At 41.5% G+C, this 57,671-nt stretch carries 56 protein-coding genes and 3 pseudogenes (2 of these 59 running past the window's edge); 39 read left to right on the plus strand and 20 right to left on the minus strand.

Translation table 11 applies throughout. The features are described 5' to 3' along the window. A protein-coding gene (locus tag WA352_RS05690) for an ATP-dependent nuclease (protein ID WP_127472503.1) crosses the window boundary here: on the plus strand, positions 1 to 289 show its 3' end. Its footprint begins 1,820 nt before the window's first position; only the last 289 of its 2,109 coding nucleotides appear in the window; its start codon lies beyond the left edge, outside the window; its stop codon occupies positions 287 to 289. Further along, positions 286 to 2,019 carry a UvrD-helicase domain-containing protein gene (locus tag WA352_RS05695; protein WP_334069954.1) on the plus strand — a complete coding sequence of 578 codons (1,734 nt, stop codon included), beginning with the start codon at positions 286 to 288 and terminating at the stop codon, positions 2,017 to 2,019. The genes WA352_RS05690 and WA352_RS05695 overlap by 4 nt, the downstream gene beginning before the upstream one ends. Positions 2,020 to 2,096: 77 nt before the next feature. Here the strand turns inward: WA352_RS05695 and WA352_RS21840 are convergent. From WA352_RS21840 to WA352_RS05705, 3 genes and pseudogenes are all read right to left on the minus strand, one after another. After that, a pseudogene (locus tag WA352_RS21840) lies at positions 2,097 to 2,162 on the minus strand (hypothetical protein); the annotation flags it as partial. A 112-nt stretch (positions 2,163 to 2,274) separates the two neighbouring features. After that, positions 2,275 to 3,468, minus strand: coding sequence for an MFS transporter (locus tag WA352_RS05700; RefSeq protein WP_033133831.1), 1,194 nt, complete (start codon positions 3,466 to 3,468; stop codon positions 2,275 to 2,277). A gap of 19 nt (positions 3,469 to 3,487) precedes the next feature. Further along, the gene (locus tag WA352_RS05705; protein WP_033133832.1) at positions 3,488 to 3,895 is read right to left on the minus strand and encodes a RidA family protein; all 408 of its coding nucleotides are present in this window, start codon (positions 3,893 to 3,895) and stop codon (positions 3,488 to 3,490) included. Positions 3,896 to 4,760: 865 nt separating this feature from the next. On the opposite strand from WA352_RS05705, the gene WA352_RS05710 reads away from it, so the two are divergent. The 4 genes from WA352_RS05710 to WA352_RS05725 all read left to right on the plus strand — a co-directional run bounded on the left by WA352_RS05710 (position 4,761) and on the right by WA352_RS05725 (position 8,473). Continuing rightward, entirely contained in the window at positions 4,761 to 5,888 is a 1,128-nt protein-coding gene (locus WA352_RS05710; RefSeq protein WP_004655720.1) for a Re/Si-specific NAD(P)(+) transhydrogenase subunit alpha, read from the plus strand. A gap of 11 nt (positions 5,889 to 5,899) precedes the next feature. Next, positions 5,900 to 6,223, plus strand: a complete 324-nt coding sequence (locus WA352_RS05715; RefSeq protein WP_004655717.1) for a proton-translocating transhydrogenase family protein — start codon at positions 5,900 to 5,902, stop codon at positions 6,221 to 6,223. Between the two features lie 3 nt (positions 6,224 to 6,226). Continuing rightward, complete coding sequence (locus WA352_RS05720) at positions 6,227 to 7,681, plus strand: NAD(P)(+) transhydrogenase (Re/Si-specific) subunit beta (protein WP_004655715.1); 1,455 nt, start codon at positions 6,227 to 6,229, stop codon at positions 7,679 to 7,681. 216 nt (positions 7,682 to 7,897) lie between these two features. Beyond that, the gene (locus tag WA352_RS05725; protein ID WP_016542050.1) at positions 7,898 to 8,473 is read left to right on the plus strand and encodes a hypothetical protein; all 576 of its coding nucleotides are present in this window, start codon (positions 7,898 to 7,900) and stop codon (positions 8,471 to 8,473) included. Positions 8,474 to 8,566: 93 nt separating this feature from the next. Here the strand turns inward: WA352_RS05725 and WA352_RS05730 are convergent, their stop codons facing one another. From WA352_RS05730 to WA352_RS05760, 7 genes are all read right to left on the minus strand, one after another. After that, positions 8,567 to 9,388: an SDR family NAD(P)-dependent oxidoreductase gene (locus tag WA352_RS05730; RefSeq protein WP_033133833.1), complete on the minus strand. Its 822-nt coding sequence runs from the start codon at positions 9,386 to 9,388 to the stop codon at positions 8,567 to 8,569. 180 nt (positions 9,389 to 9,568) lie between these two features. After that, on the minus strand, positions 9,569 to 10,189 hold the full coding sequence (locus WA352_RS05735) for an NUDIX hydrolase (RefSeq protein WP_033133834.1): 621 nt from the start codon (positions 10,187 to 10,189) through the stop codon (positions 9,569 to 9,571). A gap of 179 nt (positions 10,190 to 10,368) precedes the next feature. Then, positions 10,369 to 10,767 (minus strand): ribosome silencing factor, encoded by a 399-nt coding sequence (gene rsfS / locus WA352_RS05740; RefSeq protein WP_004655709.1) that lies wholly within the window; start codon positions 10,765 to 10,767, stop codon positions 10,369 to 10,371. Positions 10,768 to 10,848: 81 nt separating this feature from the next. Continuing rightward, a complete protein-coding gene (locus WA352_RS05745; protein WP_033133835.1) occupies positions 10,849 to 11,643 on the minus strand; it encodes a hydroxypyruvate isomerase family protein in 795 nt (264 codons plus the stop codon). A 23-nt stretch (positions 11,644 to 11,666) separates the two neighbouring features. After that, positions 11,667 to 12,533, minus strand: coding sequence for an NAD(P)-dependent oxidoreductase (locus WA352_RS05750; RefSeq protein ID WP_033133836.1), 867 nt, complete (start codon positions 12,531 to 12,533; stop codon positions 11,667 to 11,669). A 21-nt stretch (positions 12,534 to 12,554) separates the two neighbouring features. After that, entirely contained in the window at positions 12,555 to 13,343 is a 789-nt protein-coding gene (locus tag WA352_RS05755; RefSeq protein ID WP_033133837.1) for a crotonase/enoyl-CoA hydratase family protein, read from the minus strand. Between the two features lie 129 nt (positions 13,344 to 13,472). Then, positions 13,473 to 16,283 carry a GacS-like sensor histidine kinase gene (locus tag WA352_RS05760; RefSeq protein WP_033133838.1) on the minus strand — a complete coding sequence of 937 codons (2,811 nt, stop codon included), beginning with the start codon at positions 16,281 to 16,283 and terminating at the stop codon, positions 13,473 to 13,475. A gap of 149 nt (positions 16,284 to 16,432) precedes the next feature. Here WA352_RS05760 and cysM point away from each other — a divergent pair, with 149 nt between their 5' ends. The 4 genes from cysM (at position 16,433) to WA352_RS05780 (ending at position 22,022) form a co-directional block, all read left to right on the plus strand. Next, positions 16,433 to 17,362, plus strand: coding sequence for a cysteine synthase CysM (gene cysM, locus WA352_RS05765; RefSeq protein WP_005207044.1), 930 nt, complete (start codon positions 16,433 to 16,435; stop codon positions 17,360 to 17,362). Between the two features lie 81 nt (positions 17,363 to 17,443). Then, positions 17,444 to 18,265 carry a 3'-5' exonuclease gene (locus WA352_RS05770; protein WP_005207046.1) on the plus strand — a complete coding sequence of 274 codons (822 nt, stop codon included), beginning with the start codon at positions 17,444 to 17,446 and terminating at the stop codon, positions 18,263 to 18,265. A gap of 9 nt (positions 18,266 to 18,274) precedes the next feature. Continuing rightward, on the plus strand, positions 18,275 to 19,684 hold the full coding sequence (gene rlmD / locus WA352_RS05775) for a 23S rRNA (uracil(1939)-C(5))-methyltransferase RlmD (RefSeq protein ID WP_005207048.1): 1,410 nt from the start codon (positions 18,275 to 18,277) through the stop codon (positions 19,682 to 19,684). A 31-nt stretch (positions 19,685 to 19,715) separates the two neighbouring features. Further along, positions 19,716 to 22,022, plus strand: a complete 2,307-nt coding sequence (locus WA352_RS05780; RefSeq protein WP_004804453.1) for a RelA/SpoT family protein — start codon at positions 19,716 to 19,718, stop codon at positions 22,020 to 22,022. A gap of 44 nt (positions 22,023 to 22,066) precedes the next feature. On the opposite strand, the gene WA352_RS05785 is transcribed toward WA352_RS05780, so the two are convergent. After that, the gene (locus WA352_RS05785; protein ID WP_005207049.1) at positions 22,067 to 22,840 is read right to left on the minus strand and encodes an SDR family oxidoreductase; all 774 of its coding nucleotides are present in this window, start codon (positions 22,838 to 22,840) and stop codon (positions 22,067 to 22,069) included. A 101-nt stretch (positions 22,841 to 22,941) separates the two neighbouring features. Between WA352_RS05785 and mazG the strand changes: the two genes are divergently transcribed. The 9 genes and pseudogenes from mazG to yjgA all read left to right on the plus strand — a co-directional run bounded on the left by mazG (position 22,942) and on the right by yjgA (position 29,599). Further along, positions 22,942 to 23,748, plus strand: coding sequence for a nucleoside triphosphate pyrophosphohydrolase (gene mazG / locus WA352_RS05790; protein ID WP_005312258.1), 807 nt, complete (start codon positions 22,942 to 22,944; stop codon positions 23,746 to 23,748). After that, positions 23,717 to 24,144, plus strand: a pseudogene (locus WA352_RS05795) (ComEA family DNA-binding protein). Before mazG ends, WA352_RS05795 begins: the two are co-directional and overlap by 32 nt. Positions 24,145 to 24,284: 140 nt before the next feature. Next, complete coding sequence (gene pcnB / locus WA352_RS05800) at positions 24,285 to 25,739, plus strand: polynucleotide adenylyltransferase PcnB (RefSeq protein ID WP_005207055.1); 1,455 nt, start codon at positions 24,285 to 24,287, stop codon at positions 25,737 to 25,739. Continuing rightward, positions 25,736 to 26,224: a 2-amino-4-hydroxy-6-hydroxymethyldihydropteridine diphosphokinase gene (gene folK / locus WA352_RS05805; RefSeq protein ID WP_004804461.1), complete on the plus strand. Its 489-nt coding sequence runs from the start codon at positions 25,736 to 25,738 to the stop codon at positions 26,222 to 26,224. Before pcnB ends, folK begins: the two co-directional genes overlap by 4 nt. Before the next feature lie 39 nt (positions 26,225 to 26,263). Further along, complete coding sequence (panB, locus tag WA352_RS05810; RefSeq protein WP_004655682.1) at positions 26,264 to 27,073, plus strand: 3-methyl-2-oxobutanoate hydroxymethyltransferase; 810 nt, start codon at positions 26,264 to 26,266, stop codon at positions 27,071 to 27,073. A 3-nt stretch (positions 27,074 to 27,076) separates the two neighbouring features. Then, positions 27,077 to 27,922 carry a pantoate--beta-alanine ligase gene (gene panC, locus WA352_RS05815; RefSeq protein WP_004804463.1) on the plus strand — a complete coding sequence of 282 codons (846 nt, stop codon included), beginning with the start codon at positions 27,077 to 27,079 and terminating at the stop codon, positions 27,920 to 27,922. A gap of 20 nt (positions 27,923 to 27,942) precedes the next feature. Further along, positions 27,943 to 28,794: an RNase adapter RapZ gene (gene rapZ, locus WA352_RS05820; protein WP_004804464.1), complete on the plus strand. Its 852-nt coding sequence runs from the start codon at positions 27,943 to 27,945 to the stop codon at positions 28,792 to 28,794. After that, a complete protein-coding gene (locus WA352_RS05825) occupies positions 28,791 to 29,060 on the plus strand; it encodes an HPr family phosphocarrier protein (RefSeq protein WP_004804467.1) in 270 nt (89 codons plus the stop codon). The genes rapZ and WA352_RS05825 overlap by 4 nt, the downstream gene beginning before the upstream one ends. A 2-nt stretch (positions 29,061 to 29,062) precedes the next feature. Beyond that, on the plus strand, positions 29,063 to 29,599 hold the full coding sequence (gene yjgA / locus WA352_RS05830) for a ribosome biogenesis factor YjgA (RefSeq protein WP_005207061.1): 537 nt from the start codon (positions 29,063 to 29,065) through the stop codon (positions 29,597 to 29,599). A gap of 38 nt (positions 29,600 to 29,637) precedes the next feature. On the opposite strand, the gene WA352_RS05835 is transcribed toward yjgA, so the two are convergent. Then, positions 29,638 to 31,284: an acyl-CoA synthetase gene (locus WA352_RS05835; protein ID WP_033133839.1), complete on the minus strand. Its 1,647-nt coding sequence runs from the start codon at positions 31,282 to 31,284 to the stop codon at positions 29,638 to 29,640. 264 nt (positions 31,285 to 31,548) lie between these two features. Between WA352_RS05835 and thrS the strand changes: the two genes are divergently transcribed. The 7 genes and pseudogenes from thrS (at position 31,549) to WA352_RS05870 (ending at position 37,170) form a co-directional block, all read left to right on the plus strand. Beyond that, positions 31,549 to 33,471, plus strand: a complete 1,923-nt coding sequence (gene thrS / locus WA352_RS05840) for a threonine--tRNA ligase (protein ID WP_005184776.1) — start codon at positions 31,549 to 31,551, stop codon at positions 33,469 to 33,471. Between the two features lie 5 nt (positions 33,472 to 33,476). Beyond that, positions 33,477 to 34,028, plus strand: coding sequence for a translation initiation factor IF-3 (gene infC, locus WA352_RS05845; RefSeq protein ID WP_081400781.1), 552 nt, complete (start codon positions 33,477 to 33,479; stop codon positions 34,026 to 34,028). Positions 34,029 to 34,199: 171 nt separating this feature from the next. After that, positions 34,200 to 34,520 (plus strand): DUF7709 family protein, encoded by a 321-nt coding sequence (locus WA352_RS05850; protein ID WP_033133840.1) that lies wholly within the window; start codon positions 34,200 to 34,202, stop codon positions 34,518 to 34,520. Positions 34,521 to 34,648: 128 nt separating this feature from the next. Beyond that, on the plus strand, positions 34,649 to 35,269 hold the full coding sequence (locus WA352_RS05855; protein ID WP_004804476.1) for a glutathione S-transferase N-terminal domain-containing protein: 621 nt from the start codon (positions 34,649 to 34,651) through the stop codon (positions 35,267 to 35,269). After that, on the plus strand, positions 35,266 to 35,709 hold the full coding sequence (locus WA352_RS05860) for a hypothetical protein (RefSeq protein WP_033133841.1): 444 nt from the start codon (positions 35,266 to 35,268) through the stop codon (positions 35,707 to 35,709). Before WA352_RS05855 ends, WA352_RS05860 begins: the two co-directional genes overlap by 4 nt. Before the next feature lie 120 nt (positions 35,710 to 35,829). Beyond that, positions 35,830 to 36,680: pseudogene (locus tag WA352_RS05865) on the plus strand (arylamine N-acetyltransferase family protein). A 64-nt stretch (positions 36,681 to 36,744) separates the two neighbouring features. Then, a complete protein-coding gene (locus WA352_RS05870) occupies positions 36,745 to 37,170 on the plus strand; it encodes a YqaA family protein (protein WP_005207073.1) in 426 nt (141 codons plus the stop codon). Between the two features lie 34 nt (positions 37,171 to 37,204). Here WA352_RS05870 and WA352_RS05875 read toward each other — a convergent pair whose 3' ends face one another. Continuing rightward, a complete protein-coding gene (locus WA352_RS05875; RefSeq protein ID WP_005207075.1) occupies positions 37,205 to 38,458 on the minus strand; it encodes an MFS transporter in 1,254 nt (417 codons plus the stop codon). A gap of 237 nt (positions 38,459 to 38,695) precedes the next feature. Between WA352_RS05875 and rpmI the strand changes: the two genes are divergently transcribed. From rpmI to WA352_RS05890, 3 genes are all read left to right on the plus strand, one after another. Continuing rightward, positions 38,696 to 38,890 carry a 50S ribosomal protein L35 gene (gene rpmI / locus WA352_RS05880; protein ID WP_004804484.1) on the plus strand — a complete coding sequence of 65 codons (195 nt, stop codon included), beginning with the start codon at positions 38,696 to 38,698 and terminating at the stop codon, positions 38,888 to 38,890. Positions 38,891 to 38,901: 11 nt separating this feature from the next. Further along, the gene (gene rplT / locus WA352_RS05885; protein ID WP_004664213.1) at positions 38,902 to 39,261 is read left to right on the plus strand and encodes a 50S ribosomal protein L20; all 360 of its coding nucleotides are present in this window, start codon (positions 38,902 to 38,904) and stop codon (positions 39,259 to 39,261) included. Positions 39,262 to 39,353: 92 nt separating this feature from the next. Continuing rightward, a complete protein-coding gene (locus WA352_RS05890) occupies positions 39,354 to 39,905 on the plus strand; it encodes an NADAR family protein (RefSeq protein WP_004804485.1) in 552 nt (183 codons plus the stop codon). Between the two features lie 24 nt (positions 39,906 to 39,929). On the opposite strand, the gene WA352_RS05895 is transcribed toward WA352_RS05890, so the two are convergent. Then, positions 39,930 to 41,099 (minus strand): hypothetical protein, encoded by a 1,170-nt coding sequence (locus tag WA352_RS05895; protein WP_005207080.1) that lies wholly within the window; start codon positions 41,097 to 41,099, stop codon positions 39,930 to 39,932. Positions 41,100 to 41,151: 52 nt separating this feature from the next. Between WA352_RS05895 and WA352_RS05900 the strand changes: the two genes are divergently transcribed. Both WA352_RS05900 and WA352_RS05905 read left to right on the plus strand, forming a co-directional pair. Next, positions 41,152 to 41,529 carry a hypothetical protein gene (locus WA352_RS05900; protein WP_005207082.1) on the plus strand — a complete coding sequence of 126 codons (378 nt, stop codon included), beginning with the start codon at positions 41,152 to 41,154 and terminating at the stop codon, positions 41,527 to 41,529. 105 nt (positions 41,530 to 41,634) lie between these two features. Beyond that, positions 41,635 to 41,832 carry a hypothetical protein gene (locus tag WA352_RS05905; RefSeq protein WP_004655648.1) on the plus strand — a complete coding sequence of 66 codons (198 nt, stop codon included), beginning with the start codon at positions 41,635 to 41,637 and terminating at the stop codon, positions 41,830 to 41,832. Positions 41,833 to 41,888: 56 nt separating this feature from the next. On the opposite strand, the gene WA352_RS05910 is transcribed toward WA352_RS05905, so the two are convergent. After that, positions 41,889 to 42,890 carry a hypothetical protein gene (locus WA352_RS05910; RefSeq protein WP_033134674.1) on the minus strand — a complete coding sequence of 334 codons (1,002 nt, stop codon included), beginning with the start codon at positions 42,888 to 42,890 and terminating at the stop codon, positions 41,889 to 41,891. Positions 42,891 to 43,120: 230 nt separating this feature from the next. Here WA352_RS05910 and pheS point away from each other — a divergent pair, with 230 nt between their 5' ends. Genes pheS through WA352_RS05925 form a run of 3 tightly spaced genes read left to right on the plus strand, consistent with a single transcriptional unit; the run spans position 43,121 to position 46,809 of the window. Continuing rightward, positions 43,121 to 44,101 (plus strand): phenylalanine--tRNA ligase subunit alpha, encoded by a 981-nt coding sequence (pheS, locus tag WA352_RS05915; protein ID WP_005146537.1) that lies wholly within the window; start codon positions 43,121 to 43,123, stop codon positions 44,099 to 44,101. A 33-nt stretch (positions 44,102 to 44,134) separates the two neighbouring features. Continuing rightward, entirely contained in the window at positions 44,135 to 46,516 is a 2,382-nt protein-coding gene (gene pheT, locus WA352_RS05920) for a phenylalanine--tRNA ligase subunit beta (protein ID WP_033134673.1), read from the plus strand. After that, complete coding sequence (locus tag WA352_RS05925; protein ID WP_000126166.1) at positions 46,513 to 46,809, plus strand: integration host factor subunit alpha; 297 nt, start codon at positions 46,513 to 46,515, stop codon at positions 46,807 to 46,809. Before pheT ends, WA352_RS05925 begins: the two co-directional genes overlap by 4 nt. A gap of 97 nt (positions 46,810 to 46,906) precedes the next feature. Here the strand turns inward: WA352_RS05925 and WA352_RS05930 are convergent, their stop codons facing one another. The 3 genes from WA352_RS05930 to trxA all read right to left on the minus strand — a co-directional run bounded on the left by WA352_RS05930 (position 46,907) and on the right by trxA (position 49,486). Further along, a complete protein-coding gene (locus tag WA352_RS05930; protein ID WP_005207085.1) occupies positions 46,907 to 47,176 on the minus strand; it encodes a hypothetical protein in 270 nt (89 codons plus the stop codon). Between the two features lie 387 nt (positions 47,177 to 47,563). Continuing rightward, positions 47,564 to 48,832: a transcription termination factor Rho gene (rho, locus tag WA352_RS05935; RefSeq protein WP_004804496.1), complete on the minus strand. Its 1,269-nt coding sequence runs from the start codon at positions 48,830 to 48,832 to the stop codon at positions 47,564 to 47,566. Positions 48,833 to 49,159: 327 nt separating this feature from the next. Next, positions 49,160 to 49,486 (minus strand): thioredoxin, encoded by a 327-nt coding sequence (gene trxA / locus WA352_RS05940; protein ID WP_004804498.1) that lies wholly within the window; start codon positions 49,484 to 49,486, stop codon positions 49,160 to 49,162. Positions 49,487 to 49,759: 273 nt separating this feature from the next. Here trxA and ppx point away from each other — a divergent pair, with 273 nt between their 5' ends. The 5 genes from ppx to WA352_RS05965 are packed head-to-tail and all read left to right on the plus strand — an operon-like array spanning position 49,760 to position 54,890. After that, on the plus strand, positions 49,760 to 51,280 hold the full coding sequence (gene ppx / locus WA352_RS05945) for an exopolyphosphatase (protein WP_004804500.1): 1,521 nt from the start codon (positions 49,760 to 49,762) through the stop codon (positions 51,278 to 51,280). A 28-nt stretch (positions 51,281 to 51,308) separates the two neighbouring features. After that, positions 51,309 to 52,133, plus strand: coding sequence for an acetyl-CoA carboxylase carboxyltransferase subunit alpha (locus WA352_RS05950; RefSeq protein WP_005146510.1), 825 nt, complete (start codon positions 51,309 to 51,311; stop codon positions 52,131 to 52,133). Next, on the plus strand, positions 52,070 to 53,461 hold the full coding sequence (gene tilS, locus WA352_RS05955; RefSeq protein WP_081406978.1) for a tRNA lysidine(34) synthetase TilS: 1,392 nt from the start codon (positions 52,070 to 52,072) through the stop codon (positions 53,459 to 53,461). Before WA352_RS05950 ends, tilS begins: the two co-directional genes overlap by 64 nt. A gap of 3 nt (positions 53,462 to 53,464) precedes the next feature. Next, the gene (gene proC / locus WA352_RS05960; RefSeq protein WP_005207087.1) at positions 53,465 to 54,304 is read left to right on the plus strand and encodes a pyrroline-5-carboxylate reductase; all 840 of its coding nucleotides are present in this window, start codon (positions 53,465 to 53,467) and stop codon (positions 54,302 to 54,304) included. 16 nt (positions 54,305 to 54,320) lie between these two features. After that, on the plus strand, positions 54,321 to 54,890 hold the full coding sequence (locus WA352_RS05965; RefSeq protein WP_005184711.1) for a YggT family protein: 570 nt from the start codon (positions 54,321 to 54,323) through the stop codon (positions 54,888 to 54,890). A gap of 41 nt (positions 54,891 to 54,931) precedes the next feature. On the opposite strand, the gene WA352_RS05970 is transcribed toward WA352_RS05965, so the two are convergent. Both WA352_RS05970 and polA read right to left on the minus strand, forming a co-directional pair. Further along, a complete protein-coding gene (locus WA352_RS05970) occupies positions 54,932 to 56,062 on the minus strand; it encodes an acyltransferase family protein (protein WP_033134672.1) in 1,131 nt (376 codons plus the stop codon). A gap of 127 nt (positions 56,063 to 56,189) precedes the next feature. Then, a protein-coding gene (gene polA, locus WA352_RS05975; RefSeq protein WP_241289233.1) for a DNA polymerase I crosses the window boundary here: on the minus strand, positions 56,190 to 57,671 show its 3' portion. 1,284 nt of this gene lie beyond the right edge of the window; the window shows 1,482 of its 2,766 coding nt (coding positions 1,285-2,766); its start codon lies beyond the right edge, outside the window — the gene reads right to left on this strand; its stop codon occupies positions 56,190 to 56,192.

The following is a 57,671-nucleotide window of genomic DNA, read 5'->3' on the forward strand; positions in this document are numbered from 1 at the left end:
TCAAATACCAGAAGATCCTGAAAGTAATATTTGTGGTAGAAGTTATGAGGATGCTTTCATATTAGCCAATCTATCTAAATTTAAACTGCCAATAGAACAAGATATTGCTATTGCGGCTTGGGAAAAAGCAAAGGGACTTAAGAAAGCTGATTTCGCCTTAGAATATGCAATTCAAATAAAAGATTGGTTGGCACCAAGATATATCAAGGAAGGTTTAATTTGGTTATCTGAAATGGACACCATAGAAAACTCAAATTTTGAATTAATTACAGGCGAAAAAGTAGCATGAGTGAGATTCTAAACAATCCAGCAATAATTGCTGCTCAAGTAGCTGAAGCAAAAATTAATGCAGCTATAAAAGAAGGGAGAAGCTTTCGGCTAGAAGCTGGTGCAGGTGCAGGGAAAACATTTTCTTTAGTTCATGCCCTAAAATCAATTATTAAAGAACGTGGTACATCACTAATGCAAGCAGGTAAAAAAGTAGCTTGTATTACTTATACCGAAGTTGCAAGAAATGAGATTGCTCAGGAAATTGAAGATCATCCAGCAATTTTAGTCGATACTATCCATGGATTCTCATGGGCTTTTATGCGCCAATTTCAAAAAGCTATAAGAGAGATTCTTATTGAAGATCATTTAAGAAAAGAAAAAGTTGAACAAGGTGGTGGCATTGGTTCTAAATCAGTGGAATATGAGTTGGGCTTCTTTGGTGTTAATGATCAGAAAATTACACTGAGTCATGATGATATTCCAATGATAATGGCCAAATTACTAAGTAAAGAAAAGTTTAGGCAAATATTTAGCAATCAGTTTCCAGTAGTTTTTATTGATGAATATCAAGATACAAATTGCCAATTTATGGAGGCTATTACAGAGTATTTCTTAAAACCAAAAGTGGGTCCGCTGTTTGGTCTTTTTGGAGATCATTGGCAGACTATTTATGGTAATGAATATGGGTTAGCAGAGTATCCAATTGAAGAGATTGCTAAAGGATCAAATTTTCGATCAGTTCCAGCAATTGTAAATATATTGAATAATTTAAGACCAGACTTACCGCAAGCTGTAAGCTTACCAGATGCAAAAGGTGAGGCTAGATTCTTTCATACAAATTCTTATAGGGGGACACGGACTAATGAGAGGCATTCAAAAGAGGATTTGCCAATAGATATAGCTCGATCTACTCGTGCAAGTTTGATACAGAGACTAAAAAATGAGGGTTGGGATATTGAAAAAACTAAAATATTGATGTTAAGCCATAATGTTTTAGCTTCTGAACAAGGATATCCTCAATTAATTAAAGTGTTTGAAGGACGTAATGATCAATTTGCAAAAAAAGAAGACCCAGTAATAAAATTTTTTGCAGAAATAGTTGAACCAATGAGTGCCAACTATGGCTTATCAAATTATGGAGAGATGTTTAAAATCTTTGGCTCAAAGCCAGCAATAACTAAGCATGAAGATAAATCTTGTTGGCGCCGAGATATGGATCAATTATTAAAATTAAGGCAAGAAGGGACAATAGGGCAAGTTATAGACCATTTAAAGCATACAAAACGTCCATCTCCTCCAGATAGAGTACTTAGACGAGACGATGAGCTTATTTCATTAAGGAACTCGCCTGACACGGAAATGTCTTCAAAACTATTACGTTATAATAAATTAAGAGAAATCCCATATAAGGAAGTAATTGAGGTTACAAAGTTTATTGAAAAGCAGACTCCATTTGCAACGCAGCATAGTGTTAAGGGGGCTGAGTTTGAGAATGTATTAGTGATTTTAGGTGGCGGATGGAATAATTATAAGTGGCCACAGCTCTTTGAGTTGCTTGAGACTAAAAAGTTGACTACGGCAAACTTCGATGGTTTTCATAGAGCCCGTAATCTATTTTATGTATCAATTTCTCGTCCAATGACAAGACTAGCTGTGTTAGCTACTCAAACACTATCTGATACAGCTCTTGTAACTGTGAATAATCTATTTGGGAGTGAAAATATTGAAGATTTATGTTTTGATACATAAAAATAAAGTTTACTCCAAATTTACACCTTAACTTAATTTTTTTATTTTAAGTTACTATAAATTAATGGATTATTTTATTTTGTTGTCCAATCCATCATCGGCGCGACGGAAATACGTGGCTTTAATGATTCAAGTGATTGCATAAACGGATCTCGGATGTGGACAAGAAAAGAAAGGGCAGCATTATACGAGTTTTGTGATCAATTCACCAATGCTGATCCCCGTCACTTCAATTTTCACCATGCGGATGAATATCTAGGAGGTGAGCATATTGCTTCTCTTCGTCAAAAGATGGTCGAAGAAACTAAACAACATACAGGCAAAGACCAGACTGATTCCAGCCAAACACGTCATGCTCCAGCCGCCGTGATTCCATGCAAAAATGCCGAGTGCCGAACCACAGGCTCCACCAGTAAAGTAGGCAGTCATATAAATGGCATTGATACGGGATTTTGCATCAGGACGTAATCGGAAAATCACACTCTGATTGCTGGTATGGACTAAGGCCAATGCCAACTGAATCAATGCAAAGCCGAGGATATAACTGAGTAACACGGTTTGCCCAAAATAGAAGCAGATCCAGCTCAAGATAAATAAAGCACAACCCATCCAAGTTAATTGGCTGGTATAGCCTTGATCTGCATATTTACCTATATATTGCGTAGAGAGGGCACCAAAGATCCCGACCAAAGGCACCATACCAATTAAAAGGTCTTGCAGATGATGGGCCGAGGTCAACAGTAGTGCAATGGTTGAATATAGAATACTGACTGCAGCGAAAGCAAAACTGCCTGCAAGCGCACGTAAGACTAAGCGTTTCTCTTGCTTGAGTAATTGCGCCATGGAAACAAAGACTTGCCCATAATTCATTTTCATGCGCATGGCATAAGGTAAGCGGCTTTTCAGTGCATAGGCCAAGATCAGCATGAGCATGCCACTGACCACATAAATGACTTTCCAATGAAACAGATTAGAAAACAAGCCTGCAAGACTGGTTGAGAGTAAAATACCGACCAGCAATCCACTCATCAAGAAGCCAATCACTTCACCTGTTTTTTCTGGTTTTACGGTCATGGTTGCAAGTGGAATCAATACCTGTGCAGCAACTGAGAATAGTCCAGCCATGACCGTACCAAGCCAAAGCATAGGTAAGTTGATGGAGAAAGCACTAATAAATAGGCCAACAGCACATAACACCATCAATAAAGGAATGAATTTAGTTTTATTGACCACATCGCCCATTGGCACAATAAACAGTAAGCCCAATGCATAAGAGACTTGAGCAAAGGTTACCGTGAGCGCTGCTTGTCCTTCAGTCACTGCAAAATACTGCTGAATCGAGTGAATCAAAGGCTGACTATAATAGTTGGCACCCGCACACAAACCACATGCTGCAGCCATAAACCAAAGTAAGGTTTTATTTTGACTAATATCTTGAGGGGCAGACATAATTTTCTCTATTACTGGTTTATGCGGTATAAGCGGTTGCTTCAACTTCAATTTGCATCCCTGTTAATGCCAAGTGTGATACAGGAATAAGGGTGCAGACAGGAAAGGCATGCTGCGGCCATAAGTGTTGTATGGTTTTAGCCAAGATTTGAAGTTTCTCCGCATTGTGATCAACCACCAATATCCGTAAAACCGCAATGTCTGATAGTTGTGCTTGTGCTGAAGTTAAAGCGTGTTGGATATTATAGAAGACTTGTTGTACCTGTTGGTCAAAATCTTTAGAGAGCTCACCATTTTTATTTTCACCGCCCTGACCGGCAATATGAATAGTACGCATATTGGGTGGAACAATGCTCACATGACTATAGCCATTACTGCGTGGATCATAAAGTTCACTGGGATTGATCATTTTAAATGTCGGTTTCATCGTGACACATCATATGGAAGATGGAGATGACTCAGTATCAAAGCTCAATCTAACTTGAGGTCAAGAATATTTTGAGCCTAAAGCCAGCAAAAGTCCGAATAAATGAGCGATTTCTCAGTATTTTGGTTTTTAAAAAATTAAATTGAAGAGACGGATTGAGTGGGTGTTTAATATTTGCACCAATATTGTGCAATAAAGCAGCTTTTGCTAGACAAAACCATACAAATATCACTTGAAAAAATGCCTATTTAAGTTTTTTCCATTCTTTTAAATTTTTCTGAGCAACTAATTTCATCTAATTCAGATTTACTGATAAGCAAAAATCGTCTTTCATTCTCACTCTTTGATGGCTTGTTATAAATTGTTAGTTAAAACTTGCCGAAAAGACCAATAAAAGTTCAGACAAGCCAATCCCTCGCCACAACTGCATGATTATGATGCCGATTCAACCAATACATTGGTAGAGCGTCAAAGAAATAACCAATGTCGATGAAAATGGATTTGGTTAAACGCTCCTGATGATCAGGATGAGAGGTAGAGATGTTGAATAGATACCGCTGTGATTGTCCAAATCAGGAAGGGCACAGTATAGAAATGAACCGATTCAGTGCGTAAGCGGTCAGATTTGTATGTGAAGAAGAGATGGACGATCTGCGTTGTTCGATCAAAAGGCAAACCTGCGGATCATACAAGCTCTAAATATAAATGTGAATCATCAGTTCAAAATATAGGTATTTATTAAATAAATATTGGGTGGAAATTTAAAAAAGTTCCATTAGAATCCAAATTTCTACAAAGAATACTCCTGGGGGAAACATTGCTCTTGGCGATGTTTACTTAAGAAAAACTAGCTTGAGGAACGCTCATGCAGATCGGAATCCCAACCGAAACTGTTGCAGGTGAAAGTCGTGTAGCGGCAACACCAGAAACAGTGAAGAAGTTGATTAACGCAGGTCATAGTATTGTCATTCAACGTGGTGCTGGAGTTAAAGCAGCGTATATTGACAGTGCTTATGAACAAGTTGGCGCAACCATTACGGACGATGCATATACAGGCAGCCAAATTATTTTGAAGGTACGTGCCCCTAAAGGTGACGAAATTCAAAAGCTTGCGGCGAATACGACTGTAATTGCAATGTTTGACCCTTACCGCAATCCAGAATTAGACCAGTTTGCAACTCAGCAAGTGTCTGCTTTTGCATTGGAATTACTGCCACGTACGCTATCACGCGCACAAAACATGGACGTACTTTCTTCTCAAGCAAACTTGGCGGGTTATAAGTCTGTATTGTTAGCTGCGGCTGAATATCAACGTATGTTCCCAATGTTAATGACGGCTGCAGGTACTGTAAAACCTGCACGTGTTGTGATTATGGGTGTTGGTGTTGCAGGTCTTCAAGCGATTGCGACTGCGAAACGTTTAGGTGCTGTTGTGGAAGCAACAGATTTGCGTCCAACAGCAAAAGAGCAGGTTGAATCTCTAGGCGGCAAATGGCTAGACGTGCCAATGTCCGATGAGGAAAAACAACGTGCTGCTGAAGCTGCGAAAAGCGGTTATGGTTGGCAGCCGGGTGAGCAATACATCAAAGATCAAGCTGCGATTGTAGATAAAGCTGTATCAAATGCTGACATCGTAATCACCACTGCATTGATTCCAGGTCGTAATGCTCCGCGTTTAATTAAAGCTGAAACCGTTGCCAAAATGAAACCGGGTTCTGTCATTTTAGATATGGCTGTTGAAACTGGCGGCAACGTGGAAGGTTCTAAAGAAGGCGAAACAGTCACAACTGAAAATGGTGTGAAGATTTTGGGTATTCCAAATATTCCAGGCACAGTTGCGACTGAAGCATCGGCACTGTATGCACGTAACGTTTTTAACTTCCTTGAGACATTATTCGACAAAGACAAAGCCTTTGCGATCAATCAAGAAGATGAAATCCAAAAAGCGTTACTCGTGACTCATGGCGGTCAAGTACTGCTCAAGCGCGGTTAAGGAGAGTTCTCATGGTTGAAACGATTACAATTTTCGTCCTTGCCATCTTCGTTGGTTATTACGTGGTGTGGGGGGTAACGCCTGCGTTACATACACCATTAATGGCGGTAACTAATGCGTTGTCTTCCATTATTGTGGTTGGCGCGATGATCCAAACAGTGGGTATGCCTGCGATTGGTGTAGATGCTAACGTTGCATTCCAAAGTGTAAACGTGGTGAGTATCCTTGGTGCGATTGCTGTGTTCTTGGCAAGTATCAACATCTTCGGTGGCTTTGCTGTAACTGCTCGTATGCTTGAAATGTTCAAGCCGAAGCAAAAGAAAAAAGAGGGCTAAGCAATGGAATTCATTCGAGACTATGCGGATTGGTTCTACCTGATTGGTGCTGTCCTCTTTATCTTAACTTTACGTGGCTTGTCTGGTCCTAAGACTGCAATTGCAGGTAATCGCTACGGTATGATCGCAATGGCGATTGCAGTAGTAACGACCTTCTTTGTTGCTGAACATCCTGTTGTTTGGATGATCGGTGGTGCAATGGTATTGGGTGCTGTCGTTGGTATCGCACGTGCGAAAACAGTGCCAATGACACAAATGCCTGAGACGGTTGCGTTGATGCACTCTCTTGTCGGTTTGGCTGCGGTATTGATTGCAATTGCGGCGATTCTGCACAACAACCAACTTACTGCATTATTTGAACAAAACGAGGCGGCATTAACGGCTGCTGGTGTTCAACATGCACATATGAGTTCAGTTCATTTATTTGAATTGTTTGTTGGCTGCTTCGTGGGTGCGATCACATTTACCGCATCTGTATTTGCTTACGGTAAATTGGCTGCGAAGAAGTGGGCAAAAACAATTTCGGGTGCATGGGTTAAACCCGTTCAAGCAACCATCTTTATTGCGATGCTTGCATGTGGTTTCTACTTCTTCACTACGGGTAATATGACTGCATTCTGGGCAATGACAGCACTTGCACTTGCATTTGGCTGGGTGTGGATTGCACCAGTCGGTGGTGGTGATATGCCAGTTGTGGTATCGTTGTTGAACTCATTCTCTGGTTGGGCTGCAGCAGGTATTGGTTTCACACTTGAAAACAATATGTTGATCGTTGCTGGTTCGCTTGTAGGTTCATCTGGTGCGATTCTTTCTTACATCATGTGTAAGGCGATGAACCGTTCAATCATCAACGTTTTGTTTGGTGGTGCAATGGGTGGTGCAGCAGTTGCATCAGCAGATAAGGGTGAGCAAGTTCAACGTAACCACCGCTCTGGTTCAGCAGATGACGCAGGCTTCCTGATGTCAAATGCAGACAGCGTTGTGATTGTACCGGGTTATGGTATGGCGCAAGGTCGTGCACAGAATGCGGTGAAAGAATTGTGTGAAATCTTGAAAGAGCAGGGTGTAAAAGTTCGCTTCGCGATTCACCCGGTTGCTGGTCGTATGCCTGGTCACATGAACGTCTTACTCGCTGAAGCAGATGTTGCCTATGAAGACATCTTGGAAATGGATGAGATCAACTCAGATTTCCCTGCAACAGATGTGGTACTGGTGATTGGTGCAAACGACGTGGTTAACCCTGCGGCGAAAGATGATCCGACCTCACCGATTTATGGTATGCCGATTCTTGAAGCGCATAAAGCACGTACCATCATGGTGATCAAACGTTCTATGGCAACAGGTTATGCTGGCTTAGACAATGACTTGTTCTACAATGAAAAAACCATGATGATCTTCGGTGATGCCAAGAAAGTTGTGGAAGATATGACCAAAGCAATCAATGGTGGTGGTCACTAAACTGACCTCAATCAAGATTGTAAAAGCCACCCTCGGGTGGCTTTTTTATAAAGATATTATGTTGTCGTAACGTTGAATTTATCTAAGAATAAAGTGATGCGATTACTCTAAATTGATTTAGGTTAATAGGGGTAAGATTTTTATTGCTTGAAAAAATAAAAATATCTTATAGACTAAAAATACTGATAATAATGCACTCATGCATATCTTTGCATCATGATTGAAGTCACAGTTCAAGAAGCACACGAAGATTATCCAATAAAAAAGATTATATTGAATGATTTAGATGTTGGTATGGAACGATCTATTTGGGTGTCTTCCAAAATTACCTGCTTAGATAAAGATAATAATTTTATCTATGAAGAAATAAGCATAATTAATCGTTTAAATCGAGTTATCACCACCTCTCTCTACGCTGGAGAAAAATATAACTTAGTGGCTTATACTGAGCAGTATTCAGGTCGAGAAGTAAAGAATAGCGTTGGTTCCACCGTGGATCATTATATTTTAATCAATAATCAATTTGTATTGATGGCTAGAGATGTAGATGAATATGATCTAAAGGGCGGTAGAACCAATCATTTCGACAGAAATGGAAACTTGTATTTTTATCGAATTGCTAATTTTGATCTACCCCCTCCTGAATCCCATAAAGAGTACGACAAAGACGATAAAGAGTTGGGATATTGGAATTTGCATTTTATGGAGCATGAAGATATTTATAGAACTACAGGTAGTGTAACTCGTGAGTTAGAACAGGCTGTAATTGAAAAATATAGAATTAATGATTAAAACTCTAAAGCAATCAATGGTGGTGGTCACTAATCTGACCCTAATCAGGATTGTAAAAGCCACCCTCGGGTGGCTTTTTATTTGGCTTATTCTTTAAAGAAACTTTTCGACCAGTTGCATAGATTGTTGATAAAGATCACGTGCCAATTGCTGATTTTTGGCATGTGAAGATTTCCAATCTGGCATATGCGCACTGACATACGCTCCATTACGATTGGTCCATTCATCGCCAATTGCCATTTGAGTAATCAAATTTGCAGGAACAGAGGTTGGTACTAAGCCGAGTTTCATCGCCGCATAGACAGGTTTAGGCAAGTCTCGATAAATATCCGAAGCGACGCCCCCTGGGTGTAACGCATTATTGGTAATTGAGCTATCTGCTAGTTGTTCTGCTAATGCATTGCTGAACAGTAAATTTGCGAGCTTGGATTGTCCATAATAAAATAGCGGATTATAAAAACCCTCTGCGCGGAATTTGTTGGGTTTGATTGAGCCTGCCCAATGTGCAATTGAGGCTAAATGGACAATACGTGCTTGAGGAGATTGCTTTAAAACGGGAAGCAGTTTTTGGGTCAATAGAAAATGACCGAGATAATTGACACCAAACTGTTGCTCGAAGCCATCAGCAGTCAGCTGTTTGGTTTTGGCAAATAGGCCTGCATTGTTGATCAATACATCCAGATTGCCATAACGATCTGCGATTTCATCCGCTGCTTTTTGAGTCAGTTCAAGGCTGTTGAGGTCGAGGGAGATGAGATCGACTTGCCCTTGATCGAGTGCACGTAATTTGTTTTGTGCTTGTTGTGCTTTCTGTGGGTTTCGGCACGCCAGAATCACGTGTTGCCCTTGTTTGACCAACTGTTCTGCTGTGGCAAAACCAATGCCTGTATTGGCACCTGTAATCAGTATTTTCACTTCCTGTACTCCAGTTATGCTATTTCTTAGTGAGATTGCAAGAATCTGTATAGTGCTGCAATTTTGACAATTTGTCATGTCAAATTTAAAGGTGGGAGATGATTGGTATTTGCTAGTCCTTAGATAGCAAAGATGTTGTTTTTGGGGATTATGTTTTTTGATGGGTTTCAGAATTGAACGTTAGTCGAAATAAGTATTTTCGGGTAATTCTTGTAGTAACTCAAAAAATTGGTGGATTTGTGTTTCTGTAACACGAGCTGTCGAAATCGGTGGTAATTCATCCTTAGCAAAGAAACCCACCTCAGAGGTTTCGATGCTTGGCTTTAGTTCACCGCCAATCAGTTCACACCAGAAGAACGCTTTATAGACATGCAGGAACATAGCGGGGTGAGGGTGCTTTCTTCGGTCTGTGAGCGCGAGGAGTTTAACCGCTTTTACTTCTAATCCTGTTTCTTCAAGAACTTCTTTTTCCGCATTTTCGGCAGAGGAATATCCAACGTCTGCCCAGCCTCCTGGAATAGACCATAAGCCGTCCTGTGTTTCTTTGGCTAATAGAAGTTTATTGTCTTTAAATACAACAGCACGGACATCGATTTTGGGGGTTGTATAGCCAATATCTTGTAGTACGTTTGGGATAAAATGAGAGGTATCAATTTCTTTTAATTCAATCAGGGTACGGACGTGATCAAGTAGTTGCTTATAACGCTCTTTATCGTATACATCTTTGCTGTAGTACAAACCTGATTGCGCTAATCCTGTAATCTTATGGAGTGTTTCAATCCATGCGGCTGAATCTTTCATCTTATTTTTAGTTGTGATTAAGCAGAGGGTTTAATACTAGCATTGCTATTAAATTTTACAACGAGCAGTAGGGGGCAAGCATTGAGTCGGCTTATGTTTGCTTGTGTTTAGAGATCTCTTTTGATTGATGTATATCATATAAAAAAAGCGACCGATTCGGTCGCTTTTTTTGAGGAGCTTTATGCTACAGATTCGGGTGCACGCCATAAGCTTTCTAAGTCATAGAACTTACGCGCGGTTGGTAACATCACATGTACCACAACAAAACCGAGGTCGATTAAGATCCACTCAGCATCGCGTTCACCTTCGACACCGATTGGGCGGAAACCTGCTTTACGTGCTTCATCAGCAACATTGTCTGCAAGGGCTTTGACGTGACGAGTCGACGTACCGCTTGCAATTACAATTGCATCGGCAACATTACTGATCGTACTTACGTCAAGTTCAAGAATATCTTTGGCTTTTACATCAGTGAGAGCTTCATGTACAACGTTTAGGCACGCTTGTACATCTTTGTTCGCTGTTTTGATTTTTAGGTCGTGAGAATTAGAAGCGCTGGGCGATGGTTCTAAATTCATAGAGGGTATATTTTCCTGACAATTGCTCATTGTCAAATATACCGTTTTTCTCTAAAAAGTTCAAATTTTAGCAGTAACAGTTTATGTATTCACATCATTGGAAAAATACTTTTTTTTCCATGCAAAAGATTGATCTGACTGCGTTTTTGGCCTGTATTCCGCTGCAATTAGACCTCGGTAGTCACTTTGTAGCAACCAGTCAAAGATTTGTTTATAGGGGATATTTCCAGTATCGGGTTCATGCCGGTCTGGACAGTCGGCAAATTGGATGTGCCCAATCTGATCGATATTTTCTTGTAATCCTGCTAATACATCTTCACCCATCATCGCCATGTGATAACAGTCATATTGCATTTTTAGGGCGGGATGGTTGATGGCTTCCAGCATTTCTTGGGCTTGGGCAATATTTTGAACCAGGAAGCGCGGCATATCAGTGCCATTGATCATTTCAAAAACGGGTTCAATGCCTTGTTCGGTCAGCATGTGACAGGCTAGTTTTAAATTACTTGCAAGCGTATTCAGACAAGGCAGTAGATCGGCATCCAGCGGTTGTTTACCAGCGAGAATATTCACACGTGGTACATCCAGTGCAGTGGCATAACGAATTGCCAGCTCAAGCGCTTGATGGAATTCAATTTCTCGCCCTGGCACACCTGCAAGCCCATTGCCGCCTTGCATCAAGTCACCCGCAGGGACATTAATCAGGCAGAGGGAAAGATTGTGTTGTTCAAGTTGAGTTCGAATATCGATCACGTCGAGTTCATAGGGAAATTGAATTTCTACATGCTGAAAACCATGGGCGTGCGCTAAAGCAAAGCGCTCAATTAAAGGGACTTCAGTAAAAATCATGGATAAATTGACTGCAAGATGGCTCATTTTCAGACTCCCTGAATCAATAATTATTGTTCTGTAATTTTGATGATAGTCGCTAAATCCTTATCAGCAAAGCCATTTTCTTGGTGAGCTTGTAACTGTAATAGAGCTTTTTGTGCCACAGGTATCTTTAAGTTAAAACTTTGTGCCAGAAGTAATGCATTGTTTAAATCTTTTGATAGGGTTTGCACCTTCCATTGTACTGGCTCAAAGGTCTGTGTTGCCATACGCGGCGCAAGGATTTGAAAGGGTTTTGAGTCGGCAAAGCCGCCAGCGAGTGCAGGTGCAAGTAATGCCGTGTCGACACCTGCTTGATCGGCAAGGGCGACTGCTTCGGCAATCAGGGTACTATTGGCGGCAACAATTAATTGATTACAAATTTTAGTCGCTTGTCCTGTACCCGATGTTCCCATACGGGTGACACGCTGTGAGAGTACATTGTAAATTGGGGTGAGCTGTTCGATCGTCTTCGCATCACCACCTGCAAAAATAACCAATGTACCTTGTTCAGCTCCCATGGTGCCACCTGATACAGGAGAGTCAATCCATGTGACCTGTTGTTGTTGAGCAGACTGAGCCAATTTTTGAGTCGCAGAGACCGATAAGCTGGAGAAATCAACGATGATCTGCTCAGCTTTTAAATAGGGTTGAATTTGGGTGAAAACATTTTGCACCGCTTGATCATCGGCTAAACAGGTTAAAATAACAGGATAGCTTCCGATGTCATTTAGCTTTAAGTGTAATGCACCTTGCTGCTGTAGAGGTTCACATGCAAGTGGGCTACGGTTCCAGACCGCCACAGGATAACCTGCTTGTAAGAGTCGACTGGCCATACGTGTGCCCATTAAACCCATCCCCAAGAAAGCGATTGGTGTTTTTTGATTCGCATGCATGTGAATATTCTCCAGTCGGGATTATTTGTATTGGCGCGGCAGAAATTGAACTTCTGGGTTCTTGTCTTTTTTGCGTGCCAAACTACTGTTTTTACCTAAAAGTAGTTTGAGCTGCCAAAGTTTTTCCAAACGTAATGCTTTTTCAGGTTGGTGCTCCATTGCATCTAACACACGCTTCGCTGCCATAATGGCATCTGGTGAGCGTTGTAAAATTTCTTCGGCAATGAGATTTGCTTTCACTAATGGATCATTGTCTAAATGGGTGACTAGACCAATTTGTTTGGCGTATTCAGCATCAAAGATACGTGCAGTTAAGGTCAACTCTTTCGCTAAATCAACGCCAATCAGTCCTTTTAATGAGCGTGTCAACCCCATATCGGGTACAAGACCCCAACGACTTTCCATAATCGACATTTGGGTATTCGGTGTTGCAATACGAATATCGGCTGCAAGTGCGAGCTGCATACCTGCACCAAAGCAATAGCCTTCGATTGCTGCAATCACAGGGATCGGCAGGTTCTGCCAAATCAAGAATGCTTTTTGAAACAGACTTTGCCCTGGTTTGATCAGTTCCCAAGCGGCAAAAGCGGTATTTTTAGGATTGTTTAAATCAGAAAGGTCGATGCCTGCACTAAAAACCTGCGCTTCGCCTGTGAGGATGACACAACGGATTGAACGATCTTTTTCAATTTTTTTAGCAGTTGCCACCAGCTCTTTGAGTAAGGCAAAGCTCATTGCATTACGTTTGTCAGGTCGGTTTAGGGAAACAGTTGCGATTCCATTGTTCTTTTCAACGCGTAAAAGTGCCATCTGCCTTACTCTTATTGTGTTTGATGAGGCAGCATAGCACGAGTCTTTAGGTTGAAACATGACAGGGCAGTCACAAAAAAGACTGCCTGTATTTTAATCATTGATTATCCAATATCCCAACGTACAGTCTTATGAGTCATGGGCATGTAGGATTAAGTTGGCGGCTTGTCTCACTTGTTCAATCGCTGTACTGAGTTCATTGAAACGATGCGTGGTTTCACGAATAAACACATCATCTGCTTTACGGCGTTCTTTACGTAAGGTCGAGACAAATTGTTCAAATTCACCTGAGACTTGCTGTAAGTTTGGCGTACCGACATAGCGGGTCGCGCCATAGAGGCGATGTAGGACATGTTCCAGTTGTGGAAAATCTTCCATCTCAATCAGTTGCTGCATTTCTGCCAGTTCCGTATCGAAACTATCCACCAGCATATTTAATAGATCTTGCGCGAGATCTTCTTTGTTGGCTGCAAGTTGCACGCTTTGTTGCCAATTCAGGATTTGAGGATCAATTGATTCAATTGGTCGCTTTGGTTCAATGTTCGCAGGTTGGGCACTGAAGTTATTTTTGGTCCAATGCGTCAGAATCTGAATGATTTGCTCCATCTGAATCGGCTTGGTCACATAATCATTCATACCAACTTTGAGCAGCTTCTGCTTTTCATCGGCCAGTGCATGTGCTGTGAGTGCAATAATTGGCAGTTGCATGCCATTATCAAGTGTTGATTCCAATGAGCGAATGGCGCGAGTGGTATCAATCCCCGACATCACAGGCATTTGAATATCCATAAATACCAAATCAAACGGTGGTGATTTTTGTTCGATGCGCTCTTGAATAATGTCGATGGCCTTTTGTCCACTCAATGCTTTGGTGGTGGTGACATTGAGCTCACCGAGTAAGGCTTCAAGTACAATCAAATTAGGCAAGTGATCATCGACAGCCAAGATGTGTAAACCTTGGCCATTAAAGTCTTCTGGTTCCTGCTCAAAAACAGGCTCATTGCCGAGTAACTGGACCAACTCACGACGACTTAATGGTTGATACAATGGACGTGCGCGATATTCATTGAGCATGTTTGGCTCAAGACTCATCTGATAACCATAGACTGCTAAATTGCCATGATAACGCTGACGAATTTCTTTGAGTAAGGCTTCGGTATCACCACTATGATCTACAATCAGCCACGTATTTTCCTGCTGATTCAGATGGTTTAAACGGCTGAATAGGTCCAGAATCGACTGTGTTTCAATATGTGAAACATGATAGTTTTCGAGGTATGAACGCAGTACGCTGGCCGTTGCTGGGTGGGCAAGATAAGACACCACTTGTAAATGATCGAAACGAGGGTGTTCAACAAACTCATCTTGTTCTTCAACTTTAAATGAAGCGGTGAACCAGAAGGTTGATCCTTTCTCTGTCGGCGCACGTTCTTGGTTATCTTCAAAGCCAATTTGACCGTGCATCAAATGCACCAGCTGTTTGGAAATGGCTAAACCAAGTCCTGTGCCACCGAACTGCCGGGTAACTGAAGCATCACCCTGAGAGAACGATTCAAATAACTTTTTACGATCAGTGCCACTCAGACCAATACCGCTGTCTTGCACGCTAAAATGCAGTAGGCATTGTCCGATCTCATCGTCTTCCATACGCACACGGACAATGATTTCCCCATCAGGCGTGAACTTGATCGCATTGGAGATCAGGTTGGTCAGGATCTGTTTAAAGCGTAAGGCGTCACCGACTACATGCTTTGGAATGTTCTCTGCATAATAGAAGGCCATGTTGATATGTTTTTGTGCCGCCAAAGGCGAGAGCATATCCATCACATCGAAAATGGCTTCTTCAAGGTCAAACGGTGCAGTTTCAAGTTCGAGTTTGCCTGCATCAATTTTAGAGAAATCCAACACGTCATTGATCAGTGCCAATAGATGTGCCGATGATTTTCGGATGGTTTGCAGATAAAGATTTTGCTCATTACTCAGATTCTGCTGACGCAGTAATAAGTGAATAAAGCCATCAATACTGTTCAATGGTGTTCTAAGTTCATGACTGATGTTGGCCAAAAACACCGACTTGGATTGGTTTGATGAAATCGCTTGGTCACGTGCCTGACGATAGGTAATGTTCTGAACTTCTAAGGTATCGAGTGTTCGACGTAAGTCTTCTTCGGTTTGTTCGGTATGTTCTTTTAATTCTAAGAAGCTAAAGTGCAGGCGTTTCACTACATTGGCAATATCACGCTGTAGCAAACGCAGTTCACCGGTACTGTTTACCACAATATGCTGATCTAGGGTGTCGGCGTTGAGGCGTTGCATTTGCATGCGAATTTCATACAGTGGTGCGAGCCAACGACGAGAGAACACGTTTAAACAGAACAGTAGAATCAGTATGGTGATCAGCCCAGTCACGACCAAGGACAGTAGAATTTTATAGCGAGCCAATTCGAGGGGTTGGTTGTCTAATTCAATCATGAGCCAAACAGAATTAGGGTCGCCACTGTCGAGTTTCGAGCCATAAATGCTGTTGTGATTATGTGCAATTGGACCGAAGAAGTTGCTGTTTTCTGGAAAGTTTGGCCAAAAGCGATTGTTTTGATAGCCAACGCTTAAATAAGTCTGACCACGATTATCAATCAGTACTGCGCGCTGTAGGTTTTTTTCATCAAACATTTTCTGCATGATGTTTTGAGCACGATCATATTGATCGGGTTGTTCTTGTACCAGTTTTAATAAATCATTCGCGGTTTGATGGTAGCGTGCCAAAATGGCTGAAGCATCAGAGCGTTGTTGTGATTTTGCGGAGCTGGTCGTTTCGGATAAAACCCAAAGAATACCAACACCTGTCAAAATGGCAATCGGCACCAAAATCAGTGCAATCAATTGCCCATAAGCATGATTGAGGCGTAAGCGTTTCGATATGGTCTTATTGAAATTTGACATAGTACGGTCAGATTTATCATTCTGCGCAACATCTTAGCACGCTTTGTGAAAATCAAGGACATCTGCTTGCCAATAAAAAGCATAGTGAAAAGGTGCAGTATCTCTATTTTTTTCATACAATAGGCGCCACCTTGATATCGGTGTCGATCATGACGAATACGCAAACTGATTTTTTAGCAGATGAATTTTTACTGGACGATTATGTCGGTAAAACCCCTTTAGTACGTTTGCAACGTTTAGCGTGTCATACCCAAGCCACGGTATTAGCAAAATTAGAAGGTAATAATCCAGCAGGTTCAGTCAAAGATCGCCCTGCTTATAACATGATTGTTCAAGCGGAAAAACGTGGACAGATTCAGCCAGGGGATACCCTGATCGAAGCAACCAGTGGCAACACTGGGATTGCTTTGGCGATGGTTGCGGCTATGCGCGGCTATAAAATGAAGCTGATCATGCCGAACAATATGAGCCAAGAGCGTAAAGATGCGATGTTGGCTTACGGGGCAGAGCTAATTGAAGTCACGCAGCAGCAAGGCATGGAAGGTGCACGCGATCTTGCTTTGCAAATGCAGGCAGAGGGCAAAGGCTTTGTGCTAAACCAGTTTGGTAATCCAGATAACGTCGAAGCGCATTACCTGACCACAGGTCCAGAAATCTGGAAGCAAACGGATGGGAAGATTACCCATTTTGTTAGCTCAATGGGGACAACGGGAACCATCATGGGGGTCTCTAAATATCTCAAAGAGCAGAACCCTGATATTCAAATTGTGGGTTTACAACCATCAGACGGTTCAAGCATTGCAGGGATTCGCCGTTGGCCGGAAGAATATTTGCCAACCATCTTTGATCGCAGTCGTGTCGATCGCATCATTGATATTCCACAGATTGAAGCTGAAAAAACCATGCGTAAGCTGGCACGTACTGAAGGCATCAGTGCAGGAACATCTTCTGGTGGTGCAGTTTGGGCTTCGATCAAGATTGCTGAAGAATATCCTGATGCGGTGATTGTCTGTATTATCTGTGACCGCGGTGATCGTTATTTATCAACGGGATTATTCTCAGTACAAGATGAAGATTAACATCTGGCCTTACACTGTTATAATTACAGCTCCCCCTTTATTGAAGAGAGCTGTAATGCAGTTCTGTAAGGGAATTCTAAGATGAATTTACGTTTTCCGATTTTAGTTTTTGATATTGAGACACTGACCGATTTAAAGGCAGGTGCACATCTTTATCATCTTGATTTACCCGAAGCAGATGTTGAACAGGCACTGACCAAAATTCGTCGTCAAGAGTCGGGGATGGATTTTCAACGCTTACCATTACATGAAATCGTTTGTATTTCAGGGTTGTGGATCGATGAAAAAGGCTTTCGCCTGTTTTCATTTAGTCAGGAGCAGCATAGCGAAGCTGAAATGTTGGCAAAATTCTTATCGATCTTTGACAAGAAACAACCCACATTAGTTAGTTGGAATGGTTCGCAATTTGATTTGCCTGTGATTCTATTTCGCGCTATGTACCATGGCTTGTCTGCACCGAGCCTGTTTGATCAAGGTGAAATTGATCATCAAAAGCGCTTTAATAATTATCAGAACCGTTACCACCATCGTCATGTTGACCTGATGGATGTGATGGCAATGTTTAATGGCCGTAATTTCCAAAAATTGGATGATATGGCTTGTTTACTCGGTTTCCCTGGGAAACGCGGTGAAACTGGCTATCACGTGCCTGAATATGTACGTAATAAACAATGGTTAGAATTGACCAGTTATTGTGAAGGCGATGTATTGAATACATGGTTGCTTTATATTCGTTGGTTATTGTTAAAAGGCCAATTGAATCAACCAGATCACCAGCAGTTACTGCAATCAACGATTGCTTATTTACAAACGCAAACGCAACAAACAGAATTTTTACAGGTATGGCAGCAAACATCGCAATATACTGTATTCACCGCAGATACTTTTGCGCCAAAAAATTAGGTTCATCTTTTGAAACACAAAGCTAAACAACGTCCAGCTCAATATCCAACACACACCTTTCAGATTGAAGCTTTTTCTCATGAGGGGCGTGGTATTGCGCATTATGGGACACATCCAGATCATCCTAAAGAAAAACACGGCAAGAAAGTTTTTATCCGTTATGCCCTTGTCGGGGAAACGGTGCAGGCAAAAATTACCAATCAAACTTCGCGTCTAGAAGAGGCGGACATGATCATATTGGAAAGTGACGCGGCTGAAAGTCGAGTCGATCCAATGTGTCCACATTTTGGGGTGTGTGGCGGCTGCAGCTTGCAGCACATTCATCCTGATGAACAGATTTTGTTAAAGCAGAATGTTTTAAAATCTCACTTACAACATTTTGCAGGCTTACAGCCTGAACAATGGTTAGACCCGATTCGTTCGGTTAAAGCAGATTATCGTCGCCGTGCCCGAATCGGGGTGCGCTATATTGCCAAGCAAAATCGTTTGGTGATGGGTTTTCGTGAGCATCATAGTAATCATTTAACTGAAATTCAGCAGTGTAAGGTACTTGATCAAACCTTATCTGAATGTTTACCAGAACTTAAGAAACTACTCGAAAGTCTTACAGGCAAAGCGCATATTGGTCATATAGAATTGGCGATGGGAGACTCTGAGGTTGCATTATTAATTCGCCACTTAGATGAATTAAATGTGTCGGATGTCAACCAATTACGTCAATTTACGTTACTCAAAGGATGGCAGTTGTATTTGCAGCCAAAAGGGGCGGATAGTTTACATCGCGTAGATGATTCACAGGCAGAAATGCGTTTGCATTACAGTTTGGATGATTTTGCAGTCAAATTTGCATTTTCACCGTTAGATTTTACGCAGGTCAACAGTGGTGTAAATGCACAAATGATTCAGTTGGCATGTGAATTGCTTCAATTACAGAAAGGGGAAAGAGTACTGGACCTATTCTGTGGGTTAGGTAATTTTTCTCTACCGATTGCACGTTGTGTGGGTGAGGCAGGTCAAGTGGTCGGCGTTGAGGCGAGTGATGAGATGGTCAACAGAGCAACTGAGAATGCGCAAGCAAATCATTTGTCTCAGGCGGCGTTCTTTTCACAAGATTTAACAAAAGACTTTTCGCATCATTCTTGGGCGAAACAGGGATTTGATGCATTATTAATTGATCCTCCACGATCGGGCGCATTTGAAGTTATGCAATATGTACCTAATTTTGGAGCGAAAAGAATCGTTTATGTTTCATGTAACCCATCAACACTGGCAAGGGATGCAGGTGTACTGGCACAATATGGCTATCAATTGAAGAAAGCAGCAGTCATGGACATGTTTACGCATACTGAACATGTTGAATCGATTGCCCTGTTTGAAAAAATTGAACGGCTTGAAAAAATCGAAGAGATAAACGATTAAAAAATGAGTTACATATCCAGAGGAGAAAGGTATGGTCACAGTACGTGAGCAGTTACCTGGACGGCTCCAAGAGCTGTCTGAGGAAGCGACTGTAGAACATGCCGCTGAAGCGCAAAGTAGTCTAGTCTCTTGGCTAGATCGAGTGCGTGGTATTTTGGATGGGGCAGAGCTGAAGCAACTTCAACAGGTTGCGGAGCTGACCTTAGCAAAAGAGTTACAAGCAACGGGAAATCATCGGATCAATACCTTTAGTACTGGTATTGGCATGGCGGATATTCTGGCCCATTTACATGTCGATGAAGACACGCTTTCAGCGGCGGTGTTGTATCGTAGTGTACGTGAAGGGTTGATTACCTTAGAGGATATTCAACAACAGTTTGGCGAGCAAGTTTTGGCTTTGGTCCAAGGCACACTTGCAATGGGTAAACTGTCTGAGTTGATTGAAAAGAATAAACGTCTAGAAGATCATTTTAATAATAACCAGCGCGAACATTTAAATGGCATTTATAAAATGCTGATTTCAGTGACGGAAGATGTTCGTGTTGTCCTGATCAAACTGGCAGAGCGGACCTATGCTTTACGTGAGCTGGCGACAGCAAGCAAAGAGCGTCAAGAGCGTGTGGCACGCGAAATTCTCACCATTTATTCTCCATTGGCACACCGTTTAGGGATTGCCCAGCTCAAGTGGGAATTGGAAGATCTTGCCTTTCGTTATTTAGCCCCAGAACGTTATAAAGAAATTGCATCTTTATTGAATGAAAAGCGTTTGGAGCGTGAGCAATATATTCAGTTCGTGATTGATAAACTCAAAACTGAATTGGCGGCTTATGATATTCAGGCCGAAATCACAGGGCGTGTGAAGCACATTTATTCGATTTATCGAAAAATGAAAAGCAAAAATCTGAGCTTCGATCAGCTTTATGATATCCGTGCAGTGCGTGTATTGGTGAAAAGTGTCCCAGATTGTTATCACGCTTTGGGTATCGTACATCAGATATGGCGTCATATTCCCAACCAGTTTGATGACTATGTCACCAATCCGAAAGCCAATGGTTATCGCTCATTGCATACCGCGGTGATTGCTGAGAATAAGTCTTTAGAAGTACAAATCCGTACCTTTGAGATGCATAACGAAGCAGAGCTTGGGGTGTGCTCGCACTTTAACTATAAAGAAGGTGCCAAGAATACCGATCATTCCTTTAATGATCGTTTGCATTCATTACGTGCTGTGCTTGAGCATTATCAAGAGCGTACTGAAACCACCCCACATGGTGAAGATGACGAGTCGAATGGCATTGATCAAATTCAAGATTTTGAGAATTTTGAAAAGATCTATGTGTTTAGCCGTGATGGTGACATCAAAGAGTTACCACGTGGTTCAACTGTTCTAGACTTTGCGTACCATGTGCATACCGAAGTCGGCAATAAGTGCTATGCCGCCCGTGTGAACCAGCGTTATGTGCCTTTAACCTACACCTTAAAGACCGGTGAGCAGGTTGAGATTTTAACCAAGAAAGATCGTGAACCGAACCGTGATTGGTTGGTGAACTCGCTGGGTTATATCAAAACCGCACGTGCACGTGACAAGCTACGTCATTGGTTTAGACAACAAGATCGCAGTAAGAATGTTGAAGTTGGGCGTGAGTTACTCAATAAAGAGTTGGCCCGTTTAGCGATTCACCCGAAAAGTATTGATCTCAAAGATTATTCATCACATTTCAACCTGAAATCTGGTGATGATATTCTGGTGGCATTGGTTAGTGGTGATATCAGTTTGCATGCCTTGATGAATCAAGTGAATCGCCAGATGCACTTGGATCAAGACGAGCCAGAACTGGTGTTAAAACCTGCATTAAACCCACGTGCTAGTCATACATTATCGGCACATGGGATTCTAATTGATGGTTTGGATAATGTTGAATTGCATATTGCACAATGTTGTCAGCCGGTACATGGCGAGTCGATTGGCGGCTATATCACCTTGAATCGTGGGGTCAGTATTCACAAGATTGCGTGTCCAGACTACTTACGTATGACCACCCAAGAACCTGAACGTGCTGTTGAAGCCGATTGGGAAATGCAGCCGACCCGTGGTCAGAGCGTTCAGATCGTGGTGGAAGCTTATGATCGCCGTGGTTTACTGAAAGATCTGACACAAGTGATTTTCTCAGACCAAATCAATATTCGTCAGGTTAATACCATTTCTGAGGCGGATGGTATCGCCAATATGAAGTTGTTGATTGAAGTGAAAGGTTTGGCACAACTGTCACGTTTGTTGGCTCGTTTAGAGCAGCAACCAGGGATTATCAGTGCCAGACGTTTGGTTCAAGGAAGCTAGACAATAAAATAAAAAAGCTGCATTTCGATGCAGCTTTTTTATATCTAACGTTTCGCTAAAAAGATATTGGTGAGTCGGTTTAAAAACTGTGGGCTAATACTGGAGAGCTGATACATCAATTTGGTTTTTATCCCAACAGGTGTGTGGGTTGGGATTAGGGCATGGTCTTTTTGTTGTGCTAAATGCAATACCTGTTTCGCCACATCAGCAGGGGTTAAATCCACACCAATATTTTGAATACTGCCCGCATCCATGTCTTTCACCATATTGGTTTGTACAAATAGCGGCATAACGTCTAAGACGCGAATATTATACTTTTGCCATTCGACATCCAAGGCTTCCGTTAAACCGCGAACTGCAAATTTGCTGGCAGAGTAAGATGCTAAATCAGCTTGACCATAAATCGCGGATGCTGAAGAAAGGTTAATCACACGAGCATAGTGGGCTTGTTGCAGATGGGGCAAGGCTGCATGACAACCATTCAAAACGCCTTTAACGTTAATATCAATGGTGCGGTGATGTGATTGAATGGAGGTGTTTTCAAACGCACCTGAATAGAGAATTCCTGCATTATTGATCAAGATATTCAGTTCACCGGCCCAGCTTTTAAATTCTTGTAGTGCGATCTGCCATTGACGATGATTACTGACATCGAGATAACCTGCCTTGGCATTCTCTCCAAGTTGTTCAGCTAAGACTTGAGCTTGTTCTTCGTTGATATCATAGATGCCAACTTTGAAACCTTTTTTGTGAAATAAACGTGCGATTTCAGCACCAATTCCTTGTGCGGCCCCACTAATAAAAACACTATATGGCATGACTTTCCCTTGCTTTATATTGATAATTTTTGCGTGCGTGTATATTACGCATATGCAGCTTAGTGCTGCAACAATTTGCTTATTTGGGTTTGGAGATCATCATGGAAAAATTATTGGCAATCATGCAAGAGTTAAGACAAAAATGCCCGTGGGATCAACAACAAACCCCAGAAAGTTTGACACGATATGCCATTGAGGAGGCATATGAAGTTGAGGCTGCAATTCGCTCTGGTGAAGTGGATGAAATCCGCAATGAACTCGGTGATTTATTATTGCAAGTGGTGTTTCAATCTCAAATGTTTGATGAAAAAGGATTATTTAACTTTCAAGATGTGGTGGAAGCCATTAGTGAAAAATTAATTCGTCGCCATCCGCATGTATTTCAGGCTGAAAAATATCAAAATTTGGATTCCGAGCAGGTCGGTGAGTTGTGGAAACAAATCAAACAGCAAGAAAAACAAGGTAAAATACAGTCAAGGTTAGATGAGATTAAACATGCGCCAGCCTTGGTTCAGTCACATGAAATTCAGAGCAAAGCCGCTCAGTTAGGCTTTGATTTTGAAAGTGTGGATGATGCCTATGCCAAATTAGATGAAGAGTTAGAAGAGTTACAACAGGCGATAACAAGCCAAGATGTTGATCATATTCAAGAAGAGTTCGGTGATTGTTTATTTTCTTTAATCAATGTGGGGCGAAAGTTGGGGGTGTCGAGTGAGACCGCACTACTGGCAACAATCCATAAATTTAGAAGCCGTTTTGCTTTTATTGAACAACAAGCTCAACAACAACAGAAAGACTTGCAAGCAATGAGTTTGGCTGAAATGGACGAACTCTGGGAGCAAGCTAAACAACAATTAAAATCTCAGGAGAAAGACAATGAAGTTGCCGCATCTCCGCAGCAAACTTAATTTTTTTATAGGTTTTATTCTTTGCTTGGGAGGTGCTTCACACCTCCACGCACAGCAGTTTGACCAATCTTATCAGCAATGGAAAGCACAGCAGCAAGCGCGTGATCAGCAATTGGCGAAGCAGTCAGACAATAATTATTATTTATCTCGACCAACACAGCAGCACACTTCAAAGCAAATTCCATCATCTATAAATCTGCAGCGCGAAAAATCAGCTTGAACCAAGCAAGTTTGCAGCAATTACAGCTGTTAAATGGTGTTGGCGAGAAAAAGGCGCAAGCGATTATGGAGTATCGGCAAAAAAATGGTGGCTTTAAACAAGTTGATGAGTTAATGAATATCAAAGGGATTGGGCCAAAATTACTTGAAAAAAACAGAGCAAGGCTCATGTTATGAACTTAGAACTGTCGAAATCGGATTGATTAGGCAGACTGAACTGTTGAAACTTCCAACAGAATAAATTGCCCTTTGTGTGTGTTAGAGCTATGATTAGCGACAAATTGTTATTTACGTCCTGACGTAGGAGACAGTGTCTTTTGCAAACTTTGCGTGCGTCAAAATGTGGTTTGTCCACAACTCAACTCCCTTCCTCAATTCTAGATGTGATTGATAGCCTGACAAAAGCAGGCTACGAGGCATATATTGTGGGTGGTGGTGTTCGAGACATGATGTTAGGTCTTAATCCAAAGGATTTTGACGCGGTTACTAATGCTACACCAGCCCAAGTCAAAGAGGTTTTTGGTCGACGTTGCCGGATTATCGGACGACGTTTTGAGTTAGCACATGTCTATTCTGGTCGCGAACTGATTGAAGTTGCGACATTCCGTGCTCCGCCGAAAAAAGCAGTCACCAGTGCATCTGGGATGATTCTTCGTGATAATAACTGGGGAACGATTGAGCAAGACTTTGCTCGTCGAGACTTTTCGATCAATACCTTGTACTACCAGCCACGAAAAGGGGTTGTACTTGATTTCTGCCATGCAGTAGATGATATCAATACACGTACTTTACGTTTCCTTGGTGAACCTGCACAGCGTTTTGAAGAAGATCCTGTACGCATGCTGCGTGCTTTGCGCTTTGCCGCAAAATTGAATTTTAAAATTGATCAATCCATTCTTGATGTTTTTGATGCTGAGATGACGCAATTGTTGCGTGATGTCTCGCCACATCGTTTATATGATGAGTCTCAAAAACTATTCACTATGGGACATCTGACCCGTGTTCTACCGATGTTGATTGAGTTTGGTGTTTGGAAACAGCTTTTTGCTGAAATTCCACCGAATCTTACCGCTTTTATTGAGCGTGCAGCACGGAATACCGATCAGCGAATTCAAGTTGGTAAAACCATTAATCCAGCATTTTTCTATGCTGTATTGTTGTGGAAACCCTTTCTAGAGCGTTGTGATGCCTATCTAAGCAAAGGGGTTGTGCCTGCGGAAGCGCGTGCACAAGCTGGTTTGGATGTGTTGAAGCGTCAAGCGACGCGCACCATCATTCCGCGTTTTGCTGAAACCTTTATTCGTGAAGTTTGGGAAATGCAAACCCGTTTGCTCAATCCAAAACCACAACAAATCGAAGCACTGGCTGGACATGCGCGTTTCCGTGCAGGCTTTGACTTCCTGCTGTTGCGGGAAAAATCAGGTGATAGCAGTACTGAAGGTATGGGCGTTTGGTGGGAAGCCTACCAAGAAATGACCACAGACCAAAAAGAAGCTGTGATTCGTCAATACAACCGTCAACGTAGTAAGACACGTCGTAAAGCAGCTGAGGTGGATGAGCCGAAGACTACTGAAATTGAGCCTTTAGTCAATGTACCTGAGCCGAGAAGTCGTCGAGGCAAAAAAGAGCGTGTTAGAGCTGATGAATCGGCCAGTCGTTTTATTGAGAAAGCATCTTCGACTTCAGGTCAAATCAATGCCGATCACCCGATCCTCAAGCGTAAACGTGTACAACGTGATCTTAGCCAAGTGGTTTTTGGGCCAACGCAATGACCATTCGTACTTATATTGGTCTAGGCAGTAACTTAGGCGATTCGCAGCAGATTTTGAGTGAAGCTGTTGCGAAGCTCGCGACCTTGGGAGCTGTACAGGTATCGCGACTGTATCAAAGTCCGCCGATGGGACCACAAGATCAACCCAACTATTTAAATGCCGTTGTTCAACTGGATACCACGCTAGCACCACTTGCTTTACTTGATCAATTACAACAATTTGAGCAAGAGTCGGGACGTGTCCGGTTACGACGTTGGGGAGAGCGGACCCTTGATCTGGATTTATTAATCTACGGTCAAGCGCAGATCCAAAATGAACGTTTGACCGTGCCGCACATGGGGCTCTTGCAACGTGATTTTGTGATTATTCCCTTATTAGATTTAGATGCTCATTTACAATTAAATGGACATTCATTAAAAGATTTAGAACTGGTGCAGCAAGCAAACTTGACTGTAATAGCAGACCAGTCTTGGGCAACTGCTTAAGACTGTTTCGTTCTGGAAACGCCTGTAGAGGACATCATCATGATTAGTCTAAGTGACTTAAGAAAGTTTAAAGCCGAAGGACGCAAGTTCTCATGTCTTACTTGCTATGATGCAAGTATGGCTAAAGCTATGGAATTGGCTGAAATTGATACGATTTTAATCGGTGACTCTCTAGGAATGGCGATTCAAGGCAGAGACTCTACACTTCCTGTCACTGTCGAAGATATGGCTTACCATACCGCAGCTGTACGTCGTGGTAATGCGCATGCCTTAATCATGACTGATCTACCATTTATGAGCTATGCAACGCTTGAAGATGGCTTGAAAAATGCCAAGACTGTAATGCAAGTCGGTGCACAAATGGTCAAGATTGAAGGTGGGGCTTGGCTTAGCGAGTTGGTGACGGTATTAACCCGTAATGGTATCCCTGTCTGTGTCCATTTAGGTTTAACACCACAATCTGTACATGTGTTTGGTGGCTATAAACTACAAGCAAGAACACGCGAAGCAGCAGATCAATTGATCGCAGATTGCCAAGCAGTAGTTGATGCAGGCGCTGCGGTTTTATTACTTGAGTGTGTGCCAGCTCAATTGGGCAAAGAAATTGCTGAATTATTCCCGAATACGCCTGTGATCGGAATTGGCGCGGGCAATGAAACTGATGGTCAGGTTTTGGTGGTACAAGATATGCTCGGTTTGACCTTTGGTCGCGTAGCACGTTTTGTGCGCAACTTTATGAAAGAACAAGCGGGTGAAACCGCGATTGTTGATGCGTTTAAATCGTACCATGCCGCAGTGCAAGACCAGTCGTTTCCAGCCAAGGAACATACTTTCCAAGTTGAGCTTTAATTCATGAAAACTGAAACAACAATACAAGGCTTAACTGCATCACTTGCGCCTGCGCGCAGTTCAAAAAAATTGATTGGTTTTGTGCCAACCATGGGGAACTTGCACGAAGGTCATTTGACCTTGGTGCGTGAAGCAAAAAAACTGTGTGATGTGGTGGTGGTGAGTATTTTCGTCAATCCAATTCAATTTGGTGCAGGCGAGGATTTTGATAGCTATCCACGTACTTTAGAGCAAGATAGCCGTTTATTGGCAGATGTTGGTTGCGATATTATTTTTGCCCCAACGGTTGAGCAAATGTATGGCACTCAACCACGTTTGACCAATATTAGTGTGGGTCAAATTACCGATGACCTGTGTGGGAAATCACGTCCAGGTCACTTTGACGGCGTTGCAGTTGTGGTCACCAAACTGTTCAATATCGTCCAACCTGATTTTGCTTTCTTTGGTCAAAAGGACTATCAGCAATTGGCGGTGATTCGCCAGTTGGTACAAGACCTGAATATGCCATTAGAAGTCATTGGTGTGCCGATTGTCCGTGCTGAAGATGGTCTTGCTTTAAGCTCGCGTAATGGGTATTTGACTGAACAGCAACGTGTTGTTGCACCGACGATTTACCAACTGCTCAAACAAGCTGAACAGCAATTGCATGAAGGACAAGCTTTGTCACAAGTGTTAGAAAATATCTCTGCTCAATTGACACAAGTGGGTTTTGTTGTGGATTATGTGGAAGCTCGACAAACCAACTTGCAACCGATTCAACAATTTGACCAAAACTTGGTGTTATTTATTGCAGCCAAGCTTGGTTCAACACGGTTGATTGATAACCTACAAATCGACTTTAAAACATAAAAAATGAAGGGCAAAACGCCATGAAGCGTATTCTTATCGTTACAGGTCAATCCGGTTCAGGAAAATCATCTGCACTGCAAGTGCTTGAAGACTTGGGCTATTATTGTATAGATAATTTACCTTTGGCGTTATTGCCTGAAATTGTGGCAAAACTTGATCATGAAAATAATCTGGAGCAACTCGCATTAGGCGTCGATATCCGAAGTACCCGTGCGGATATGCAAGAGTTTGATCATGTGTTTCAGCAGTTACAACGGCACGGCACGGTTGATATTATTTATCTAACCACACAGGATCAGGACTTGATTGCGCGCTTTAGTGCATCACGTCGACCACATCCTCTGGCCAGTCGCTTTAATAGTCTGTTGCAATGTATTCAGGAAGAGAAGCAATTGCTCATTCCGATACAATTCCGTTCCACGGTGCATATTGATACAACGGATAAAAGTGTTCATGATTTAAAACATATTTTATTGTCTAAGCTTGGGCAGTCAGATAATTTAATCGTCATTTTACAGTCCTTTGGTTATAAGCATGGTATTCCGTTAGACGCAGATTATGTTTTTGACGTACGACATTTACCAAATCCGCATTGGGATTTAGAATTACGCCGTTTTTCAGGTTTAGATGAGCCTGTACGCCGCTTTTTAGAAGGTAGTCAACAAACCAATGAGATGTTTGAAGATATTTATACTTTTCTAGACAAGTGGTTGCCTGCTTTTGCAGAAGGGCATCGCCATTACATGACCATTTCTGTGGGATGTACAGGCGGGCAACATCGTTCGGTTTATATCGTAGATAGACTCAAACAAGCCCTTGAGGCAAAATGGGCTGTCCAAATCTTACATAGAGAAATGAAGCACTGGTCATGATAGACACAACAATTGATGTAATTAATAAACTCGGCTTACATGCTCGCGCATCTGGTAAACTAATTGAAGTGACGACCAAGTTTCGTTCTTCTATCCAAATTGGTAAAGGCGATAAATTAGTTGATGCAAAAAATATTATGTCATTGTTGATGTTAGGTGCGGGTAAAGGCACTACATTAAGATTGGTGATTGAAGGTGCTGATGAAGATAAGGCACTGGAAGAAATTCAAACGCTGTTCGCAGCAAAATTTTACGAGGCAGAGTAATAGTGGCACGTGGTACCCAACGTTATACCGATGAAGATTTTGAGTCATTAGAAGGACGTGCGAGTAGAACTGAGCAAAAAAAAGCTGTGCAGCGAATGGCAGCTTTGGGTGAGCAATTGGCTCAACTGAATAAAAAACAGATTCAGAAACTTCCAGTTGATGAGCGTCTCATTGATGCTTTACTTGAAATACAAAATATTAGTGCGCATGAAGCACGCCGTCGTCAATTTTTACGTATCGGTAAATTATTGCGAAATGAAGATGAAACCATCATTTTATCTTATTTAACACCGCAGCAAGGTGCTAAAAAACAAATGCAATTAATGCGTTGGGTTGACCGTATGATTGACCAAGGTGATCCAGTGATCAATGAGTTTAGTAAGGTGTTTAATGCATCTGAACGCCATACCTTGCGTCAGCATGTCTTGCGCATTCACCGTGATATGAAGCAGCAAGTGAGTGAAGAAGACCTTGCAGCATCTAAGCTTAAATTTGTGAATTACGTACAACAAGTTGCTTTGTTATCTGAACAAGGTTAAAACTAAAAAAGAAGTTTCCAAGGAAACTTCTTTTTTGATTATGAGTTTACTGAGCTATCTGCCGCCCGTTCCTTTGCCCATTCTCTTAAAATAAATTTCTGTAATTTCCCTGTCGAAGTTTTGGGGATCTCAGTAATCACCACATCTTTTGGGACTTTAAATCGAGCGAGTTCTTTTTGACAATGGGCAATGATTTCCTCAGCCGATGCGGATGCTCCTTGTTTGAGTTCAATAAAAGCACACGGCACTTCTTGCCAGCGTTGATCAGGTTTGGCTACCACTGCGGCAGTGAGCACAGCAGGGTGGCGATAAAGCACATCTTCAACTTCGAGCGAGGAAATATTTTCTCCACCTGAAATAATAATATCTTTCGAGCGGTCCGTAATTTTGGCATAACCATCAGGATGACTCACAGCTAAATCACCTGTGTGAAACCAGCCACCTTTAAATGCTTCTTCTGTGGCTTGGGCATTTTTCAAATAACCTTTCATCACGATATTGCCACGGAACATGATTTCACCCATGGTTTTTCCATCATTGGGTACCGGTTGCATGGTGTCTGGATCAAGCACACGCATGCTGTCTTGCAAAGGATAAGGCACGCCTTGACGAGAGTGGAGTTGTGCTTGCTCCTGAATGGATAAATCGCTCCAGCCAGCCTGTGAAGCACATAAGGCAGAAGGACCGTAGGTTTCAGTCAAACCATAAACATGATTGACGTTAATACCGATATTGCGCATCCCCTCAATGATTGCTACAGGTGGTGCAGCACCTGCCACCATAACTTCAACATCATGCTCAAAAGCCGTTTTCTGTTCGCTTGGCGTGTTGATGAGCATGGACAATACAATTGGTGCGCCACAGAAATAATCTACTTTGTATGCTGCAATGTATTTGAAAATTAATGCCGGATCGACACGACGCAGACAAATATTAGTACCGCCACTGGCTGCAATTGACCAAGCAAAGCACCAGCCATTGCAATGAAACAGAGGTAAGGTCCAAAGGTATACAGCACGAGGTTTCATACCACAGGCCAAAATATTACTTGCGGCATTCAGATAAGCACCACGATGATGATAGACCACACCTTTAGGATTGCCTGTGGTACCTGAGGTATAACTCAGACTAATTGCATCCCATTCATCTTGAGGCAGTAACCATTCAAAGGCAGGATCACCTTGTGCTATCCATGCTTCATATTCAAATTGACCAATTGCAATTTGTTCACCATCAAACTCAGTATCAAAGACATCAATCACAATAATGTCCTGTGGAACAAGCTTGAGTGCTTCTTCTGCAACCTGACGAAATTCAGGATCGACCAATAGCACTTTAGCTTCAGCATGTTCCAGCATAAATGCAATGGTCTTGGCATCGAGACGGGTATTCAAGGTATTCAGAACTGCGCCAGCCATCGGCACTGCAAAATGTGCTTCAATCATGGCAGGGATATTAGGCAATAGCACTGAAACTGTATCGTTCTTTTGGATACCTAAATGACGGAGCTGATGCGCAAACTGACGGCAGCGCTGATAAGTCTGTTGCCATGTGATTTGGCGTTGGCCATGGATAATTGCAGCTTGATTGGGATAAATATAAGCAGCCCGTTCCAAGTAGCGTAAGGGTGATAAAGCAACAAAATTTGCTGGATTTCTGGGTAGTTCGTCATATGCACTTACCATGTGTCTTGCTCCATTTCCGTTTTTTTCATTTATTGGTATTAACCTAGACTGTCATCGAGTCTAAATCATTTAGGCTTTAGTCGGAGATGAATCTGAACTGATCTCGGGTTTTTCTGGTTCAGAGGTTTCATCCATAGCTAAACCCGTGTAAAATCTTCGATACTTTTTTATCCGCCGTTTTTTATTTTTTGAGGCTTGCCTCAATACATAATCTCGCGGTGATATGCTCCTTCGTATAGGGCATCACTCCTTAAGGATTTTATTATGCCAATCATTACTTTACCAAATGGTGATCAGAAACAGTTTGATCATCCGATTTCTGTGATGGAACTTGCTCAGAGCATTGGTCCAGGTCTTGCAAAGAATACTGTTGCTGGCCGTATCAATGATCGCTTGGTGGATGCTTGTGATTTAATCACAGAAGATGCGACAGTTCAGATTATTACCCCTAAAGATGAAGAAGGTTTAGAAATCATTCGTCACTCATGTGCGCACTTGGTCGGACATGCTGTTAAGCAATTGTTCCCAGAAGCGAAAATGGTGATCGGTCCTGTGATCGAAGAAGGTTTCTACTACGACATCTGGATGCCACGTCCATTTACTTTGGATGATATGGCTGCAGTTGAAGAGCGCATGAAAAAGCTCATCGACCAAGATTATGACGTCATCAAAAAGATGACACCACGTGAAGATGTGATCGCTGAATTCACAGCACGCGGTGAAGAATACAAGTTACGCTTGATTGCAGACATGCCAAATGAAACTCAAATGGGCTTGTACTACCATCAAGACTATTTAGATATGTGCCGTGGTCCACACGTACCTAACACTAAATTCTTAAAATCATTCAAACTCACTAAAATCTCTGGTGCTTACTGGCGTGGTGATGCGAAGAATGAACAGCTACAACGTATTTATGGTACTGCTTGGGCTGATAAAAAACAGTTAGCTGCTTATATCAAACGTATTGAAGAAGCTGAAAAGCGTGACCATCGTAAAATTGGTAAGGCATTAGACTTGTTCCATATGCAAGAAGAAGCACCGGGTATGGTGTTCTGGCATCCGAACGGTTGGACGATTTACCAAGTGCTTGAACAATACATGCGTAAAGTTCAGCAAGACAATGGTTACCAAGAAATTAAGACACCGCAAATCGTAGACTTTACGCTTTGGGAAAAGTCTGGGCATGCGGCAAACTATGCTGAAAATATGTTTACGACTCACTCTGAAAGTCGTAACTATGCAGTCAAGCCAATGAACTGCCCATGTCACGTACAGGTCTTTAACCAAGGTTTGAAATCTTACCGTGATTTACCAATTCGCCTAGCTGAATTTGGTTCTTGTCATCGTAATGAGCCATCAGGTTCTTTGCACGGCATTATGCGTGTTCGTGGTTTTACTCAAGACGATGCCCATATCTTCTGTACCAAAGAACAGATTGGTAAAGAAGTTGCAGACTTTATTAAGCTGACTTTGGATGTGTATAAAGACTTCGGTTTTGAAGAAGTGCAAATGAAATTGTCTACACGTCCAGAAAAGCGTGTGGGTGATGATGCACTTTGGGACTTGGCTGAAAAATCTTTAGCAGATGCTTTAGATGATGCTGGCTTGGCTTGGGACTTACAACCAGGTGAAGGCGCATTCTACGGTCCGAAAATTGAATTCTCATTGAAAGACTGCTTAGGCCGTATCTGGCAATGCGGTACAATCCAGTGTGACTTCAACTTACCAATCCGTTTAGATGCATCTTATGTCACTGAAGACAATGATCGTGATCAACCAGTCATGCTTCATCGTGCAATTCTTGGCAGTTTCGAGCGTTTTATTGGTATACTAATTGAACACTATGCGGGCTTCATGCCACCATGGCTTACACCAATCCAAGCTTGTGTCATGAATATTACGGATTCACAAGCGGAAGCAAGTGAGCAAGTGGTCGCAAAACTCAAAGAAAATGGTCTTCGTGCTATTTCTGACTTGAGAAATGAAAAGATCGGATTTAAGATTCGTGAGCGTACCCTAGAGCGTATTCCTTACCTTCTTGTTCTCGGTGATCGAGAAGTTGAAGAAGGTACAGTCAATGTGCGTACTCGCTCAGGAAAAAATTTAGGTACTATGTCAGTAGATGCATTTATTGACTTAGTGAAATCTGCCGTTGCCGAACGTGGCCGGTATATCGTGGAGTAATAAAGATTAAACAGCCTGACCGTAACCAACAACAAGGTGCTAAAAGTAACCGTCCTGCAATTAACGATGAGATCCGTGCGAAAGAAGTACGCCTCGTCGCTGCAGATGGAGAACAAAAAGGTGTTGTTTCATTAAATGAAGCATTGCGTGCTGCAGAAGAAGCTAATCTTGACCTTGTTGAGATTGTGGCGAATGCAGAACCACCTGTTTGTAAAATCATGGACTACAACAAGCACTTATTTGACTTAAAGCAAAAGCAAAAAGATGCGAAGAAAAAACAGCATCAAGTGCAAGTGAAAGAAATCAAATTACGTCCTGCAACGGATGTAGGTGATTACCAAATTAAATTGCGTGCAATTTTACGTTTCCTTGAAGAAGGGAATAAGGTAAAAATCACTTTGCGATTCCGTGGTCGTGAGATGGCACATCAACAGCTTGGTTTGGCTCAATTGCAAAAAATTGAAGCAGACGTTGCTGAATTTGGCGTGATTGAACAAGCGCCGAAGATGGAAGGTCGTCAAATGGGCATGTTAATTGGTCCGAAAAAGAAAAAGTAATTTTTCTTATAAAAAAAGCACCGCTCTCAGCGGTGCTTTTTTATGCCTAAAAATGTATAACCTAATTCGAGATAAATCTGTTAAAAAAATTCTCAGCATCATTGGAACAGATGAAAACAAGCTATGATAGGGTTTGTTGATAATTACACTATTTAAAAATAGGAATAAGATATGTCTACAATTACTGGTACTCAACAACTCTCTGAAATTAATCAAAAAGTGGTGCAAGAAGGCGAAGTTCTGCCTCAAGTTAAACTCAAAGATGGTAGTCGAGTACAAACCGGTACCGTCGCGACCATGCTGCACAATATTAATTTATATAATGCAGGCGTTCGAGGTACGGTTGAAGATGAACTGATTTTAGCGGTGCCCACCTTATTTAAAGTCGGGATGTTTGATTTGTTCTCTGTGGAAGAGTGGATCAATGGCAGTAATGCTGGTCGTAAATTCGTTGGAGAGAAAGCCAAAGAATTCTTGGATAATCAAGCTTAAATCTTTGCAACATTGTCTTTGAAAACACCGCTTTATTGTTTCTTTTCGTGCTTGTCTACTGATCAATAAGTAGGAAGTGTGCTATAACGCAACAACAGTCAAGATAACGATGAATAGGACAATATAAAATGATTGACTTATATTATTGGGGTACACCCAATGGCCATAAAATAACAATCGCCTTAGAAGAAATGGGGCTCGAATATCAGATTTTTCCAATCAATATTTTGGAAAATGATCAGTTCCAGCCTGATTTTTTAAAAATCTCTCCCAATAATAAAATTCCAGCAATTGTCGATCAAAATGGTCCAAGAGGTGAACCGATTTCAGTATTTGAGTCGGGTGCGATCCTACAATATTTAGGTCGAAAAACAGGTTTGTTCTATCCGACCGATGAGCAAGAGCGAGTCGAGGTTGAACAATGGTTGATGTGGCAAATGGGGGGATTTGGTCCAATGCTTGGGCAAAATCACCACTTCAATAAGTTTGCCTCTGAACGTATTCCTTATGCGATTGATCGTTATGTCAATGAAACCAAGCGTTTGTATAGTGTCTTAAACAAACAGTTGATTGGTCAAAAGTTTGTAGCAGGCGAATACTCGATTGCGGATATGGCGATCTTACCTTGGGCATTGCGTTACGAATGGCAGGGCATTCAACTTGAAGACTATCCGTATGTGCAAGATTATATTGAACGCTTAACAGCTCGCCCTGCAATACAAAAAGCCTTGTCGATCAAAGTTGGATGAATCAAGGTATTGGACGACACTGCTACTTAAAGCATTGGGCGATTGCGATGGGATTGTTGTTGCTTACGGCAATTTCATGCAGCCTCATGCAGTATTTTCTTGGAATTGATATTTTCTGGTTTATTGTTCTAGCCTTTATAGGAAGTCTCAGTTTAATTTTTTCATCTTTATTTGCGTGGTTGCAGCTTGAAACTGGAAACTCGTATTTTAGTTCAGGGGTGTTTGTTGGATTTTTAAGTGTATATCTATTGTTATACATTTATCTTGACCTTACTGTGTCTATTGACTGGGCAGCAGTCTCTGCAGGTGAAATGCAGCTGACGTGGTACCAAAAAATGGTTAAGTCTGATCTTACATTTTGGATCGCATTCCTTTTTCCATTCGTTTTTTCAGTTATGTATTTTTCTATTCGGTCTAAAAAAGCGAAAACCAAAAATTAATCTTTGCAAACGCTATGATTTCGGGCATGTAAGCCTGACTATTTTATAATTGTGTAATTTTTCATCTAGTCTATGCATGTTCAGGCTACGATGCTTTAAGTTCAAAAAAGATAAAGCATCATGCAAGCAAAAAAATCAGCCCTTTATTTAAAAAAGCTTGGTTTTGAAGGAGATTTCTCTCCAACTTTGGCCAATCTAAAAAGCCTATTAAGTCTTCATGTACAAGCTATTCCTTTTGGTAATTTATCCTCTTTTTTAGGAGAGGAGGTTTCATTAGCGTCAGACCCACTTGCGCAAAAATTATTAATTGAAAATCGTGAAGGCTATTGTTTAGAACACAGTACCCTAACCAGAATTGTTTTAACTGAACTGGGTTATAAGGCATATAACGTACTCGGTCGAGTCTATTATCAAAGTTCGCCTGTCAGTACTCCGGTGAGAACTCATTTGGTCACACTGGTATGTATTGATCAGCAATTGTTTCTGTATGATCCCGGATTTGGGGGATGACCCCGACCACGGTTTTATCACTTGAGCATATAGGTGAAACACAGCAGACACCGTTAGAGCCTTTTAGATTTGTTGAAGCTGCCCAGAGCGGTTTAGATGTGACAGTGCTGACGGAAATGACTTATATGTTGCAAGTCTGTATTCATAATCAATGGATCAATGTCTATTCGATTAACCCCAACCAACAAATTGCAGATGCAGATGCTGTAGTTGCAAACTGGTACATTTCGACTTCGCCTGAATCCTTATTTACCCAGTATTTAATGTTATCTACTGCCAATGCAGAAATGCGAATAACCTTAAAAGATCGTGTTTTAAGAACACATGGCAAAGAAAGCTCTGACAAGAAAGAGTTAAACACCTTGGATGAATTTGAGGGTGTGATTAAAGCAGTCTTTCGGATTGATATTTCGCAGGAGATGCTTGAAGCGACTTGGGCAAAATTAACCTTGAATCCATAGCGTTCACGTTATATGGTCTGCTCTTGATGATGTGTGGCTGCCTGTTTGAGAGAACCTTGTTTTGATGTCTTATTTGTTATTGTTTCTCTCAGCCTTTGGTGCTGCCACCTTATTGCCTTTACAGTCTGAAGCGGTATTAATGACCTTGCTGATACAAGGTTTATCCAATCCTTTTTATCTCATCTTGGTTGCGACCATTGGCAATGTCTTGGGTTCCTGTGTGAATTGGTGGCTTGGATTAAAAATTGAGCATTTTAAAGATAAGAAATGGTTTCCTGTTTCAGAACAACGGTTGTTACAAGCACAGCAGATTTATCATAAATATGGCTTTTATTCCTTACTACTAAGTTGGACTCCTGTGATTGGTGATCCCATTACCTTGATTGCTGGGTTGATGAAAGAGAACTTTTGGCGATTTTTATTGATTGTCACCATCGCCAAAGGTGGGCGTTATTTAACGTTATATGCTTTATATATCGGGCTCTTTTAATGAGGACGGGAAAGATGGGCTCTTTCCCTTTTATTTAGTGATCCGAACCTTTCGTAATATCGACTTTGAATAAGTCATTGGTTTTAAACCAGCAGTAACTTACTACAGCAAGGGTCATACAACCCCCAAGAATAGTTGCCGTGATTGTGCCGAGGTATTTGGCTGCGAGACCTGATTCAAAAGCCCCCAGTTCATTACTTGAAGAAACAAACATCCCATTCACTGCCGCGACACGACCGCGCATATTTTCAGGTGGGAAAATTTGCAAGATGGTTTGACGAACCACGACTGAAACACTGTCACAAGCACCGGTCATGGCTAAGGCAAATAATGAAAGCCACATATGATTTGAGAAGGCGAACAGAATGGTAAAAATACCAAAACCTGCTACCGCTAATAACATATTTCGCCATGCATGTTGCATCGGAGGAAATTTGGTGAGTGCAATCATGGTGATGAGAGCACCAATAGATGGAGCGGCACGTAAATAGCCAAGACCTTCAGGGCCGACTTTTAGGATTTCCTCAGCGAAAATTGGCAATAACGCAATCACACCACCAAATAGAACCGATACTAGATCAAGTGAGATTGCCCATAAAACGATTTTAGTTTTCCAGATAAAGCGGAAACCATCAGTCAGGCTTTGTAGTACATTCTCCGTTTCCATTTTAGGGAAAGTACGATTTTGTAAACGCGTAATTAAGATGAAGCAGGTGGCCAATAAAGCCGTAACAGCAAATAAGCTGGTTTCACGTCCCAGAAATGCCAGCATAAAACCACCGAGCATAGGACCGATGATCACACCACTTTGCCATCCAATTGTAGTCCATGTTGCACCATTGGCATACAGTTCACGCGGAATTAGAAAAGGTTTAAGTGAGGTTGCCGATGGATTATAAAAACCTCGAATGGTCCCTAAAGCAAAAATCACGGCATAGATACCCCAAGACAGCGTGCTGATACCAATTTTTTCTAAGCCGTGTAAATGAAACAGTGTCCAGAGAATTAAAGGTAATGGAATCGAAAAGAATAAGCAGATTTTCATAATGGTCTGTTTATTCAATTTGTCGGCGAAATAACCGCCCCATAAAGACAGCGTGATAAATGGAATCGCTTCTGCCAGACCAATGAAACCCAAGGTGAGTGGATCACGGGTGATTTGATAAAGTGAATAGGCGACGATAATTTCCTGAATCAAAATTGCCAGTGTTAAGCAGAATTGATTAACGGTCACAATAGAGAAATCTCGGTACCGTAATGCAGCGAAAGCATCATTTTGTATAGTCATATTCTTTTGAATTTAAGAGCTTGTATTTATTATAGGTGTTAATTTTATGGATGTTTCTCGTAATTTGAGAATTGGTTATAGAAAATAACGTTTATAGAAAAGAGACGATTTACTATCAAAAAATGAGCATTTTACTTTCGTTTTAGCTTGCTATGCTTTAGAATACTGGCTCCCTTACCTGCAGGTCGTTTTTGCAATGGTGCAAACGTTCCGAACAGGTGTTCAAAAGAGGTTGTTATGCCTAAGATGAAAACTCGCCGTGGTGCAGCTAAACGCTTCAAAGCGACTGCAAACGGCTTTAAGCGTAAACAAGCGTTCAAACGCCACATTTTGACCAAAAAATCTGCTAAGCGTATCCGTCAATTGCGCGGCTGTGTAATGGTTCACGTAAGTGACGTTGCATCAGTTCGTGCTATGTGCCCATACATCTAAGGAGATTATAAATGGCTCGTGTAAAACGTGGTGTAGTGGCTCATCGTCGTCACAAAAAAATTCTTGCTCGCGCTAAAGGTTACTATGGTGCTCGTTCACGCGTTTATCGCGTAGCGTTCCAAGCGGTAATCAAAGCTGGTCAATACGCTTACCGTGACCGCCGTCAAAAGAAACGTCAATTCCGTGCTTTATGGATTGCGCGTATCAATGCTGGTGCTCGTCTTAACGGTTTGTCATACAGCCGTATGATCGATGGCTTGAAAAAAGCTCAAGTGATCATCGACCGTCGCGTATTAGCTGACATCGCTATGCATGATGCAGTTGCATTTGCTGCTTTAGCTGAAAAAGCTAAAGGCGCATTAGCTGCATAAGCTTAGAGATTCAAAGAAGGCCGCTTTTTAGCGGTCTTTTTTATTTTTAGTGACTTGGATTTTCAATAATAGATAATAATCAGAGATAGATGATGCAAGACGAACAATTTTTAAATGATTTAATTCAACAAGTCCAACAAGGTCGCCCATTTAAATATTTATATTTCTGGGGACATACTCCAAAGCAAACCAACCATGTAGACAAAAGCTGTTTTAGCCAGTGGTTTCCATCGCCATTCAAACAGGAGGGTGTTGAATATCTCACAGCGGAACATTATATGATGGCGCAGAAAGCAAAACTCTTTAACGATGATGAGAAATTTAATCAGATTTTGAAGGTCACACATCCGAATGAAGCAAAACAGCTAGGCCGAAAAATACAGCACTATGACGAACAATTGTGGCAGGAAAAGCGCTTTGATATCGTGGTACAGGCAAACTTTGCCAAATTTTCACAGCATCCTGAATTAAGAGATTTCTTGATTGCCACGCATGATCGTATTTTGGTTGAAGCATCGCCGGTTGATAAGATTTGGGGGATTGGTATGGCACAAGATCACCAGCATATCCAAGACCCGAGCCAATGGCAGGGATTAAATTTACTTGGTTTTGCACTTATGCAGGTGCGTGCTCAGTTGCTATAGGCACAAAATGAAAAAGACCGCTTTTTAGTGGTCTTTTTCATTGGCTAATTTTTTAAGTACTTTATATATGGCATAGATAAAAGCAAGAACCAGAATAAAAAGATTACCCCAATCAACTGCGAAATAAGCTAAGGTCCATAACGCACAATAACACCATAGCATGGACCATAGAAATTTTATGATTCCTGACCAATGAAAGTGGGGTTGAGGTTCTGTGAATGAAAAAGTTTCATGCTCTGCTAATGGGAGAGTGTTTTTTGAAAAATCGATAGAATCTATAGATTTAGGATGAAATTTAAAAGCATTGTGTTGATCATGGTAGTCACTGATATTTGAGTTCTGATATTGGTTGGCCGTATATTTAAAGATAAGGACGTGGAATTCTTCGAGTGTATTACGTGCAGTATCAAATTCTAGTTTTTCAGTTTCAGACATGTGCCAGTAATCACCATTGTCATTTTTGATATGAGATTCATTATCAAACTGACTTTTTAAGCGAGCAGCATTGAGCATTAAAATACTGGCATAATTCTTTTTCAGATTATAGGGGAGTACAGGGAACTGTTCTTCAATTTGATACATATCGCCTTCATAGCAATTATTATCAGTCAACGGAATAGGGTAACTTCCAAAGCGTCGAGCCACTGCAAAATGATAGATTTTTTCTTGGTATTCATTGAAAAAGCTTTGCCAAGAGATAGGTTTTAAATCTTCAGCAATACTGGAAATAGCCACGACAGGAAGATCGATCAACACATAGTTTTCAACGCTGTCATGGTAATTGTTATAGTCTGAGTATAATGGGTATCCATCGTTATCATAGCTTTGCCAAAGTGATTTTTCTTCACAATGGATCAGTGCTTTTAACTGTTGTTGAGGAAAATGGCAGACAATACAAAAGTCACTATCACTTTGGGTGAAATTAAAAAGTTTCGATTCGTTCAAATAATTTGAGAGATTGGATGCCGAATGTAAACTGATTTTTTCTAGACCTTGTGATTTCAGAAAACTTAAAAAATGTGAAGCAGAGCCTGCCAGTAAATTACCTTGCTCAATATTTCGTAAAATAGGAAAGTGGGTGAAGAGTAAAGGGTGGCGGTCTAAAAGCTCGGAATCTACGCCGCCAGTTAAAAATTCATTTCCATAACTGACTAATGCGATTTGACGGTAAATTCTTGGTAAATGGAGATACACTCTTCTTCCTATTATAATCATTTTGAATTAGAGATAGAGTGATCAAAAAGTAATGAGAAAACAATACCATTTTCGCAATATTGGACAAGATCTCTATATCTGGGATGTTCATCATTTACTTGAGTTGACGAAAAACTTGATGCCTAAGAAAATTTTACTGGCTGATATTCAAGAGCTAAACGAAGCCTATTGGTTTCCAGATCAATATCCAACAACACAACAAATCATTGAGCACTTTCAACTGATTCAAGATGCTGATCTGAGTTATCCAATTATCTTATGTGCACAAGGGCGTGTGATGGATGGAATGCATCGCGTCGCTAAAGCCAGTTTACTTCAATACACAGATATTCTCGCCGTGCAATTTGAACAAACCCCTGAACCTGATTTCCTCAATATGGATGAAGATGATTTAGATTATGATGAGTAAGATAATCTATTGATTTATTTAATGATTACATAACCCAAACATGTTCGATTAGACTTTTACGCTGAAATCTTTTTACAGTAAAGAAAACAGCGTCAGGATAAAAATATGTTAGTGAGTGTAGAAGGGTTACAGCAAGGTGCATTTGAAACAGAACTGAGTATTGTGCCTAGAAAGGGTGAAACCATCCGAATTTTTTATGGGCCAGATGCTGAAGTTGAAGGTGAAATTGAAAATGTGCATCACATTGTTAATCAGCATGATGGCGGGCATAAAGTGATTATCAGAATTCGCCCCACCTTCTAAAACGATAAAAGAAAAACCTAGATGGTGTGATCTAGGTTTTTTTATGCATGGTGTTGTTACAGACCAAAATAATAAGCAAGCAGACAGATAATTACAGTTAGGATAATCAGTTTGATAACACCTGATGTGCCAACTTTATGCTGTTGGGCTTTATCTAGTTGATGTGGGATTTCCATCGTTCGATCAATAATTTCAGGCTCTTCTGCTGTGAATTGGGCCGTTTGGTAATGATTTGCTGTTTTCACAATTAATTTTGCAAATAAATCATCGGTCTTCTGGGCGAAATTACGCAAATTGATTTGTTCTTCATGACTGATCAATTCACCTGTCGCATGATAAGGATGTTGTCTTTGTTGCTCCAAATAATCAGCCAAAGCTTGAGTACGATATAACAGGCGATGTGCACAATCAGCGGGATAATCAGTTGGAATCAATGCGAGTTGCTGGTTTGGTGTACTGATCGAATCAAATTCATAGCCATAGAAAGGGAGGTCCTGTTGTTCTGGCTCAGAAAAATGTTCTGCATATTTACTATCGAACAGTTCTTTTTCCAAAAAAATGGCCACCTGATTCCAATTCACTTTTTGTAAGTCAGTATCAATTTTTTTAGCGAATTTATCATTCAACTCATAACGCCAAAACACTTCTTGGCGGAGTGTTGTTTGTTGGGGTGTCGGTATATTAAAGGTTTGATCAGTGTTATCCCATTCAGCCAGTTCATGTCCACAAATCCATGCGGTTTTTTTATTGCCTTGATGGCTCACAATAAAATGTGCGAAGGGAAGCAACTCTACATTGGCATTTGGATTTTGCTCATCATTGAGTACGCTGGATAAATGTAGGCTGAGTTTTTTAACCCCTTGTTTTTTTAAGCCTTCAAGCCAAATCTGGAAATGTTGTGCCAACAGGTGCTGGGAGAGTAAATCCCTAAAGATCAGTCGATTCTGATTGAAAATCGGATGTTCAATCCAACGACTAAAATTGAGTTCACCTGCAAGAAACTCATTGCCATAAGTCACAAGTGTAAGCTGTTGTTTCCAGATTTGATCAAGCGCCATCGTTATTCTTTCTCATTGACGATATCGGTATCTTATACATTTTATTCAATTATTGATTAATTTTTACGAAAATTTAAGCCATCTGCTTCATATTCTTGTTGTTTTATCTTTAAATTAAAACTGAAAAAGTACTCTATTTAAACAGTCGTTTATCTTCATTAAATAGGTAAAAAGCTGATAAACTATAGCGTTTTATTATATTTCTATATTTTGTTGCTTTGAGAGTTACTATGTCACTGGAAGCCCTGACCACTGAAGCGCTTGCTGCCATTGCAGCGGCTCAAGACCTTGCTGCACTCGATCAAGTCCGTGTGCAATTTACAGGGAAAAAAAGCCAGCTTGCAGAGCAGTCGAAAGCACTTGGAAAAATGGATCCTGAAGAACGCAAAGTACAAGGTGCTGCGATTCATGCTGTTCGTGAAGCAATCAATACAGCTTTGACTGAGCGTCAACAAACATTACAACAAGCTGAGCTTGCAAAAAAATTGGCAAGTGAAACCATTGATATTACTTTACCTGGTCGCGGTCAGCGTATGGGAAGTATTCATCCTGTAACTCAGGTACAAGAGCGTATTTGCCAGTTCTTTACCAAAGCTGGTTTCCAAATTGCGTATGGTCCTGAAGTTGAAGATGATTATCATAACTTTGAAGCCTTAAACATTCCGGGTCATCATCCAGCTCGTGCTATGCATGACACCTTCTATTTTGATGCAACGCATTTGCTTCGTACCCATACCTCGGGTGTACAAATTCGTACCATGGAAACCAGTCAGCCGCCAATTCGCATCGTGTGTCCAGGTCGTGTATATCGTTGTGACTCGGATCAAACGCATTCGCCAATGTTCCATCAGATCGAAGGCTTATACGTTGCAGAAAATACCAGCTTTGCTGAATTAAAAGGTTTATTGATTAACCTGTTAAATGAATTCTTTGAAAAAGATTTGAAAGTACGTTTCCGTCCATCTTATTTCCCATTTACTGAGCCAAGCGCTGAAGTAGATATTATGGATGAGCGTGGTCGTTGGTTAGAAGTTTTAGGTTGTGGCATGGTGCACCCAAATGTACTGCGTGCTGCAGGGATTGATCCTGATAAATACAAAGGCTTTGCTTTTGGTTTAGGGGTAGAGCGTTTTGCAATGTTGCGTTATGGCATCAATGATTTGCGTATGTTCTACCAAAATGATGTGCGTTTTTTACGCCAGTTTGCCTAAACATTTTTTCAGGATTAAATAAGGTTTATACAAATGAAAATTAGTGAAAATTGGTTACGCACGTGGGTGAACCCTGCAATTGATAGCGAAGCACTTTCTGATCAATTGACCATGTTGGGCTTGGAAGTTGATGAGTTAGCGCCTGTTGCAAAACCATTTACCGGTGTAGTTGTTGGTGAAGTCCTTACGGTTGAACAACATCCAGATGCAGATCGTTTACGTGTGACCACGATTAATATTGGTTCAGGTGAAGCCTTACAGATTGTCTGTGGTGCGCCAAATGTTCGTGTGGGCATGAAAGCTCCTGTTGCAACGATCGGTGCCGTACTGCCAGGCGATTTCAAAATTAAAAAAGGCAAGCTCCGTGGTGTTGAATCACAAGGTATGCTGTGTGGTGCATCTGAAATTGATTTAGAAGACAAAATTGATGGTTTGTTAGAGTTGCCTGCTGATGCACCAGTGGGAATGAATATTCGTGAATATTTAAAACTTGATGACAATGTGATTGATATAAGTATCACACCAAACCGTGGCGACTGCTTTAGTATTCGCGGTATTGCACGTGAAATTGCGGTGATTAACCAGCTTGAAGTGAATGAGCCGAAGATTCAGGCCATTGCAGCAAATATTGCTGATGAGAAAGCGGTAACGATTAGCACGGAAGGTACACCACGTTATTTGGGTCGTATTATCAAAAATGTGAATGTCAAAGCGGCAACTCCTGAGTGGATGGAGCAAGCTCTTGCACGTTCAGGTATTCGTACTCATAGCATTTTGGTGGATATTACTAACTATGTGTTGCTTGAATTGGGCCAACCAATGCATGCATTTGACTTGGCAAAAATTGAAGGTTCGATTCAAGTCCGCCAAGCGCAGTCACAAGAAAAGTTGACGTTACTCAATGATCAAGAAGTTGAATTGCAAGATGACATGATGGTCATTGCAGATGATCAAAAGGTTTTAGCGATTGCGGGAATTATGGGGGGGCTAGATTCATCGGTAACTGATGATACCCAAGACATCTTCCTTGAAAGTGCATTCTTTGCACCTTTAGCGATTGCAGGTCGTGCGCGTCGTTTTGGTTTACATACCGATTCATCACAACGTTATGAACGCGGTGTGGATTTTGAATTGCCAATGATTGCTATGCACCGTGCTTCTGAGCTTATTCAAGCCTTTGCTGGTGGTGAGTTTGGTCCAGTGACTGTTGCTGAACAGGCAGAATTGCTTCCAAAGCGCGAAGCAATTGTATTGAAGCAAGCACAAGTTGATCAATTACTCGGTTATGCTGTGGCTGGTGATTTTATTGCCGATGCTTTGACGCGTTTGGGCTGTGTGGTTGAAAGCAAAGCTGAAGGTGAGTGGCGTGTTGTTCCACCATCGCATCGTTATGATATGGCAATCTATCAAGATTTAATTGAAGAAGTTGCCCGTATTCACGGTTATGACAACATTCAAATTAGTTTGCCAAAAATTGATGTAAAACTGGAAAAGTACCAAGACCGTTTTGAAATTGCACAATTACGTCAAACTGCGGTGACATTGGGCTATCAAGAAGCAATTAGCTTTAGCTTTGCCGATGCAAAACTTGAGAAGCAATTAAATCCAGATGTACAGCCACTGATGCTTGCCAATCCTATTTCAAGTGATTTGGCTGCAATGCGTAGTACTTTGTTGTCTAGCTTAATTCCGTGTGTACAGTACAACTTAAACCGTCAACAGCAGCGTGTACGTTTCTTTGAGTTGGGCCTACGTTTTGATTATCAGGGTGCGCAAAATATTCATGATCTAAAACAGATCCCAACTTTAGCATTGATTGCGGTTGGTGCTCGTGTACCAGAATCGTGGCATGCAAAACCTCAATCAATGGATTTCTTTGATTTCAAAGGTGAGATTGAAGAGATTTTAGCTGCTGGTCGTATTGGTGCTGACTTTGTTCGTACAGAGCGTGCATGGTTGCATCCTGGCCAATCGGCAGAAATTTTGGTGGATGGACAATCGATTGGTTATTTAGGTCGTCTACATCCATCATTGGAAAATGAACTCGATTTGGGTATAACTTGGGTCGCAGAGCTGGATCAACAGGCAGTTTTGCAATCTTATGTATCTAATTTTACAGAATTATCACGTTTTCCATCGGTTAGACGTGATATTGCGCTTTTAATCTCTGATAATATTGAGGTAAGAGATATTCAGCGGTTAATTGAGCAGACTGGTGGTGAGTTACTCGACTCAGCATGGTTGTTCGATGTGTATACGGGCCAAGGGGTTGAACAAGGCAAGCGCTCTTTAGCTTTTGCAGTGTTATGGCAACATCCAACTCGTACGCTTGAAGATGCTGAAATTAAATCTGGTATGGATAACATTATTCAAGTGTTGGAAGACACTTACCAAGCGACATTGAGGGCCTCATGACAGCATTAACAAAAGCAGATATGGCGGACCATTTAAGTGAGCTTACTAGCTTAAATCGCCGCGAAGCAAAACAAATGGTCGAGTTATTTTTTGACGAAATTAGCCAAGCATTAATTGCTGGCGAACAAGTCAAACTTTCTGGCTTCGGTAATTTCGAGTTACGTGATAAACGTGAACGTCCGGGACGTAATCCAAAGACAGGTGAGGAAATTCCAATTTCTGCACGTCGAGTGGTCACGTTCAGAGCGGGTCAGAAATTTAGACAGCGCGTTGGGAATGAGCAGATCGATTGATCTGCTTTTTTTATGCCAATCTTTTATTTATAGAAATGTTAGGCATAAAAAAAGAGAACCGTAAGGTTCTCTTTTTTTTCGATAATCTAAAACTAGATTATTGAGCAGCAGAAGCTTCAGCAGGAGCAGCTTCAGTAGCAGCAACGTCAGAAGCAGCAGCAGCAACGTCAGAAGCAGCAGCTTCAGTAGTAGCAACAGCTTCAGAAGCAGCAGCATCAACAGCTTCTACAGCTTCAGAAGCAGCTTCTACAGCTTCAGAAGCAGCAGCAGTAGCGTCAGTAGCTGGCGCTTCTTCTTTCTTAGAGCAACCAACGAAAGCTAAAGTAGTAGCAATAGCAGCAACAACAGCGAATTTTTTGAATAACATGGCATCACTCTCATAAAATTGTGAGATTAAAAAAAACCTGAGCTAGTCTGTTTGTGCTTTTATTATTCCTAAACGCTTTAGGTAACAACGCAGGGAGCAGCCTAACTGGTCTGTAGCTATCCTATCAAAGCAATTCATGAATTACTACTGTTCTGTCCAACAAAACGACAAAAATGGGCAGAATTTGGCTATTTTTTGATAGAAAATAACTATGGGTTATATGATTTGAATCGGTAAATTGAAAAAAAATAATATCAATTTTTAAATATAAACTTATAAATCAATAGATTGTTTATTTTCATGATTTTTAGAAGAATGTGTAAATATTCTGTAAGCGTGTCAACCAAATAAAAAAAGCTACCATTAAGGTAGCTTTTTCTTTGGACTTTAAGTCGATGCCTTTCGTTTCATTTGATCGAAGAAGTCATCATTGGTTTTGGTTTCTTTCATACGATCTAATAAGAATTCCATCGCCGCAAGCTCATCCATCGGATGTAATAACTTGCGTAGAATCCAAACTTTACGAAGATTCTCTTCGCTCATGAGGCGTTCTTCACGACGAGTACCAGATTTCTTGATATTCATTGCAGGGAATACACGTTTCTCTGCAATACGACGATCAAGGGTAATCTCTTGGTTACCTGTACCTTTAAACTCTTCATAGATCACATCATCCATTTTACTGCCAGTTTCAATCAAAGCAGTAGAAATAATGGTGAGTGAACCACCTTCTTCAATATTACGTGCAGCACCGAAGAAACGTTTTGGACGTTCTAAAGCATGTGCGTCTACACCACCAGTCAATACCTTGCCTGATGAAGGCACTACAGTATTGTAAGCACGTGCAAGACGAGTAATCGAGTCAAGGAGAATCACAACATCTTTTTTGTGTTCAACTAGACGTTTCGCTTTCTCGATCACCATTTCAGCAACTTGAACGTGACGGGCAGGTGCTTCATCAAATGTAGATGCAATCACTTCACCACGAACAGTACGTTCCATTTCGGTGACTTCTTCAGGACGTTCGTCAATTAGAAGTACAATTAAGAAAACTTCTGGATTATTACGGACAATCGATTGCGCAATGGTTTGTAATAACATTGTTTTACCCGCTTTTGGCGGCGCAACAATAATAGAACGTTGACCTTTACCAATTGGCGCGACAAGATCGACAACACGAGAGGTTAAGTCTTCTGTTGTACCGTTACCCAATTCCATCACCAACTGTTCAGTTGGGAATAATGGGGTAAGGTTTTCAAATAGAATTTTATTACGTGAGTTTTCAGGCGTATCGTAGTTAATTTGGTTTACTTTTAATAAAGCAAAATAACGTTCACCTTCTTTCGGTGGACGAATTGTGCCAGTAATCGTATCACCGGTACGTAAATTAAAGCGGCGAATTTGTGATGGGCTGACATAAATGTCATCTGGTCCTGCTAGATATGAGCCAGCAGCAGAGCGTAAGAAGCCAAAACCATCAGAAAGAATTTCGAGAACACCATCACCAAAGATTTCTTCGCCGTTCATGGCGTGGCGTTTTAAAATGGCAAAAATAATATCTTGTTTACGGTTACGTGCCATGCCTTCAAGGCCCATAAACTCCGCAATTTTAATGAGTTCGCCAATGGGTTTTTTCTTGAGTTCAGTTAAGTTCATAAGTGGTCAGACAGAATGGAATAAGTGGAGGACTACGTTAGGGAAAGAATAAAAAATCGACCGCATACATACATGCTGAGGTAATTGTATTTACACAACCACGATTCAGTAGTCTGGTTCATTGTTTCAGAGAGAAATGTGAAAACAATTGTTATTGCCGAGCGGCGATCTTATGTTTTGTCTTGTAAGAAGCGCAATGAAGTAGATTCCATTCAAAGCTTCTTGATCCAGAAATATAGAGGAAATCAAGTAAATTGTCAATTTTTACTAAGAAATACGCGATTCAATCAATCGCGTATTTCTTGTATTGACCGTGTGACAATCGAATTAGATGTTTTGGTCAATGAATGCTGCAAGTTTTGAACGCGGCGCTGCGCCAACTTGTTGAGCAACAACTTCGCCATTTTTAAACATCAATAATGCTGGGATATTACGAATGTTATATTTTACAGCAGTATCTTCACATGCAGTCACGTCAACTTTAACGATTTTTACTTTTCCTGCATATTCAGTTGATAGATCTTCAAGAACAGGTGCAATTGCTTTACAAGGTGCACACCAGCCAGCCCAGAAATCAACAAGTACAGGAGTTTCAGCATCTAAAACATCTGCTTGGAAGTTTGCATCAGTTGTATTAACAATAGTCGCAGACATGAGGTTGCTCCAAATTTAAGAAATAAAGTGCGAATTTAATCATCATCACGATGAATATTACATTGCTACTTTACTCAATGTAAGGGTTTGTTCTGATTATTCAAGTTTGAAACCGAAAAGTCTAATGGATGCTCACGATGTTGATCATCGACTTCTACAATCATTTATTAAGTAAAAGCGCAAATACAGTACTTTTATTGCTTAAAATGACTTTAAAATTGTAAGCATGTGAATTACTCTAATGCGTGAATTGAGCATGGGTTTATATGAATAATGTCTGATTTTCTGATTGATGAAGAATTACTTGCTGCGATTGATATGGGATCGAATAGTTTCCATCTGGCAATCGCTCGTGTTGATCACGGTGAAGTTAAGAAAGTTGCTTCAATGTCAGAAAAAGTACAGTTAGCAGCTGGGCTTGATGAAAATAAGAATTTAACCGAAGCTGCGCAACAGCGTGGACTGGCATGTTTAGCCCGTTTTGTTGGGCGTTTGAGCTCAGTACAACCGAATCGTTTACGTATCGTGGCAACCAATGCGTTAAGACAAGCAAAAAATGGTCACGAATTTATCCAAAAAGCAGCCGAAATTTTACCGAAACCGATTGAAATTATTGCGGGTCGTGAAGAAGCGCGTCTGATTTATCTGGGCGTTTCACATACCATGGCCAATGGTGGTCGACGTTTAGTCGTGGATATTGGTGGTGGTTCAACCGAGTTTATCATCGGTGAGGAATTTGAGCCGCTGCATACCGAATCCTTACAAATGGGCTGTGTGGCCTATAGTAAAACCTATTTCCCTGATGGTGAAATTACCAGCAAAGCATTTGATAAAGCCGTGGTTGCTGCACGCAAAGAAATGTCCGCCATAGCCAATACTTATAAATCTGTGGGTTGGGATACTGTCGTCGGATCAAGCGGAACCATTAAAGCCTGCCGTCAGATCGCGGTTAATCTCGGTTTAAGTGATGAGCAAGAAAACTTGACCCGTGATGGTTTATATAAATTAAAAGATCGTTTGCTCAAATTTAAACATATTTCTGAAATTGATTTTGAAGGTCTACGTGAAGACCGTCGAGCAGTTTTGCCAGCCGGCCTTGCGATTTTGTATGCCATTTTTGAAGTCTTAGATATCGACAAATTGGCATATTCTGACGGTGCATTACGTGAAGGCGTGATGTATGACTTGCTCGGTCGTTTTAAGCATGAAGATATTCGTGACCGCAGTGTGCAAGCACTTATGGGACGTTATAACGCAGATCCCAAACAAGCTGAACGGGTGGTCAATACGGCACAAGAGTTGTTTGATGGTGTTGCCGATGCGTTAAATTTAACGACTGAAGACAGTGACTTACTACGTCGTGCAGCTTATCTGCATGAAATCGGTTTAGCGATTAGCCATGGTGGTTATCACCGTCATGGGGCATATTTATTGCAACATTCGGATATTCCAGGTTTCTCACAAATTGATCAAAATCATCTTTCACACTTGGTTTCACACCATCGTCGTAAGTTACGTGCAGATGCAAAAAATGACGTTTTAAAGGTCGGTGGTAGTCATTTAATCTACCTTTGCTTATTACTTCGTCTTGCAGTTTTACTGAACCATAGTCGTAGTGATCAGATGCTTCCTGCCATTGAACTGAGTGTTGTAAATGATCAACAATGGCAACTCAGCGTTTCTGGCGATGCTAAACAATGGCCTTTATTGGTTGCAGACCTGCATGATGAGCAGGTGCAATTTAAGCACTGGGACATTGAGTTAAATATTCAGTCAGACAAATTTGTTGATTAACCATATTATTATGGACCATTCTTGACTTATGAAAAATAAAGCGACTCAGTCCAAGGCTTGGGCTACGGTTCAAATTGCACGACACCCTGAGCGTCCGCAATTTCTAGATTATGTCAGTGAAATTTTTACTGAATTTGATGCACTTCACGGCGACCGTTTATTTGGTGATGATGGTGCCATGATTGGTGGTTTGGCACGTTTTGACGGACAACCTGTAATGGTGGTTGGTCAACATCGTGGTCGCAGCACACGTGAAAAACTACAGCATAACTTTGGGATGTGTAATCCAGAAGGATATCGTAAATCACAACGTTTACTTGATATGGCTGAGCGTTTCAATTTACCTGTATTTACTTTCGTCGATACCATGGGTGCATACCCTGGTGTAGGAGCTGAAGAACGTGGTCAAGCAGAAGCAATTGCAACCAGCTTGGCACAACTTTCAAGTTTAAAAGTGCCTGTGATTGCCACGATTCTTGGTGAAGGCGGTTCGGGTGGTGCACTTGGTATTGGTGTAGCCGATCGTGTGATTATGCTGTCACACAGTATTTATTCGGTGATTTCACCTGAAGGTTGTGCGTCTATTCTATGGAAAACCGCAGATAAAGCAGCACAAGCGAGTGAAGCACTTTCTCTAACTGCAGATAAACTTCAAGCATTAGGCATTGTTGAATATGTTGTGGATGAAGGTGACGGTGCGCACTTACAGCCTGAAAAAGTCATGCATGATTTGAAAGATGTGTTAAAACAAGCTTTAGATGAATTGCAACCGATGGATGCACAAGAACGATGCGACGCACGTTATCAACGTTTAATGAAGTTTGGCAGCAGCAATTTAGGCATCGCGTCTTAGCACAAACCCAGCATTTTTCTGAACAAACTCAATTCTTGATTGGGTGTAGCGGCGGCATGGATTCCATGCTGTTGCTGTTTCTAATGTCTGAACTTTTTCCGACTCAAACCCGTGCGATTTATGTTGATCATCAACTACAAGCAATGAGTGCCGAATGGGGTCGTGTTGTAAAGCAGCAGTCAGATGCCTTAAATATCCCGTGTATTATCCAGCAAGTAGACGTTGCGACAGGCAATTTGGAACAGCAAGCGCGTCAAGCGCGTTATCAAGCGTATCAACAGCATTTACAATCCAATGAAATTTTAGTTTTGGCCCATCATCAGCAGGATCAGGCTGAGACGCTATTATTACGCTTGTTTTCTGGAGCAGGCGTGCATGGATTAGCTGCGATGCAGCAACTTGATATTCGTCAAGACATGACCATTTGGCGACCATTTTTAGATGTGAGTCGCGAGCAAATTGAACAATGGTCGCAGCAACTTGGTTTTGCCTATGTGACAGACCCAACTAATCATGATACGCACTACGATCGGGCGTGGTGTCGAAAAGAATTATGGGATGTCTTACAAAAACGCTTCCCCAAAATGCAGGCAGCTGTAGCACGGACTAGTTCTTTGATGCAGGATGCTGCGGAAATACTGGATGACGTGTTGCAGACGGATTGGCAACACTGTGCGACCGATCGTGTACTTGATCTGATCAAGTTGCAGCAACTCTCGGCTGCACGGCAACGTCAATTGTTATCGACTTGGATGAAGGGGGTGGATCAATATCGACCAAGTTATGATATGGTGCAGCGATTGCAGCATGAGGTCATTCTTGCAAAGCCAGATGCGCAGGCAACTTTACATATCAATCAACATTATTTCGTTCGCTATCAGAAAACGTTATATCGTTTAACCCACGATGAGCTGTACGCAGAAAAATTATTTTCCTTTCCAGATACGTTGTCACAACAGTTTGATATGGGCGAAACCATCAATGTTGCGGCTGGACAATTTAAGATTGAAACTCAAAATATTGGTCTTTCATCTCGGCTTTTAGGGCGAGAGTTAAGGTTGCTTAAACGACAGGGGGGTGAAAAAATTCATCTTTATGGTCGTGTTGGACATTGGCCGTTGAAAAAAGCCATTCAAGAGCTACAGATTTTGCCTTGGTTACGTCATACAATTCAAATATTAGTCGTAGATAATGTTATGCTTGGGGTTTTTAGCCCAAAGGGTTTTTGGTTGGCGCAATCTGATTATTTAGAGCAGGGCGGTTGGCAACCAAGTTTAATTTCTGACTGTAATGACGTTTTTCAGCAGTCTTTTTCGTATGATGAGTAGGACATGGCGACAACATTGAACCAAAATATTTGTTTTATTGGCGGCGGCAACATGGCACAGGCCTTGATTGGTGGGTTGCTATCTCGTGGTTTACCCACAACGCGCATTACCGTTTCCGATCCTGTAGAACAAATTCGTCACATCTTAGAAGAAAAAAATATTCAAACTACCACTGACAATGTGGATGCAATTAAAAATGCGGACGTTGTGGTATTGGCGGTCAAACCTCAAGTTTTGGCAACGGTATTACAACCATTAAAAGGTTTATTGTCAGATAAACTCGTGATCTCAATTATTGCGGGTGCTGAAATTCAAACGATTTCAGATTTAATTGGTGGTAGTCAACGTATTGTCCGTGTCATGCCGAATACGCCAGCATTAGTCCAAACAGGTGCACATGGTATTTATGCATCTGAAGCGGTAAATGCTCAAGATCGTGAGTTAACCAGTCAAATTTTAGCGGCGACAGGTTTAACCATTTGGGTGGAAACTGAAGCTCAAATTGATGCCGTAACCGCAGTCTCTGGTTCTGGTCCAGCATACTTCTTCTATTTGATGGAAAGTATGATTCGTGCTGGCAAGAATCTGGGACTCGATGAAAAAGTGGCGACGGCATTGACCTTGCAAACAGCGTTGGGTGCGGCACAAATGGCAATTACCAGCTCAAATTCTCCGGCAGAATTACGTAAAAATGTGACCTCTCCAAATGGCACAACGCAAGCAGCTTTAGAAGTGTTTGATCGTGCGCAGATTTCACAAAATATTCAAGCAGCGCTTGCAGCAGCTCAGAAGCGTAGCCAAGAGCTAGCGCAAGAGTTGAGTGACAAGACTAAATCGGTTTAAGTAGGATAAGACAATTATGGGTGCAAGTTCTGCGCTAATTTTTGGTGTTTTGATCAATGTTGCAATTTTATTGGTCTTTTTCCGTTTTTTAATGCAATTGGCAGCAGTCAGTCCATACAATCCTGTAGTGCTTTCAACCGTGAAAGCCACCAAGATTGTGGATGTGTTTAGCCGCATTTTCCCGACGATTGGTAAAGGCCGTGTCAATTTAGCGGCAGTTGCTTTGTTGGTGGTGCTGTATCTCCTGAAAATGTTTGGTCTGATGTATTTGTCTGGGCAGATGCCACATAGTGCGGTGTATCTGGTGATTACGACATTTGTGACCATGATTCAAGATTTGATTCGCTTCTGTCGTTACTTGATTTTTGCAACGATCATTTTAAGTTGGGTGGTGATGTTTACGCAGTCACGCTCACCTTATATTGAAGTGATCCAAGAATTGGCTGAACCATTGCTTGCACCATTCCGTCGCTTATTGCCGAACATGGGGATGATTGACCTGTCTCCAATCTTGGCGTTCTTGGCTTTGTACGTGGCTGAGATTCTGATGAACGAAGCAGCTAAAGTGCTATTAACTGGTCTTTAAGCCAATCTGATTCAATAAAAAATGGGCGTTATGCCCATTTTTTATTTCTTGATCAAACGTTGCCGTATGGCTCGATTTAATGGATTGGAGAAATAGCGTGCAATGAAAGCACCTAGCCCAATCGCAAGGACAAAATAGACCAATAATAAGATCAGTTTAATGTTGCCTTCTGTGACTGCTGGCGTATAAAACAGTTTAAAAAAACCTAAAATAATCAGGTGGAATAAATAAATTTCATAACTATTCTTGCCAATCTCCTGTAACCACTTAAACCGCTGTGTCAGCGTGGTGCTGTGTTCATTTGCCACATTCGCAACAATCACGATTGCTGTCGCAAGTGCAAATAGGCTGACGCCCCAAATACAGTTTTGTTTAATTGGTGCAGAAAAATAAATGATAAACATCGTCGCAATGGCAAGGTATTTCAACCCTAACCAAGTTTCGGCTTGCAGCTTAAGTTGCGGTGCGATCAGTGCTGCAATACAGCCAAAGGCAATCCCATCAAAACTAGAGAAGTAATGGTAGAGGTAGGCACCACTTTCCTCACCATAATGTAAATATCTAAAATAAGGTGCAAATAGAATCAGCGCGAAACAGACAAATAGAAAGTAGGGCTTTTTCTTGAATAGCAGTGCTGTCAGTGGGAACAGTAGATAAAACACTTCTTCCACAGATAAAGACCATAACACGCCAAGCGCATAGTTGACCCAACCATTTTCAATAATTAGGATGTTCATCCAAAAGGTCAACGCTGCTAGGTTAACTGTTGACTGAGCGACGACAATGCCATTTGGAGCCTGAGTCATAAAAGATTTAAGCTCAAATGCACCGAAGATATTGACCAGACAGATCAGCAGAATCAAGGTTGGCATGATGCGAGCGAATCGTGAAATATAAAAGTCGCGCGTATTGATCTGATGTAATGCACCCCAGCGTTTGATGGTATGTGAGGTGATGAGATAGCCCGAGATGACAAAGAACATGGTGACACCATAATTACCATTGCGGGCTAAAAGCGTGGTGATGTTTTCACCAAAAAACTGAAAATTGATCGAGGTGTCAAAGAGCTTATAAGGGATATTGAAGTGATGCAGTAAAACCAAAAAGATTGAAATACAGCGTAATGAATCAATAGAGTGAAAGCGTTTAAATTGGACTTGATTAAAGGACATATTGCATTCCTTTCTCCTATACGAATTAATTTTTATCAGATATTCTTTATTTTCAGTTTTCTTGTAGCGCAGGGGAGTTTATCCCCTGTCTGCAAGAAACATTTTGTTTTTCGAGTGTGTGGATGGCTTAGTGGGCAGCATCCCAGTTTGGACCTTGCCCAACTTCAACCACAAACGGCACTGAAATTTCTAATACCGATTGCATCACTTCAGCAATTTGCTTGGATAGTTCATCCGCAATCGCAGCATCCGCTTCAAACACAAGTTCATCGTGCACTTGTAATAACAGCTTGGCTTGATCTTTAGGTAGCATTTTATCGACTGCAATCATAGCAAGTTTAATAATATCTGCCGCACTGCCTTGTAAAGGCGCATTGATTGCCGCGCGTTCAGCTGCTTGTTTGATCATTTTATTGCTTGCCATAATGTCTGGTGTATATAGACGACGGCCTAAAATGGTTTCAACAAAGCCTTGTTCACGCGCAATCTGACGCGTACGTTCCATATAATCCAATACGCCCGGATAACGCTGGAAGTAACGTGCGATGTAGCTGCGTGATTCTTCACGGCTAAAGCCAAGTTGACGGGTTAAACCAAATTCAGACATACCATAGAGCAGACCAAAGTTAACCGCTTTGGCTTGGCGACGTTGGTCATTGGTCACATCTTCAATGGCAATGCCAAGTACTTCAGATGCAGTGCGGCGGTGTACATCCTGACCTTGTTGGAAGGCATGAACTAACGCATCATCTTGAGAGAAATGAGCCATCAAACGCAGTTCGATTTGCGAATAATCGGCAGCGAGTAACACTCGGCCCTCAGGTGCAATAAAGGCTTTACGAATTTGACGCCCAATCGGAGTACGAATTGGAATGTTTTGCAGGTTTGGATCGGTTGAAGACAAGCGGCCTGTTGCAGTTAAAGCTTGATGATAGCTGGTATGTACACGATGGGTTGTGTCATGCGATTGTTCAATCAGGCGATCGGTGTAGGTATTTTTGAGTTTTGCCAAGCCACGATGTTCCAAAATGACTTCAGCCAATGGATGTTCGATTTTCTCTAAAATACTTTCACTGGTGCTGTATTGACCTGTTGCAGTTTTCTTACCCCCTTTGAGTCCAAGTTTCTCAAACAGGACTTCACCGACTTGCTTTGGTGAAGCAACATTAAAGGCTTCGCCTGCCAATTCCGCTGCTTGAGCTTCCAGCGTTTGAATGGTTTCTGAAAACTCGACACTGAGTTGATCGAGGAATTGATGATCCAGCTTAATGCCATCTTCTTCCATGCCTGTGAGCACGCGAGCAACAGGCATTTCAATATTATGTAGAATATTGACCAGTTCTGGATGGGCTTTCAGTTTTGCTGCAAGGACTTCATACAAACGATAAGTGACATGCGCATCTTCGGCGGCATAATGCGCTGCGACTTCAAGCTCAATCTGATTAAAGGTTTTTTGCTTTGCACCTTTACCTGCGATTTGTTCAAAAGTCGTGGTCAAATGGCTGAGATAAAGACGAGCAACATCGTCCATACCATGTCGCGTTGCAGCGGCATTCAATACATATGAAGCAAGCATGGTATCGAAATACCAACCTTGAATGGTGATACC

The sequence above is a fragment of the Acinetobacter sp. 102 genome (assembly GCF_037028485.1).
Classification (GTDB): domain Bacteria; phylum Pseudomonadota; class Gammaproteobacteria; order Pseudomonadales; family Moraxellaceae; genus Acinetobacter; species Acinetobacter higginsii.

What these genes read in the sequence shown, in the direction of transcription:
- WA352_RS05695 (WP_334069954.1), top strand. Translation starts at nt 286, where the DNA reads ATGAGTGAGATTCTAAACAATCCAGCAATAATTGCTGCTCAAGTAGCT.
- WA352_RS05700 (WP_033133831.1), bottom strand. Translation starts at nt 3,468, where the DNA reads ATGTCTGCCCCTCAAGATATTAGTCAAAATAAAACCTTACTTTGGTTT.
- WA352_RS05705 (WP_033133832.1), bottom strand. Translation starts at nt 3,895, where the DNA reads ATGAAACCGACATTTAAAATGATCAATCCCAGTGAACTTTATGATCCA.
- WA352_RS05710 (WP_004655720.1), top strand. Translation starts at nt 4,761, where the DNA reads ATGCAGATCGGAATCCCAACCGAAACTGTTGCAGGTGAAAGTCGTGTA.
- WA352_RS05715 (WP_004655717.1), top strand. Translation starts at nt 5,900, where the DNA reads ATGGTTGAAACGATTACAATTTTCGTCCTTGCCATCTTCGTTGGTTAT.
- WA352_RS05720 (WP_004655715.1), top strand. Translation starts at nt 6,227, where the DNA reads ATGGAATTCATTCGAGACTATGCGGATTGGTTCTACCTGATTGGTGCT.
- WA352_RS05725 (WP_016542050.1), top strand. Translation starts at nt 7,898, where the DNA reads ATGATTGAAGTCACAGTTCAAGAAGCACACGAAGATTATCCAATAAAA.
- WA352_RS05735 (WP_033133834.1), bottom strand. Translation starts at nt 10,189, where the DNA reads ATGAAAGATTCAGCCGCATGGATTGAAACACTCCATAAGATTACAGGA.
- rsfS (WP_004655709.1), bottom strand. Translation starts at nt 10,767, where the DNA reads ATGAATTTAGAACCATCGCCCAGCGCTTCTAATTCTCACGACCTAAAA.
- WA352_RS05745 (WP_033133835.1), bottom strand. Translation starts at nt 11,643, where the DNA reads ATGAGCCATCTTGCAGTCAATTTATCCATGATTTTTACTGAAGTCCCT.
- WA352_RS05750 (WP_033133836.1), bottom strand. Translation starts at nt 12,533, where the DNA reads ATGCATGCGAATCAAAAAACACCAATCGCTTTCTTGGGGATGGGTTTA.
- WA352_RS05755 (WP_033133837.1), bottom strand. Translation starts at nt 13,343, where the DNA reads ATGGCACTTTTACGCGTTGAAAAGAACAATGGAATCGCAACTGTTTCC.
- WA352_RS05760 (WP_033133838.1), bottom strand. Translation starts at nt 16,283, where the DNA reads ATGTCAAATTTCAATAAGACCATATCGAAACGCTTACGCCTCAATCAT.
- cysM (WP_005207044.1), top strand. Translation starts at nt 16,433, where the DNA reads ATGACGAATACGCAAACTGATTTTTTAGCAGATGAATTTTTACTGGAC.
- WA352_RS05770 (WP_005207046.1), top strand. Translation starts at nt 17,444, where the DNA reads ATGAATTTACGTTTTCCGATTTTAGTTTTTGATATTGAGACACTGACC.
- WA352_RS05780 (WP_004804453.1), top strand. Translation starts at nt 19,716, where the DNA reads ATGGTCACAGTACGTGAGCAGTTACCTGGACGGCTCCAAGAGCTGTCT.
- WA352_RS05785 (WP_005207049.1), bottom strand. Translation starts at nt 22,840, where the DNA reads ATGCCATATAGTGTTTTTATTAGTGGGGCCGCACAAGGAATTGGTGCT.
- mazG (WP_005312258.1), top strand. Translation starts at nt 22,942, where the DNA reads ATGGAAAAATTATTGGCAATCATGCAAGAGTTAAGACAAAAATGCCCG.
- folK (WP_004804461.1), top strand. Translation starts at nt 25,736, where the DNA reads ATGACCATTCGTACTTATATTGGTCTAGGCAGTAACTTAGGCGATTCG.
- panB (WP_004655682.1), top strand. Translation starts at nt 26,264, where the DNA reads ATGATTAGTCTAAGTGACTTAAGAAAGTTTAAAGCCGAAGGACGCAAG.
- panC (WP_004804463.1), top strand. Translation starts at nt 27,077, where the DNA reads ATGAAAACTGAAACAACAATACAAGGCTTAACTGCATCACTTGCGCCT.
- rapZ (WP_004804464.1), top strand. Translation starts at nt 27,943, where the DNA reads ATGAAGCGTATTCTTATCGTTACAGGTCAATCCGGTTCAGGAAAATCA.
- WA352_RS05825 (WP_004804467.1), top strand. Translation starts at nt 28,791, where the DNA reads ATGATAGACACAACAATTGATGTAATTAATAAACTCGGCTTACATGCT.
- WA352_RS05835 (WP_033133839.1), bottom strand. Translation starts at nt 31,284, where the DNA reads ATGGTAAGTGCATATGACGAACTACCCAGAAATCCAGCAAATTTTGTT.
- thrS (WP_005184776.1), top strand. Translation starts at nt 31,549, where the DNA reads ATGCCAATCATTACTTTACCAAATGGTGATCAGAAACAGTTTGATCAT.
- WA352_RS05850 (WP_033133840.1), top strand. Translation starts at nt 34,200, where the DNA reads ATGTCTACAATTACTGGTACTCAACAACTCTCTGAAATTAATCAAAAA.
- WA352_RS05855 (WP_004804476.1), top strand. Translation starts at nt 34,649, where the DNA reads ATGATTGACTTATATTATTGGGGTACACCCAATGGCCATAAAATAACA.
- WA352_RS05860 (WP_033133841.1), top strand. Translation starts at nt 35,266, where the DNA reads ATGAATCAAGGTATTGGACGACACTGCTACTTAAAGCATTGGGCGATT.
- WA352_RS05870 (WP_005207073.1), top strand. Translation starts at nt 36,745, where the DNA reads ATGTCTTATTTGTTATTGTTTCTCTCAGCCTTTGGTGCTGCCACCTTA.
- WA352_RS05875 (WP_005207075.1), bottom strand. Translation starts at nt 38,458, where the DNA reads ATGACTATACAAAATGATGCTTTCGCTGCATTACGGTACCGAGATTTC.
- rpmI (WP_004804484.1), top strand. Translation starts at nt 38,696, where the DNA reads ATGCCTAAGATGAAAACTCGCCGTGGTGCAGCTAAACGCTTCAAAGCG.
- rplT (WP_004664213.1), top strand. Translation starts at nt 38,902, where the DNA reads ATGGCTCGTGTAAAACGTGGTGTAGTGGCTCATCGTCGTCACAAAAAA.
- WA352_RS05890 (WP_004804485.1), top strand. Translation starts at nt 39,354, where the DNA reads ATGCAAGACGAACAATTTTTAAATGATTTAATTCAACAAGTCCAACAA.
- WA352_RS05900 (WP_005207082.1), top strand. Translation starts at nt 41,152, where the DNA reads ATGAGAAAACAATACCATTTTCGCAATATTGGACAAGATCTCTATATC.
- WA352_RS05905 (WP_004655648.1), top strand. Translation starts at nt 41,635, where the DNA reads ATGTTAGTGAGTGTAGAAGGGTTACAGCAAGGTGCATTTGAAACAGAA.
- WA352_RS05910 (WP_033134674.1), bottom strand. Translation starts at nt 42,890, where the DNA reads ATGGCGCTTGATCAAATCTGGAAACAACAGCTTACACTTGTGACTTAT.
- pheS (WP_005146537.1), top strand. Translation starts at nt 43,121, where the DNA reads ATGTCACTGGAAGCCCTGACCACTGAAGCGCTTGCTGCCATTGCAGCG.
- pheT (WP_033134673.1), top strand. Translation starts at nt 44,135, where the DNA reads ATGAAAATTAGTGAAAATTGGTTACGCACGTGGGTGAACCCTGCAATT.
- WA352_RS05925 (WP_000126166.1), top strand. Translation starts at nt 46,513, where the DNA reads ATGACAGCATTAACAAAAGCAGATATGGCGGACCATTTAAGTGAGCTT.
- WA352_RS05930 (WP_005207085.1), bottom strand. Translation starts at nt 47,176, where the DNA reads ATGTTATTCAAAAAATTCGCTGTTGTTGCTGCTATTGCTACTACTTTA.
- rho (WP_004804496.1), bottom strand. Translation starts at nt 48,832, where the DNA reads ATGAACTTAACTGAACTCAAGAAAAAACCCATTGGCGAACTCATTAAA.
- trxA (WP_004804498.1), bottom strand. Translation starts at nt 49,486, where the DNA reads ATGTCTGCGACTATTGTTAATACAACTGATGCAAACTTCCAAGCAGAT.
- ppx (WP_004804500.1), top strand. Translation starts at nt 49,760, where the DNA reads ATGTCTGATTTTCTGATTGATGAAGAATTACTTGCTGCGATTGATATG.
- WA352_RS05950 (WP_005146510.1), top strand. Translation starts at nt 51,309, where the DNA reads ATGAAAAATAAAGCGACTCAGTCCAAGGCTTGGGCTACGGTTCAAATT.
- tilS (WP_081406978.1), top strand. Translation starts at nt 52,070, where the DNA reads ATGCGACGCACGTTATCAACGTTTAATGAAGTTTGGCAGCAGCAATTT.
- proC (WP_005207087.1), top strand. Translation starts at nt 53,465, where the DNA reads ATGGCGACAACATTGAACCAAAATATTTGTTTTATTGGCGGCGGCAAC.
- WA352_RS05965 (WP_005184711.1), top strand. Translation starts at nt 54,321, where the DNA reads ATGGGTGCAAGTTCTGCGCTAATTTTTGGTGTTTTGATCAATGTTGCA.
- WA352_RS05970 (WP_033134672.1), bottom strand. Translation starts at nt 56,062, where the DNA reads ATGTCCTTTAATCAAGTCCAATTTAAACGCTTTCACTCTATTGATTCA.